At 74.2% G+C, this 54629-nt stretch carries 59 protein-coding genes (2 of these 59 cut by a window edge); 35 read left to right on the forward strand and 24 right to left on the reverse strand.

The window, feature by feature from the left end; translation table 11 throughout:
- Together FHR36_RS37745 and FHR36_RS40195 are read left to right on the forward strand one after the other, a co-directional pair.
- Nucleotides 1-442, forward strand: partial view of an ArsO family NAD(P)H-dependent flavin-containing monooxygenase gene (locus FHR36_RS37745; protein WP_253804712.1) — the final stretch only. 617 nt of this gene lie to the left of the window's left edge; 442 of the gene's 1059 nt are visible here — the last part of the coding sequence; its start codon lies beyond the left edge, outside the window; its stop codon occupies nt 440-442.
- Between the two features lie 108 nt (nt 443-550).
- Nucleotides 551-775 (forward strand): maleylpyruvate isomerase N-terminal domain-containing protein, encoded by a 225-nt coding sequence (locus FHR36_RS40195; protein ID WP_308199734.1) that lies wholly within the window; start codon nt 551-553, stop codon nt 773-775.
- 91 nt (nt 776-866) lie between these two features.
- On the opposite strand, the gene FHR36_RS37755 is transcribed toward FHR36_RS40195, so the two are convergent.
- The 3 genes from FHR36_RS37755 to FHR36_RS37765 are packed head-to-tail and all read right to left on the reverse strand — an operon-like array spanning nt 867 to nt 2129.
- Nucleotides 867-1340: a GNAT family N-acetyltransferase gene (locus FHR36_RS37755; protein ID WP_253805017.1), complete on the reverse strand. Its 474-nt coding sequence runs from the start codon at nt 1338-1340 to the stop codon at nt 867-869.
- A gap of 16 nt (nt 1341-1356) precedes the next feature.
- On the reverse strand, nt 1357-1707 hold the full coding sequence (locus FHR36_RS37760) for an ArsR/SmtB family transcription factor (protein WP_253804713.1): 351 nt from the start codon (nt 1705-1707) through the stop codon (nt 1357-1359).
- 56 nt (nt 1708-1763) lie between these two features.
- Nucleotides 1764-2129 carry an ArsR/SmtB family transcription factor gene (locus tag FHR36_RS37765; protein ID WP_253804714.1) on the reverse strand — a complete coding sequence of 122 codons (366 nt, stop codon included), beginning with the start codon at nt 2127-2129 and terminating at the stop codon, nt 1764-1766.
- A gap of 146 nt (nt 2130-2275) precedes the next feature.
- Between FHR36_RS37765 and FHR36_RS37770 the strand changes: the two genes are divergently transcribed.
- Together FHR36_RS37770 and FHR36_RS37775 are read left to right on the forward strand one after the other, a co-directional pair.
- On the forward strand, nt 2276-2473 hold the full coding sequence (locus FHR36_RS37770; RefSeq protein ID WP_253804715.1) for a hypothetical protein: 198 nt from the start codon (nt 2276-2278) through the stop codon (nt 2471-2473).
- Between the two features lie 52 nt (nt 2474-2525).
- A complete protein-coding gene (locus FHR36_RS37775; protein WP_253804716.1) occupies nt 2526-3899 on the forward strand; it encodes an FAD-dependent oxidoreductase in 1374 nt (457 codons plus the stop codon).
- A 24-nt stretch (nt 3900-3923) separates the two neighbouring features.
- On the opposite strand, the gene FHR36_RS37780 is transcribed toward FHR36_RS37775, so the two are convergent.
- From FHR36_RS37780 to FHR36_RS37805, 6 genes are all read right to left on the reverse strand, one after another.
- Complete coding sequence (locus FHR36_RS37780) at nt 3924-4631, reverse strand: FadR/GntR family transcriptional regulator (RefSeq protein ID WP_253804717.1); 708 nt, start codon at nt 4629-4631, stop codon at nt 3924-3926.
- A gap of 135 nt (nt 4632-4766) precedes the next feature.
- Nucleotides 4767-6650: a GMC family oxidoreductase N-terminal domain-containing protein gene (locus tag FHR36_RS37785; RefSeq protein WP_253804718.1), complete on the reverse strand. Its 1884-nt coding sequence runs from the start codon at nt 6648-6650 to the stop codon at nt 4767-4769.
- Nucleotides 6647-8038: a tocopherol cyclase family protein gene (locus FHR36_RS37790; protein ID WP_253804719.1), complete on the reverse strand. Its 1392-nt coding sequence runs from the start codon at nt 8036-8038 to the stop codon at nt 6647-6649. Before FHR36_RS37790 ends, FHR36_RS37785 begins: the two co-directional genes overlap by 4 nt.
- Before the next feature lie 372 nt (nt 8039-8410).
- Entirely contained in the window at nt 8411-9559 is a 1149-nt protein-coding gene (locus FHR36_RS37795) for a hypothetical protein (protein ID WP_253804720.1), read from the reverse strand.
- Between the two features lie 126 nt (nt 9560-9685).
- Nucleotides 9686-9973 (reverse strand): hypothetical protein, encoded by a 288-nt coding sequence (locus FHR36_RS37800; protein WP_253804721.1) that lies wholly within the window; start codon nt 9971-9973, stop codon nt 9686-9688.
- Nucleotides 9974-10046: 73 nt separating this feature from the next.
- Entirely contained in the window at nt 10047-11018 is a 972-nt protein-coding gene (locus tag FHR36_RS37805) for a hypothetical protein (protein ID WP_253804723.1), read from the reverse strand.
- A 267-nt stretch (nt 11019-11285) separates the two neighbouring features.
- Between FHR36_RS37805 and FHR36_RS37810 the strand changes: the two genes are divergently transcribed.
- Nucleotides 11286-12596 (forward strand): phospholipase D-like domain-containing protein, encoded by a 1311-nt coding sequence (locus FHR36_RS37810; protein ID WP_253804724.1) that lies wholly within the window; start codon nt 11286-11288, stop codon nt 12594-12596.
- A 38-nt stretch (nt 12597-12634) separates the two neighbouring features.
- Here FHR36_RS37810 and FHR36_RS37815 read toward each other — a convergent pair whose 3' ends face one another.
- Nucleotides 12635-12841, reverse strand: a complete 207-nt coding sequence (locus FHR36_RS37815) for a hypothetical protein (protein ID WP_253804726.1) — start codon at nt 12839-12841, stop codon at nt 12635-12637.
- 101 nt (nt 12842-12942) lie between these two features.
- On the opposite strand from FHR36_RS37815, the gene FHR36_RS37820 reads away from it, so the two are divergent.
- From FHR36_RS37820 to FHR36_RS37830, 3 genes are read left to right on the forward strand one after another with little or no spacing between them, the layout of a single operon-like run.
- Nucleotides 12943-13587, forward strand: a complete 645-nt coding sequence (locus tag FHR36_RS37820) for a TetR/AcrR family transcriptional regulator (protein WP_253804727.1) — start codon at nt 12943-12945, stop codon at nt 13585-13587.
- 30 nt (nt 13588-13617) lie between these two features.
- Entirely contained in the window at nt 13618-13860 is a 243-nt protein-coding gene (locus FHR36_RS37825) for a plasmid mobilization protein (protein ID WP_253804728.1), read from the forward strand.
- Nucleotides 13857-14228, forward strand: a complete 372-nt coding sequence (locus tag FHR36_RS37830) for a fic family toxin-antitoxin system, toxin component (protein ID WP_253804730.1) — start codon at nt 13857-13859, stop codon at nt 14226-14228. Before FHR36_RS37825 ends, FHR36_RS37830 begins: the two co-directional genes overlap by 4 nt.
- 4 nt (nt 14229-14232) lie before the next feature.
- Here the strand turns inward: FHR36_RS37830 and FHR36_RS37835 are convergent, their stop codons facing one another.
- The gene (locus FHR36_RS37835) at nt 14233-14808 is read right to left on the reverse strand and encodes a class I SAM-dependent methyltransferase (protein WP_253804732.1); all 576 of its coding nucleotides are present in this window, start codon (nt 14806-14808) and stop codon (nt 14233-14235) included.
- A 282-nt stretch (nt 14809-15090) separates the two neighbouring features.
- Between FHR36_RS37835 and FHR36_RS37840 the strand changes: the two genes are divergently transcribed.
- The 6 genes from FHR36_RS37840 (at nt 15091) to FHR36_RS37865 (ending at nt 22909) form a co-directional block, all read left to right on the forward strand.
- Entirely contained in the window at nt 15091-17091 is a 2001-nt protein-coding gene (locus FHR36_RS37840) for an AAA family ATPase (protein WP_253804734.1), read from the forward strand.
- 114 nt (nt 17092-17205) lie between these two features.
- Nucleotides 17206-18744 (forward strand): MFS transporter, encoded by a 1539-nt coding sequence (locus FHR36_RS37845; protein ID WP_253804735.1) that lies wholly within the window; start codon nt 17206-17208, stop codon nt 18742-18744.
- A gap of 26 nt (nt 18745-18770) precedes the next feature.
- A complete protein-coding gene (locus FHR36_RS37850) occupies nt 18771-19217 on the forward strand; it encodes an SRPBCC family protein (RefSeq protein ID WP_253804736.1) in 447 nt (148 codons plus the stop codon).
- A 49-nt stretch (nt 19218-19266) separates the two neighbouring features.
- Complete coding sequence (locus FHR36_RS37855) at nt 19267-20637, forward strand: carotenoid oxygenase family protein (RefSeq protein ID WP_253804738.1); 1371 nt, start codon at nt 19267-19269, stop codon at nt 20635-20637.
- A 283-nt stretch (nt 20638-20920) separates the two neighbouring features.
- Entirely contained in the window at nt 20921-21595 is a 675-nt protein-coding gene (locus FHR36_RS37860; RefSeq protein ID WP_253804740.1) for a Type 1 glutamine amidotransferase-like domain-containing protein, read from the forward strand.
- A gap of 57 nt (nt 21596-21652) precedes the next feature.
- A complete protein-coding gene (locus FHR36_RS37865; RefSeq protein WP_253804742.1) occupies nt 21653-22909 on the forward strand; it encodes a HEAT repeat domain-containing protein in 1257 nt (418 codons plus the stop codon).
- Between the two features lie 208 nt (nt 22910-23117).
- Here the strand turns inward: FHR36_RS37865 and FHR36_RS37870 are convergent, their stop codons facing one another.
- Entirely contained in the window at nt 23118-24020 is a 903-nt protein-coding gene (locus FHR36_RS37870) for a LysR family transcriptional regulator (RefSeq protein WP_253804743.1), read from the reverse strand.
- 126 nt (nt 24021-24146) lie between these two features.
- On the opposite strand from FHR36_RS37870, the gene FHR36_RS37875 reads away from it, so the two are divergent.
- Nucleotides 24147-24440, forward strand: coding sequence for a DUF1330 domain-containing protein (locus FHR36_RS37875; protein ID WP_253804744.1), 294 nt, complete (start codon nt 24147-24149; stop codon nt 24438-24440).
- An 83-nt stretch (nt 24441-24523) separates the two neighbouring features.
- Here FHR36_RS37875 and FHR36_RS37880 read toward each other — a convergent pair whose 3' ends face one another.
- Nucleotides 24524-25447 carry an alpha/beta hydrolase gene (locus FHR36_RS37880; protein ID WP_253804746.1) on the reverse strand — a complete coding sequence of 308 codons (924 nt, stop codon included), beginning with the start codon at nt 25445-25447 and terminating at the stop codon, nt 24524-24526.
- Nucleotides 25448-25517: 70 nt separating this feature from the next.
- Here FHR36_RS37880 and FHR36_RS37885 point away from each other — a divergent pair, with 70 nt between their 5' ends.
- Complete coding sequence (locus tag FHR36_RS37885) at nt 25518-25994, forward strand: MarR family winged helix-turn-helix transcriptional regulator (protein WP_253804748.1); 477 nt, start codon at nt 25518-25520, stop codon at nt 25992-25994.
- A gap of 57 nt (nt 25995-26051) precedes the next feature.
- On the opposite strand, the gene FHR36_RS37890 is transcribed toward FHR36_RS37885, so the two are convergent.
- Together FHR36_RS37890 and FHR36_RS37895 are read right to left on the reverse strand one after the other, a co-directional pair.
- Complete coding sequence (locus FHR36_RS37890) at nt 26052-26306, reverse strand: hypothetical protein (protein ID WP_253804750.1); 255 nt, start codon at nt 26304-26306, stop codon at nt 26052-26054.
- A 74-nt stretch (nt 26307-26380) separates the two neighbouring features.
- Complete coding sequence (locus FHR36_RS37895; protein WP_253804751.1) at nt 26381-27010, reverse strand: TetR/AcrR family transcriptional regulator; 630 nt, start codon at nt 27008-27010, stop codon at nt 26381-26383.
- 113 nt (nt 27011-27123) lie between these two features.
- On the opposite strand from FHR36_RS37895, the gene FHR36_RS37900 reads away from it, so the two are divergent.
- The gene (locus FHR36_RS37900; protein WP_253804753.1) at nt 27124-27744 is read left to right on the forward strand and encodes a DsbA family oxidoreductase; all 621 of its coding nucleotides are present in this window, start codon (nt 27124-27126) and stop codon (nt 27742-27744) included.
- 62 nt (nt 27745-27806) lie between these two features.
- Nucleotides 27807-28742 (forward strand): NADP-dependent oxidoreductase, encoded by a 936-nt coding sequence (locus FHR36_RS37905; RefSeq protein ID WP_253804754.1) that lies wholly within the window; start codon nt 27807-27809, stop codon nt 28740-28742.
- A gap of 73 nt (nt 28743-28815) precedes the next feature.
- Here the strand turns inward: FHR36_RS37905 and FHR36_RS37910 are convergent, their stop codons facing one another.
- Nucleotides 28816-29601 carry an HAD family acid phosphatase gene (locus FHR36_RS37910; protein WP_253804756.1) on the reverse strand — a complete coding sequence of 262 codons (786 nt, stop codon included), beginning with the start codon at nt 29599-29601 and terminating at the stop codon, nt 28816-28818.
- Nucleotides 29602-30092: 491 nt separating this feature from the next.
- Here FHR36_RS37910 and FHR36_RS37915 point away from each other — a divergent pair, with 491 nt between their 5' ends.
- The 3 genes from FHR36_RS37915 to FHR36_RS37925 all read left to right on the forward strand — a co-directional run bounded on the left by FHR36_RS37915 (nt 30093) and on the right by FHR36_RS37925 (nt 31780).
- On the forward strand, nt 30093-30737 hold the full coding sequence (locus FHR36_RS37915; RefSeq protein ID WP_253804757.1) for a GAP family protein: 645 nt from the start codon (nt 30093-30095) through the stop codon (nt 30735-30737).
- Nucleotides 30738-30803: 66 nt separating this feature from the next.
- Entirely contained in the window at nt 30804-31169 is a 366-nt protein-coding gene (locus FHR36_RS37920) for a PadR family transcriptional regulator (RefSeq protein ID WP_253804758.1), read from the forward strand.
- Entirely contained in the window at nt 31166-31780 is a 615-nt protein-coding gene (locus tag FHR36_RS37925; RefSeq protein WP_253804759.1) for a DUF1700 domain-containing protein, read from the forward strand. The genes FHR36_RS37920 and FHR36_RS37925 overlap by 4 nt, the downstream gene beginning before the upstream one ends.
- Before the next feature lie 65 nt (nt 31781-31845).
- Here FHR36_RS37925 and FHR36_RS37930 read toward each other — a convergent pair whose 3' ends face one another.
- A complete protein-coding gene (locus tag FHR36_RS37930) occupies nt 31846-32661 on the reverse strand; it encodes a hypothetical protein (RefSeq protein WP_253804760.1) in 816 nt (271 codons plus the stop codon).
- 218 nt (nt 32662-32879) lie between these two features.
- Between FHR36_RS37930 and FHR36_RS37935 the strand changes: the two genes are divergently transcribed.
- The 3 genes from FHR36_RS37935 to FHR36_RS37945 all read left to right on the forward strand — a co-directional run bounded on the left by FHR36_RS37935 (nt 32880) and on the right by FHR36_RS37945 (nt 35844).
- On the forward strand, nt 32880-33404 hold the full coding sequence (locus FHR36_RS37935; RefSeq protein WP_253804761.1) for a carboxymuconolactone decarboxylase family protein: 525 nt from the start codon (nt 32880-32882) through the stop codon (nt 33402-33404).
- A gap of 140 nt (nt 33405-33544) precedes the next feature.
- A complete protein-coding gene (locus FHR36_RS37940; protein WP_380232599.1) occupies nt 33545-34351 on the forward strand; it encodes a VOC family protein in 807 nt (268 codons plus the stop codon).
- A 146-nt stretch (nt 34352-34497) separates the two neighbouring features.
- Nucleotides 34498-35844, forward strand: a complete 1347-nt coding sequence (locus FHR36_RS37945; RefSeq protein WP_253804762.1) for a condensation domain-containing protein — start codon at nt 34498-34500, stop codon at nt 35842-35844.
- Between the two features lie 48 nt (nt 35845-35892).
- On the opposite strand, the gene FHR36_RS37950 is transcribed toward FHR36_RS37945, so the two are convergent.
- The gene (locus FHR36_RS37950; protein ID WP_253804763.1) at nt 35893-36177 is read right to left on the reverse strand and encodes a hypothetical protein; all 285 of its coding nucleotides are present in this window, start codon (nt 36175-36177) and stop codon (nt 35893-35895) included.
- Nucleotides 36178-36317: 140 nt separating this feature from the next.
- Here FHR36_RS37950 and FHR36_RS37955 point away from each other — a divergent pair, with 140 nt between their 5' ends.
- The 5 genes from FHR36_RS37955 to FHR36_RS37975 all read left to right on the forward strand — a co-directional run bounded on the left by FHR36_RS37955 (nt 36318) and on the right by FHR36_RS37975 (nt 39246).
- Entirely contained in the window at nt 36318-36590 is a 273-nt protein-coding gene (locus tag FHR36_RS37955; protein ID WP_253804764.1) for a hypothetical protein, read from the forward strand.
- A 124-nt stretch (nt 36591-36714) separates the two neighbouring features.
- The gene (locus tag FHR36_RS37960; protein ID WP_253804765.1) at nt 36715-37392 is read left to right on the forward strand and encodes a peptidylprolyl isomerase; all 678 of its coding nucleotides are present in this window, start codon (nt 36715-36717) and stop codon (nt 37390-37392) included.
- 115 nt (nt 37393-37507) lie between these two features.
- Nucleotides 37508-37897 (forward strand): hypothetical protein, encoded by a 390-nt coding sequence (locus FHR36_RS37965; RefSeq protein ID WP_253804766.1) that lies wholly within the window; start codon nt 37508-37510, stop codon nt 37895-37897.
- 37 nt (nt 37898-37934) lie between these two features.
- Nucleotides 37935-38432 (forward strand): NUDIX domain-containing protein, encoded by a 498-nt coding sequence (locus FHR36_RS37970; RefSeq protein ID WP_253804767.1) that lies wholly within the window; start codon nt 37935-37937, stop codon nt 38430-38432.
- A 301-nt stretch (nt 38433-38733) separates the two neighbouring features.
- Nucleotides 38734-39246, forward strand: coding sequence for a GNAT family N-acetyltransferase (locus tag FHR36_RS37975; RefSeq protein ID WP_253804768.1), 513 nt, complete (start codon nt 38734-38736; stop codon nt 39244-39246).
- 33 nt (nt 39247-39279) lie between these two features.
- Here FHR36_RS37975 and FHR36_RS37980 read toward each other — a convergent pair whose 3' ends face one another.
- From FHR36_RS37980 to FHR36_RS37990, 3 genes are all read right to left on the reverse strand, one after another.
- A complete protein-coding gene (locus FHR36_RS37980) occupies nt 39280-39576 on the reverse strand; it encodes a DUF1905 domain-containing protein (RefSeq protein WP_253804770.1) in 297 nt (98 codons plus the stop codon).
- A 73-nt stretch (nt 39577-39649) separates the two neighbouring features.
- Complete coding sequence (locus FHR36_RS37985) at nt 39650-40024, reverse strand: hypothetical protein (protein WP_253804772.1); 375 nt, start codon at nt 40022-40024, stop codon at nt 39650-39652.
- A gap of 34 nt (nt 40025-40058) precedes the next feature.
- Nucleotides 40059-41459, reverse strand: coding sequence for an aminotransferase class III-fold pyridoxal phosphate-dependent enzyme (locus FHR36_RS37990; RefSeq protein ID WP_253804773.1), 1401 nt, complete (start codon nt 41457-41459; stop codon nt 40059-40061).
- 721 nt (nt 41460-42180) lie between these two features.
- Here FHR36_RS37990 and lanKC point away from each other — a divergent pair.
- The 4 genes from lanKC to FHR36_RS38010 all read left to right on the forward strand — a co-directional run bounded on the left by lanKC (nt 42181) and on the right by FHR36_RS38010 (nt 49092).
- Nucleotides 42181-44907 (forward strand): class III lanthionine synthetase LanKC, encoded by a 2727-nt coding sequence (gene lanKC / locus FHR36_RS37995; RefSeq protein WP_253804774.1) that lies wholly within the window; start codon nt 42181-42183, stop codon nt 44905-44907.
- 145 nt (nt 44908-45052) lie between these two features.
- Nucleotides 45053-45178, forward strand: coding sequence for a SapB/AmfS family lanthipeptide (locus FHR36_RS38000; RefSeq protein ID WP_253804776.1), 126 nt, complete (start codon nt 45053-45055; stop codon nt 45176-45178).
- A gap of 275 nt (nt 45179-45453) precedes the next feature.
- On the forward strand, nt 45454-47223 hold the full coding sequence (locus FHR36_RS38005) for an ATP-binding cassette domain-containing protein (protein WP_253804778.1): 1770 nt from the start codon (nt 45454-45456) through the stop codon (nt 47221-47223).
- 51 nt (nt 47224-47274) lie between these two features.
- Nucleotides 47275-49092 (forward strand): ATP-binding cassette domain-containing protein, encoded by a 1818-nt coding sequence (locus FHR36_RS38010; protein ID WP_253804779.1) that lies wholly within the window; start codon nt 47275-47277, stop codon nt 49090-49092.
- A gap of 39 nt (nt 49093-49131) precedes the next feature.
- On the opposite strand, the gene FHR36_RS38015 is transcribed toward FHR36_RS38010, so the two are convergent.
- Both FHR36_RS38015 and FHR36_RS38020 read right to left on the reverse strand, forming a co-directional pair.
- Nucleotides 49132-49821 (reverse strand): SDR family oxidoreductase, encoded by a 690-nt coding sequence (locus FHR36_RS38015; RefSeq protein ID WP_253804781.1) that lies wholly within the window; start codon nt 49819-49821, stop codon nt 49132-49134.
- Nucleotides 49822-50076: 255 nt separating this feature from the next.
- The gene (locus tag FHR36_RS38020; RefSeq protein ID WP_253804783.1) at nt 50077-50622 is read right to left on the reverse strand and encodes an LURP-one-related/scramblase family protein; all 546 of its coding nucleotides are present in this window, start codon (nt 50620-50622) and stop codon (nt 50077-50079) included.
- Between the two features lie 360 nt (nt 50623-50982).
- Between FHR36_RS38020 and FHR36_RS38025 the strand changes: the two genes are divergently transcribed.
- Both FHR36_RS38025 and FHR36_RS38030 read left to right on the forward strand, forming a co-directional pair.
- Nucleotides 50983-52788 (forward strand): hypothetical protein, encoded by a 1806-nt coding sequence (locus tag FHR36_RS38025; RefSeq protein WP_253804784.1) that lies wholly within the window; start codon nt 50983-50985, stop codon nt 52786-52788.
- A 155-nt stretch (nt 52789-52943) separates the two neighbouring features.
- Complete coding sequence (locus FHR36_RS38030; RefSeq protein ID WP_253804786.1) at nt 52944-54215, forward strand: MFS transporter; 1272 nt, start codon at nt 52944-52946, stop codon at nt 54213-54215.
- 94 nt (nt 54216-54309) lie between these two features.
- Here FHR36_RS38030 and snpA read toward each other — a convergent pair whose 3' ends face one another.
- On the reverse strand, nt 54310-54629 hold the 3' portion of the coding sequence (snpA, locus tag FHR36_RS38035) for a snapalysin (RefSeq protein WP_253804788.1). 319 nt of this gene lie beyond the right edge of the window; 320 of the gene's 639 nt are visible here — the last part of the coding sequence; the start codon falls outside the window, past its right edge; the stop codon is at nt 54310-54312.

Genomic DNA, 54629 nt, shown 5'->3' on the forward strand with positions numbered 1-54629 from the left:
CGAGATCGACGGCCGCGCGCTGTTCGAGATCGCCACCCGCCGCGTCCAGGACGGCGGACCGCGGATCTCCGACCTCGGCGACATCGTCGCCACCGGAGCCGTCCGGGCGGCCCGCGACGCCGGACGGCTCACCGCCCACCCCATGTTCGACCGCCTCACCGCCGCCGGCCCGGCCTGGGCCGACGGCACCGTGTGGCCGGCGGACGCGGTGATCTGGTGCACTGGGTTCCGCCCTGCCCTCACCCCGCTCGCCGCCCTCGGCCTGCGCGGGCACGACGGCCGAGTCCCCACCGACGGCACCCGGGCCCGCGCCGACCACCGGGTGCACCTCCTCGGCTACGGCGACTGGACCGGCCCCGCCTCCGCCACCCTGATCGGCGTCGGCCGCACCGCCCGCACCGCGGTCGCCGAGATCGCGGCCACCCTCAGGACAGCTGATTAGGCAGTCATCCATGAACCGGACGTCGGCCGCCGACGTTCCAGTAGGCGTGTCGGCGGGCATCACCACAGCCCGAGGACGGCCGGGAACCCGAGCGAGAGCTGGCAGGCCATGGCGAACGGGCAAGCGATGGACCGGCAGGCCGTCTTCGACGACTACGAGCGGGCCCGGGCCACCTTCCACCGGCTCATACGCGCCGCAAGCGATGCGGACCTGGACCGGCCGACCGACGGAACCCGTTGGACCAACCGGCAGCTGCTGTGGCACATGCTGTTCGGCTACCTGGTCACCCGCCCTCTGCTGGTGGGTGGGACCCGTTCTTCGAGGACCGGATGACGCTCGCGGACATCTACCGCTACCCCACCCGGCACTTCGACTTCCACCACCGCCGGCTCACCCTCGACAGCGAGAGCTGACCGGAGCGCGGTCAGTCCACGAGCGGGCTGCGGCGTTCGACCAGGACGACGTCGCGCCAGACGCCGTGGTGGCGGCCGATGCGTTCGCGGGTGCCGATGACGCGGAAGCCGGCCCGTTGGTGGAGGGCGAGGCTGGCGGTGTTCTCCGGGAAGATGCCGGACTGGATGGTCCAGATCCCGGCGGCCTCGGTCGAGACCGTCAGTGCCTCCAGCAGGCGGGCGGCGACGCCGCGGCCGCGGGCATCGGGGTGGACGTAGACGGAGTGCTCGACCACGCCGGCGTACGCGCACCGGTCCGAGACCCGGGAGGCGGCCACCCACCCGAGCACCCGGCCGTCCCGGTCGACGGCAACGAACCGGTGCTCGGGCAGCTTCGCCGCGTCGAACGCCTCCCAGGTGGGCGACCGGGTCTCGAAGGTGGCGTTTCCCTCGTCGATCCCGGCCTGGTAGATCGCCAGCACCTGCTCGGCGTGGACCGGGGTCATCGGCTGCACCGCGATGTCACTGGGCACCGTCGGCTCCTTCTTCGGCCGCCGGCCGGTCGTCGCCGAGGATCGCCCGTACGGCGGCCGGGAAGACCGTCAGGCAGGTGCGATTCACCGCGTACGCGGTGGAGGTGCCGCGCCGCTCGGGCAGCACGAACCGCACCTCCGAGAGGATCTTGAGGTGGTGGGAGACCGTTGACTGTCCCACCGGGGACCGCTCCACGATCTCGCCCACGTTCATCGGCCGGCCCTCGGCCGCCAGCAGGTGCAGGAGTTGGACACGGGTGGGGTCGGCCAGCGCCCTGAACCATGTGGCGTACAGGGTGGCCGCCTCGGCGTCGATGCCGGTGCGGCTTCGCTCATTCATCGATGATCGACGATAGTCGATGAGAGGATGAACGGGAAGGGTGTCGGGGCGGTCGGTCAGCGGGTGGCGGCGGTGAGCATCGTGGCCATGGCGGCCAGCGTGTTCGGGGCGACGCGGTAGTAGACCCAGGTGCCGCGCCGCTCGGAGGTGAGCAGGCCGGCCTCGCGGAGCTTCTTGAGGTGGTGGGAGACGGTGGGCTGGGAGACGCCGACGTCCTGGATGTCGCACACGCACGCCTCGCCGCCCTCGTGCGAGGCGACGCGGGAGAACAGCCGCAGCCGTACCGGGTCGGACAGCGCCTTGAACATGGCCGCCATCGTGACCGAGTCCTCCTCGGACAGTGGGGCTTCGGTCAGCGGGGTGCAGCACGGCACGGCCTCCGGCTCCAGCACCGGCAGCTCGATCACCTCAAGATTCGACATGTGTCTATGTTGACACCCGCCGAACCGCATCGGAAGGGCGGCATCGCGACCATTGATTCGATGTTGGTCTATGTTGACGTTCATCTAAGCGAGTGCCATGCTGGCCCCACGACAACGCATCGACAAACGTCGAAACAGGAGACGTCATGACCGAGACCCCTGCACCTGCCGTCGGCTGCTGCACTCCGGAAGTCGACCCGACGCCGGCCGGCACGGCGGCGGCCGCGCCGTCCGCGCCGTCCGCTCCGTGCTGCGGCACCTCGCAGGAGGCCGCTGACGCCGGTGCCTGCTGCGGCCCGGCCGCCAAGCAGGAGGCCGTCGCCTCCGGCACCGGCTGCTGCTGACCCGCGCCCGCCAACCCGCCCCCTGTCACGACCAGCGATCCGGAGACCTGAGATGAGCGAGAACACCCCCGCCGAGCTGCCCGTCGTCGTCATCGGCGCAGGCCCGATCGGCCTGGCCGCCGCGGCCCACCTGATCGGGCGCGGCCTCGACCCCCTCGTGCTGGAGGCCGGGCCGAGTGCCGGTACGTCCGTTCGCGAGTGGGCGCACGTCCGGCTGTTCTCGCCCTGGGCGGAGGTGGTCGACCCGGCGGCCGAGAAGCTCCTCGCGCCGACCGGGTGGGCGCGGCCCGATGGCGCCACGTACCCCGCCGGCGGTGATTGGGTCGAGCAGTACCTGCAGCCGCTCGCCGACGCCCTCGGCGACAAGGTGCGCTACAACGCCCGGGTGACCGGCGTCGCCCGGGCCGGACGCGACCGGATCGTCGACTCCGGCCGGGACGAGCAGCCGTTCACCGTCCACGTCGAGCACACCGACGGCCGCGAGGAGCGGATCCCGGCCCGCGCCGTCGTGGACGCCTCCGGCACCTGGTCCACGCCCAACCCGCTCGGCGCGAACGGCCTGCCGGCGCTCGGCGAGCGCGCCGCGCACGGCCGGATCTCCTACCGCATCCCGGATCTGACGGACCCGGCCGTGCGGGAGCGGTTCGCCGGGAAGCGCACCGCCGTGGTCGGCACCGGCGCCTCCGCGTTCACCGCGCTCGCGTACCTCGCCGACCTGGCGAAGGACGAGCCCGGCACCCACGCCGTGTGGGTGCTGCGGCGGGGCATCAACGGCAGCACGTACGGTGGCGGCGAGGCCGACCAGCTGCCGGCGCGCGGCGCGCTCGGCCTGCGCGCGAAGCGGGCGGTCGACGACGGGTACGCCTCCTCGCTCACCGGCTTCCGCACCGCCGCCGTCGAACCGCTCGACGGCCGGTTGGTCCTGGTGGCCGAGGACGGCCGCCGCAGCGAGCCGGTGGACCGGGTCGTCGTCCTGACCGGACTGCGCCCCGACCTGTCGTTCCTGTCCGAGGTCAGGCTCGGCCTCGACGAGCGCCTCCAGGCGCCGACCGCGCTCGCGCCGCTGATCGACCCGAACCAGCACTCCTGCGGCACGGTGTATCCGCACGGCGCGGCCGAACTCGCCCACCCGGAGCGGGACGTGTACCTGGTCGGCATGAAGTCCTACGGCCGCGCGCCGACGTTCCTCGCGATGACCGGTTACGAGCAGGTCCGCTCCGTGGCCGCGCAGCTCGCCGGTGACGTAGCGGCGGCCGAGCGGGTCGAACTGACCCTCCCGGAGACCGGGGTGTGCGGTGGCGCGGGCCTCTTCGACGAGCCGGACACCGCCCGGAGCGGCGGCTGCTGCTCCGTCCCGGCCGTGCCGCAGCTGATCACCCTCGGCGCGCCCGCAGCGTCGTCCTGCTCGAGCGACGGCGGCTGCTGACCGGGCCCGAGGTCCGGTGGAGGGTCAGCCGGTGCGGTGGGCCTTGAGGGCGGCGAGCATCAGGTGTTCGGTGGCCGTGAGGTAGTGCTCGGCGGCTTCCGCCGCGCGGTCGGGTCGGCCGGCGGTGACGGCGTCGACGAGGGGGGTCAGGCGGTCGGCGGCGACGGCCGGGTCCTCGAACGGGGCCCGGAGGGCGCCGCGGACGGGCAGGTAGGCGCGGAAGAGGGTGTTGGTGAGCAGCAGGTGGACGCGGTTGCCGCCGGCGCGGGCCAGTTCGCGGTGGACCTCCATGTCGGCGAGCTGGGCGGCGTCGGCGTCGGGCGCGTCGGCCACGGCGGCGAGCAGGAGGCGCAGCCGGCGGGTGTGTTCGTCGGTACGGCGGGCGGCGGCGCGGCGGGCGATCAGGGTGCCGATGTCGCGGCGGGCCTCGAAGATGTCGGTCAGCCAGCCGGGGTCGTGGGCGGCGAGGGCGGGCAGCAGGTCGGTGCCGCCGTCGCGGAGGAAGTCGCGGATGCGGGTGCCGATGCCGTGCCGGGTCTGGAGCAGCCCGGCCTGTTCGAGGCGGGTGAGCGCGTGCTTGAGGGTGGTGCGGGTGACGCCGTAGCGGGCGGCGAGGTCCCGTTCCGGGGGCAGGAGCGCGCCGGTGGGGTGGGTGCCGTCGAGGATGTCGTCGCGCAGTCGGTCGGCGAGCAGGTCGACGACCGACTGGCGGGCGATGGTCTGGTCGGGCACGGTCCGCCTCCTTGGGGTGCCGGGTGTGCGGATGGGCCGCCGGTGGGGAGTCAAGCCAATGTCCGGCGCGACCGTCAAGCCGGGCCGCCTCGGCGTACGGATGACGGTGCGTCACCGGTGCGGCCGCGCCGGTGGTCAGGGCCGGTGGTCGGCGGCTCGTTCGGAGACGGCCAGGGCGAGCGCCATGATCGTCAGCTGGGGGTTGACCTCCGGGCAGCTCGGCAGGGCTGACGCGTCGGCGACGAGGACGCCCCGGACGCCGCGCAGCCAGCCGTCCGGGTCGGCCGGTGCGGTCCGCGGGTCGGCGCCGAGCGCGATCGTGCCGCTCGGGTGGAAGGCCGACAGGTGGAGCTCGTCCGCGGTGGCGTCGGCGAGCGCGCCGTGCAGTTCGGCGGTGTCGCGCACCCGGGGGTGGCGGGGGAGTCCGGTGAGCACCTCGTCAGCCCCGGCGGCGAACAGCAGCTCGCCCATGGCCGCGACCGCTCGCAGCAGGGTGCGGCCGTCCTGCGGGTCGAGGCGGTAGAGCGGCAGGACGGGGCCGCGGGCGAGCACCCGGCCGCCCGGCCGGTCGGCGATCATCGCGCCGAGGGTGGCGAGGTGGTCGGCGGCCTCCAGTTCGGCCCGCAGTTCGCGCCCGAGGCCGGGCAGGACGAAGGAACTCATGCCGGGCGGCGGGGCGGTGGCCTCGATCAGGATGCCCTCGTGGTGGAGTTCCTCCACCCCGGCGCTCTGCAGGACGGCCGGACCGTCGGCGACCGGTTCGGCGAAGCGGCCGGCGACGCTGGTGGCCGGGTGGACGGCCAGGTTGCGGCCGGTTGCGGGGTGCCGGCCGAGGCCGGAGCGGTTCAGCAGTGCGGGCGAGCGGAGCGCCCCGGCGGCGACCACGACCAGCGGGCTGAGGATCTCGAACGCCGTCCCGTCCGGGCGGCGGGCGGCGATGCCGGCGGCGCGCGGTCCGCCGGGCCGGTCGGGGTCGGTGAGGATCCGGGTGACGCGCGCGGAGGTGACGATCCGGGCGCCGGCGGCGCAGGCGTCCGGCAGGACCGAGAGCTGCACGCTCTGCTTCGCCCCGGTGGGGCAGCCGGTGACGCACTGGGTGGAGCCGCGGCAGCCGGGGGCGTTGCGGCGCAGCGGGCCGGCCTGCCAGCCGAGCTTCGCGGCACCGGCCAGGGCGAGGAGGCCGCCGCGGCCGAGGACGTCCAGCGGTTGGGTGGCGACCTGCAGCAGGCGTTCGACCTCGTCCAGGCGGGCGCCGAAGGCGTCGGGGTCCGCCAGGTCGACCAGGCCGTGGCGGCGGCGCCACCGCTCCAGCACCCGGTCCGGGGTGCGGTAGCAGGTACCGGCGTTGACCACGGTGGTGCCGCCCACCGCGCGGCCGGTGGGCAGCAGCACGGGCGGACGTCCGGCCAGCACCGTCGCGCCGCCGTCCCGGTAGAGGTCGGTGAACCGTTCCAGCGGCGTCCGCGCGGCGAACTCGGCCGTGGTGTGGTGCCGCCCCTCCTCGACGACGACCACCCGCAGCCCGGCCCGGGCCAGGGTCCGCGCCGCCGTCGCCCCGCCCGCGCCCGAACCGACCACCACGGCGTCCGCGACGGCCCGGTCCGGCCACTCGGCGGAGGGGACGCAGTCCAGCGGCGGATCCGCGGGCGGTACGGGGGTGGCCGAGGGGTGCGGCCGGTGGTGGAGCATCAGCTCCGTACGCGCGGCCAGGATCACCGGCACCTTCACGGCGTCCCACAGCGGAGCGGGGGCGCCGGCCAGCGCCGCCAGCACCCGCTCCCGCTCGGCGGCCGGGAGGGCATCGAGCCGGCGGCCGGTGCGCAGCAGCGCGTACCCGTCGACGGCCGCCGCCGCGGCCGTGAACCCCAGGCGGGCGAGGCCCGGCAGCGGGGCCAGGACCGTCCCGACCCGGTCGGCGGCGGCCGCCGCCCAGGGCCGGCTGCCGTCGTCGGCGAGCAGGGCCGCGACCAGGCCACGCCGGCTGCGGTGGCCGGGGTGGGCGGAGGGGTGACGGTTCATCGGTCGCCCACCTCCGCGTGCGCCGTCCCGTCCAGGACCCAGCGGGCCTCGTCCCGCCAGCGTCCCCACCAGCGCTCCAGGACGACCTCGGCGTCCGCGGCCTCGCTGTTGCGGCACACGGCGCGGCTGCCGTCCGGGTCGGTGTACTCCATCGCCAGGGTGCGGGCCTCGGGCTGGTGGACGGTCACCCGGAGCCGGCGCAGGCCCGCACGCCCGGTCACCGACCAGGTCGGCAGGCCGAGTTCGGCCCGGAACCGGTCGAGGCCCAGCAGCCCGACGGCGGGGCGCAGCGCACGGCGCGGCCAGGTGCGGCCGCCGCGGCGCAGCCGCAGGAACACCAGCGGTGGCAGCCTGCGCAGCAGCGGCCGGGTCGACACCGCGGCGACGACCTCCAGCACGTCGCCGCCCCCGAGGTCGGCGTGCAGCCAGGCCCAGCGGCGGGCGTTGCCGTGGCCGTAGATCCGGGCGCTCGCGCCGGGCGCCCCGTCGAGGTGGAGCACGCCGCCCGGGCCGGTGAGCGTCCCCGCGTAGCGGGAGGTCGCCGCCGGGAGCATCTGCGCGGCCGGCAGCACCCCGTGGCGCCACGCCCAGCGGGGGAAGGTGTACAGCGGCTTCCCGGTGGGCCGCTCGGTGAGGTCCCAGCTGTACGGGCCGGCCGTACCGCGCAGGCGTCGCTCGCCCGGGACCGATGGGTCGACCGGCGTACTGTGCGGCGGATCCGCGGGCCACGGCAGCGGGCCGTACCGGGCGTGCTCGACCGGCCCGGCGGGCGGGAAGAGGGCCACCCACCCGTGCACCCGCGGCGGTGAACCGTCGGTGGGAGCGACCAGTTCGTGGTGCAGCCAGACCCCCGTCCCGTCGGACGGGTCGGTGAGAGTGGTGTACCAGACCTCGGTGCGGCCCGCCGCGCCGTCCCAGCGCGACCCGTCGTCGTCGCGCCGCGACTGCCGGGGGAAGCGCCAGCCCGCCAGGAACGGCACCAGGCCGGTCGCCAGCGGGAACCGCAGCACGCCGTGGCCGAGGTCGCGCCCGTCCTCGTCGGTGAGGGTGTACGGCAGCCGGGTCATCGACCGCAGCGGACGGCCCGGCGTGATCGACTTCCAGCCGAGGAGGGTGTGGCGGCGGCCGTGCACGTCGAACTCGAGCCGGTAGCGGATCCGTCGACGGGCCACCGGCGAGATCTCCAACTCGCCGGTGGCCCGGGCATCGTCGGCGAGTCCCCAGATCCGCACCCGGCCGACGAGTCGGGCGTGCGTGGTGCGGTGCGGCAGCACCAGGCGGTCGGCCCGGACCCGGAGGTCCAGCCGTACCGGGCGCGCCTGGCTCTCCTCCGCCAGGTGCACGGTGCCGAGCATGGTCTCGCTGAACGCCGTTCCGCGGGGGCTCATGGCCGCTCCTCCGGAGTGTGGTGGGCAAGTGGTCGAGTGGCTCAGCCACTGAACCACTGCGTATGATCCACCGTCAAGACCCGCGCACCGAGCGGGGCCCGCCGTGCGATGCTCGCAGGGTGACGGCTAACCGAACGCGATCGACCGGCTCCTTCGCCTACCCGGCGCGCGGCCGCGCGCGATGGTCGGCGCCGGTACGGCTCTGGCGCCTGCGACTGCGCAGCCTCACCGCGAGAGCGCGACGCCGTCCCGCGCCGTCCGCGCTGCCGACGCCGCCCGGCAACAACGCGATGCCGCCCGGACCCGTCCCGCCGCAGTGACGACCGCGCCCCCGAACCCGGAGGGGGTCGGGGGCGCAGCGGGGCCGCCGGGTCAGTGCTGGGCGGCGTCCAGGTTCTTGGTCGGGCGCTCCTCGGGCGGCAGCGGCTTCAGCCCGGCCTTCGTCACCGCGACCGCGCGGGCCGCGTGGAACGCCTCGACCGGATCGCCCTGATCCGCCCACACCTGGGCCCCGCACCAGCGGCCGATCAGCCGGAACTGCTCCACCGCCGCCTCGTACATCGCGGCCTGGCCGAGGTAGTACGCCAGCAGGTGCCGCAGACCCGGCACCTTGTCGTTGTCGGCCGGCACCTCCGCCAGCGCGTCCGCCACCGCCCACAGCCGCTGCCGCGCCTCGGCGCCCACCGGGAGCGCGGAGCGCCGCTCCTGCAGCTCCGACAGGGCGTGCAGGTAGATGCCGGCGAGAGGACTGCCGACCGGGGCGCCGTCCATCGCGCGCTTGGCGAACTCCATCATCTGCTCATTGGAGCCGTACCACTTGGCGCACCAGTACTGCATGCCCTGCCAGTGGCCCTCGTAGTGGTGCGGGGCGCGGGAGACCAGCCCCTCCCACAGCGGCCGGAAGCGGTCCGGCTGGTACTGCGCGCCACGCGCCGCCGTCACCATGACCACCCACGGCCCCGGGTTCTCCGGCGCCAGCAGCGCCGCCCGCTGCGCCGCCTCCATCGCCGCCGGGAGCAGCGCCCGGAACTCCGCCATCTGCTCCGCCGGCACCTCGCTCGCGTACCCCGGCCCGCGGACCGCCCAGGCGCGGTGCACCATCAGGTCCGCCTCCAGGGCTGCCGCGTCGCAGTCGCCCGGGTCCGCCTCGCGCCACTTCGTCAGCCACGCGTCGTCCTCGCGGGCGATCGCCCGCAGCAGCTCGAAGCGCTCCCAGTGCTCGTCCCAGTCGGTGCCGGCCGCCTTGATGTGCGCGGCGGCCGCCCGCCAGTCGCCGCCCCACGCCTTGTTCGCCAACTCCTGCGACTCCTGGCGAGCCCGCTCGCTCTGCGGCGGGCCCGACCGGCGCGCATCCAGCGCCTCACGCGGCACCAGCCCGTACGCGGCGGCGTCGAACGACACCGGCGCCCGCCCGGCGGGGGCCGGTGCCGCAGGGGAGGAACTGCCGCCGGAGTTGCTGCGCATGCTGCGCACCGCGGCGAAGATCAGGAAGATGACGAGAGGGGCGAGGAGATGAGTCACGGGCGGAGATCATTCCGGCTCGAACGGCCGACGGCAACTGTGATTCCCGCCCGCCCCTCCGGAAGGCCCGCACCGCCGCTGACCTGCCGCTGACGTGCCGCGGGCCGGTCGGGCGGGCCGGCTTCGTCAGCTGTTCAGCACGGTGACGAGCAGGACGGCGACGGTCAGGTAGACCACGGCCGCGGTGAGCACGACGCCCGCCATGAGCGCGGCCTTCGCCGGGGTGCCCATCGGGGCCTTGGCGACCTTCGCGTTGACCACCATGCCCACCCCGCCGATGGCACCGCCAATCGCGCCGCCGACCAGCAGCAGGGCGAGCGGCAGCATGGTGAGGGCCACCTGCCACGGGCTCAGGCCGGTGAAGATGTTCTTCTTCGGCGGCTTCACCGGACGCATCAGGGACGGGTCGGACATCTCGGTTTCCTCACTGCTTCGAGTCCCGCAGGACGCGGGGCGGCGGCGATCATACCCACCCGCGGGCGGACGGTCAGAGCGAATACCCGCGCGGGCGGATCGCCGTGGTGAGACCCAGCACCGCGCGGACCGCCCTGGCCGCCTCCATGCTCGCGGTCTCGGCGTCGCGGGCCCGGGAGATCTGCCGCAGGATGTCGGCCCTCGGTCCGGTCATGGCGGAGGCGGCCTGCCAGGCGGCCGCGGCCGCACGGTGCCGCTCCAGGACAGTGGCGAACGGCTGCTCGGCGCCGGCCGGCGCGCCGGTGCGCTCCAGGCCGTCCACCGTCCGCTGTTCGACGGCGGCCATCTCCCCGGCCCACGCGGTGAGGTCGCTGTCGCGGGCCCAGTCGCGGGTGTCCAGGCCGTCGGAGGACAGCACGTTGTAGGCGCGGACGGTGTCCAGGTACTGGCGCTGGGCGGGGGTCAGCCGGGCCGGGTCGGCCCGGAGCGAGCCCGTGACCTCGGTGGCGGTGTTCTCGTAGAGGCAGGTGACGCCCGGGTGCTCCGCGTAGTCCTTCGACGCCGGGGGCACGAACGACGGGACGATGGCGGCCGCGGGGGCCCAGTAGTCCGGGTTGTAGTCGGCGAACGTCTCGCGGCAGGCATCGCTCGCGGCCCGGGGCAGCTCCGCGGTCAGCCGGATCCGGCCCGGGTCGATCGCCGTCTGGGCGACCACCTCGCCGTGGTGCGGCTCCGAGCAGGCGGACGCGATGACCTGGCGCCCGTCGCTGCTCGCCGGATCCTGGCGGGGATCGCCGGCCGGCAGGAAGCGGAAGCAGCTGCCGGGTGCCAACGAGCCCAGCGGCACCGGCCTGCTGCCCCCGAACGTTCGCGGAACGGCGGCGGCTGCGGCGGCAAGGGCCACGACACCGGCGATCCCGAGCCCGATGCGGAGCCGGCGGCGGACCGTCCGGGGCCGCCGGGCCTCCCGGACGGCGTCCGCGAAGGCGGTCGGCACGCCGGACGCCTCGAGCTGCTGCGGTGACTGTCCGGCCCCTGCCGACATGCGATTCCTCCGCTGGACATCCGCCACGACAGCGCGCGGACGGAACGATGATCGCGCGACCCTACCGCCCGGCGGGCCGGGTGCCGGCGGGCGGGGCCGGGCCGGCAGGGGTGACGGTCGGGGCGCCACGAGGAGGCCCGGTGGCCGCCCGGCCGGCTGAACAACCCGCGCCTGGACGAAGCGACGGGCGAACTCCGTGAGTTGGACGGGATGCCCGGCGGCTGACGGACCGTCGACCCGTCGGTGGGGGTGACTACACTGCGCGAAATGATCAAGATCAGACGTGCCTCGGCGCTGCTCGCCTCGGCCCTCGCCCTGACCGCGACCTCCGTCGTCACCGCCGCGACCCCGGCTGCGGCGACCCCGGCCGCCGCAGCCGCGGCCGCCGACCCGCAGCCGCCGCTCGCCACCGGCGCGATATTCAACGACCCGACCGATCCGGCCCACCAGAACGACATCTTCGCGCACCTCTCGCACCTCATCGACGGCACGCCGATCGGCGCGACCATCCGGACCTCGCAGTACGTGCTGGGCTCCGACTGGCTGGCCGACCGGCTCACCGCCGCGCACCTGCGCGGCGTCAACGTCGAAGTGCTGCTGGACGGTTCGAGCCCGAAGGCGTACGCGAACACCTACACCAGGCTGGCCGCCGGGCTCGGGCAGCACACCGCGACCTCCGGGAACAGCTGGGTCCACGTCTGCCCCGAGAACCAGGCCTGCCTGGCCCTCGACCCCAACCCCGCGGACACCTACTACAGCAACAACCACAACAAGTTCTGGCTGTTCTCCTCGACGACCGGCAGTGCGACCGGCACCGTCCCGGTCGACGACGTGGTCGTCCAGACCTCCGCCAACCAGACGGTGTGGGACCGGCAGACCGCCTGGAACGACGCGCTGACCGTGGTCGGCAACAAGGAGCTGTACGCCGCCTACACCGGCTACTTCGCCGACCTGGAGGCGGCCCGGGCCGACCGCACCCGGCAGGTCGCCGACTACCCGATGGCCTACCAGGCCGGCCCCGCCAAGGTGTACTTCTTCCCGCGCTCCGGATCGGACGTCGTCCTCGACATCCTCAACACCGTCGACGACCCGATCAACGGCCAGCCCGTCTGTCACGGCAACTCGGCCGGCTACGGCACCACCGACGGCCGTACCGTCATCCGGATCGCCATGCACCAGATCACCCGCATCGAGGTGGCCCGCAAGCTCTGGGAACTCGACAACGCCGGCTGCTACGTCGACATCGTCTACCGCACGCTCGACCACCCCGGGCACGGCACCGCCATCCGCGACCAGCTCGCCAAGCCCACCGCCTTCGGCGGCATCGCCCTGCACCAGCTGAACGACGACGTGGCCGGTCGCACCGCCACCCACTCCAAGTACCTCCTGGTGGAGGGTGGTTACCAGGGTGTCCCGAACCGGAAGATCGTCTGGACCGGCTCCCACCCGTACACCGTGATGGGTCTGACCAGCAACGACGAGACGCTGCTCACGTACGACGACCCCGCCGTCCACGACGCCTACCGGCAGAACTTCTGGGCGCAGCGCGCCGCCGCCGACCGCCAGACGGCGCCGTAGGCAGGTCGGCGGTCAAGGGGTGGCGCACGGTGCGGCCGTCAGTGCGGCCCCCGGTCGCGCGGGGCCCGCTCGGCGAGCCGGCGCAGACCCTCGCGGGCGAGCGGTTCGGCTCGGCGCCTGGCAGCGTCGAGCCGGCCGGCTCGCCTGAGGACGAGGGCGACGGCGAACAGGACGAGGGCCAGGAACACCAGGCCGGCGGCGATCACCGCGAAGCGGATCAGCAGGAACGTCAGGACGGTGGCCATCAGGGGTCCTCTCCGCACGGGAGGGTGCTTCCACCCGTGGCCGATTTTTGTATCACGGTCGGGATAAAAACAATGTAGCACGACCGTGATAAAAAGGAGCCGTGCCCAAACTCGTGGACCCCGCCGCCCGCCGCCTCGATGTCGCCGACGCCGTCTTCCGGATCGCCGTCCGCGACGGCCTCGCCCACGCGTCGCTGCGCAACGTCGCCGACGAGGCCGGTCTCAACATCGGCTCCGTGCGCCACTACTTCGCCGGCCACCAGGAGCTGATGCTGTTCGCGATGCGCGCCATGCTCGACCGGGTCGGCGAGCGGCTGACCGGTCGCGTCGAGGCGGCGGGGGACCTCGCCGCGGCCTCCCCGGAGCAGCGCCGCGCCGTGGTCACCGGGCTGCTGGAGGAGCTGCTGCCACTGGACGAGCGGCGCCGGGCCGAGGTCACCGTCTTCGTCGAGTTCACCGCCGCCGCCCGGACCGACCCGGCGCTGCACGCCCTCGCGCGTCAGACGGCCGAATCCACCCGGCGCCTCCTCACCCGCGTGGTCACCCGGCTCGCCGCGGCGGGCGACCTCGCCCCCGGGATCGACCCCGACGCCGAGGCCGTCCGGCTCTGGGCGCTGGTCGACGGGCTCGCCCTCAACGCGGTGCTGCACCCCGACCTGCTGCCGCCCGACGCCTGCCGCCGGGCCCTGCGCGCCCACCTGGCCGGGCTCCGGGCCCCGGATGCCGCAGCCGGCGAGGGCTGGTAGCGGCCGCTACGGGTGGCTACGCTGGTGCCCATGAAGCAGCTGAACGTACGGCTCGACGACGAGGCGCACAAGGCGCTCGAGGAGCGCGCCGAGGCCGCCGGCATGAGCCTGACGGACTACGCGCGCAAGGTCCTCGCCGAGGAGGCGGACGAGCGCCGCGAGCGGTTCCTGACCGCCGCCGCGCACTTCTCCCAGGGATGGGGCGAGGCGTTCGAGGCCGAGTTCGGCCCGTACCCGAGCGCCGGCCGGGCCAAGTCGGCGAGCGCCGCGTGATCCTGCGGATCGACCGGACCTGGCTGCTCGAGACCGCCCAGCACTTCCTCCCGCGCGACCCGGACATCACCGACTACGGCTCGCTGGCCGCGGCGGTGGCCCGGCACGTCGACGAGGTGATGGACGTCCCCGTGTACGGGGCGCTCCACCAGCGGGCAGCCGCGCTGATGCACCAGCTGGTACGGGTTCCGGCGCTGGAGTTCGCCAATGAGCTCTTCGCGGCCGTCGTCGCGGCGTCCTACCTGAGCGCCTCCGGCGTCATCGTCACCGCCGAGCCCAAGCAGGCCGTCGAACTGGCCCGCCGGATCCGCGACGGCCAGGCGGACGTCCGGGACTGCGCGGACGCCATCCGCGCCTGGTACCGCTGAGCGCCTACCGCTGACCCCGTACCGCTGACCCCGGTGCGCTCGCTTCGAGCGGACGGCTGCCCACCAGCACGGACTCGTTGTACGGGAAGAAGCGGCCGGCCCGGCGGACGAGCGGGAACGAGTACTGCCGGTGGACCGCCAGCCCCAGCCGGCCGGCGTGCTCCCGCAGACCCGCGAAGTCCACCGGGCGCACCTGGGTGGCGTCGGTGGCGAACCCGGCCTCCTGCGGGCAGATCAGCACCACCCGGCCGCCGGGCCGGACGTACGGCAGGAAGGTGTCCAGCAGGTCGTCCGCCACCCGGCCGGGCAGGTGCTCCAGCACGTGGGCGCAGAGCAGCGAGTCGAACGTGCCGGGGCCGAACGCGGATGCGGCGAGGAACTCCCGGTCGGTGAAGCAGTCGAGCCCGCGGGAGCGGCCGACCGCCACCGCAGCGGCGTCGCGGTCCACGCCCACGCTGCCCGGCGGCAGGTCCCGGAGGTTGCGGCCCACCCCGCAGCCCACGTCCAGCACCCGGCCGAGCCGCAGGCTCCGCAGGTGCCAGTGGTGCAGGGACCGGGTCGGGGAGGCTTCCGCGCGCATACTCGTATTTACCCCAACCGATCGCCGCACCCGCAACGTCGAGTAGGTCGAACGGGTCGCCGCCACGGCCCGGTTCGCTCTGCCGTTCGACACATTGGACACGTTCGACACGTCCAGTGCAGTCGACCGCCGCCGAGCGGGTGCTGACCGTCCGTGAGGAGCCGCGGACGATGTTCTACCCGCGTTGACAACCGTGGTTAGGATCTTGCCCGCGGGGGCGGACACGGGGTCGGGCCGCCGTGGCGCGGCCCGGTGCCGGCGCACGGGGAAGGGGGAGCCGCCATGGCGTCCGTGGGGGAACGACTGAGCAACGCACGCGTCCAGGCCTTCGTCGGCCGGGAGGAGGAACGCGAGCGCTTCGCGGAAGCGCTGGCCGGCGATGCCGAAGCCCCGTTCGCCTTCTACCTGTTCGGGACCGGTGGGATAGGCAAGTCCACGCTGCTGCGACGGCTCGCCGACCAGGCCCGGGCAGCCGGCCGGCCGATCGTCGACCTGGACGGCCGGTTCGTCAGCCGCGACCCGGCCGACTTCGAGCGCGAGGCCGGCCCGTTCCTCCAACTGCCCGGCACCGTCCTGTTCGTGGACTCCTTCGAGCACTGCCAGTGGCTGGAGAGCTGGCTGTGGCAGCGCTTCCTGCCGCGCGCCGCCGACGACACCCTGGTCGTCCTGGCCGGCCGCCTCGCGCCGCAGCCGCAGTGGACCGCCGACCCCGCCTGGTCCGAGATCCTCTACGTCCGCGAACTGGAGCCCTTCTCCGAGGAGCAGGCCCGCAGCCTGCTCACCACCACCCAGGTCCTGCCGGGACTGCGCGAACGGGTCCTGCGCTTCGCCGGCGGCAACCCGCTGGCCCTGTCCCTCGCCGCCGTCGCCGGGGCGGCCGAGTGGGGCCGGGAGGAGACCTGGGCACCCTCGGCCGACATCCTGCGCACCCTGCTCGCCGGCCTGATCGGTGAAGTGCCCACCGCCGCCCACCGCCGCGCCCTCGAAGTCGCCGCCCAGGCCTACTCGACGTCCGAGGAACTGCTCGCCGCCGTCCTGCCCGAACAGGACGCCCACCTGCTGTTCACCTGGCTGCGCGACCTGCCCTTCATGGAGGCCACCCACCGCGGCCTCCACCCCCACGACGCCGCCCGCGAGACCCTCGCCGCCGACCTGCGCTGGCGCGCCCCCAACGCGTTCGCGACGATGCGCCGGCGCCTTGCCGAGGAGTACCTGCGCGTCCTGCGCGAAGCCCCCGAGGACCAGGTCTTCACCGTCACCGACGAACTCTTCCACCTCTTCCGCGACAACGAGCTGGTGGGCCGCACCCGCACCTGGTCCCGCGAGGAGGAGGTCCACGACCGGCCCCTGCACCCGGACGACCTCGACACCCTGCTGCGGATGGCCGAGGAGACCGAGGGCCCGGCCTCCGCCGAGCTGGTCCGCTACTGGGCCGAGCGCCAGCCGAAGGCGTTCAGCGTCTACCGCCTGGTGACCACCGGCCGGATCGTCGCGTTCACCGCGCGCCTCGCCCTGCCCGCCCCCGCCGACCCCGAGGACCTCGCCACCGACCCCGTCGTCGCGGCCGCCTGGGAGTACACGGAGTCCGCCGGACCGGTCCGGCCCGGTGAGCACATCGGCGTCAGCCGCTTCACCGTCTACCCCGAGCGCTACCAGATCCCCTCCCGCGTCATCGACCTCAGCAGCTCCCGCGCCCAGGCCGAATCGGCCCGCGCCCGCGGCCGCGCGTACGGCTTCGCCGTCTGGCGGGACGCCGAGACCTGGGCCGCCCGGGTCAAGGGCAGCCTCGCCGACACCGGCGCCCGACCGCGCGTCGGCGACCACACCTACGGCGTCTTCGGCGTCGACTGGCGCCACGTGCCGGTCGAGGCCTGGCTGCGCCACTTCATCTCCGACACCCCCGTACCCGCCCCCTCCGGACCGTCCGGCTTCTCGCGCACCGCCTTCGACCAAGCCGTCCGCGAAGCCCTGGCGCACTGGCGCGACGCCGCCGCGTTCGCCGCCTGCGCCCTGCTCCGCGCCCGGCTCGCCGCCGATCTCGCCGACCCCGCCGAGGAGTTGCGCGCCCTGCTCCGGCAGGCCGTGGACACACTCGCCGCCGACCCGCGCGGCGTCCGTGCCCGCGACGCCCTGACCGCCGGCTACTTCTCCGGCGCGCCCACCCAGGAAGCCGCCGCCCGCCGCCTCGGCCTCCCGTACGGCACCTACCGGCGCCACCTGCGGCACGGCCTGGACCTGCTCTGCGAGGCGCTCTGGCAGCAGGAGTTGCACGGCCCGCGCTGACGGGACCCGCCGCCGGCCGGGCGGCGGAGGGTGGACAGGTGCGGACAGGAATGGACAGTGTCCGCTCCTGTCGCACCTGGAGAGTGGACAGCGCTCCGCAGCAGGCTGTGCGACATGAACCCCCCACGCACACCAGCGGGGCAGGCCCCTCCCGGCCCCGAACCGTACGCCGCGCCGCTTGCTCAGCCGTACGCCGAACCGCCGGCCGAGCCGTACGCCGGACCGGCGTCCGCCGCCCGACCCGCGGCCGCACTCACGGTGCTCGCCGCAGCCCAGTTCACCGTCATGCTCGCCACCTCCGTGGTGAACGTGGCACTGCCGCAGATCCGCGCCGGCGTCGGCCTGTCCGACACCGGCACCACCTGGGTGGTCAACGCCTACGGTCTGGCCTTCGGCGCGCTGCTGCTCGCCGGCGGCCGGGCGGCCGACCTGCTCGGCCGGCGCCGGGTGCTGTGCGCCGGACTCGCCCTGTTCGCCGCCGCCTCGCTCGCGGCCGGACTGGCCACCGCCCCCGGCGTCCTGATCACCGCCCGCGCCGTCCAGGGCCTCGCCGCCGCGGCCATCGCCCCCGCCGCCCTGGCCCTGGCGATCGCCCAGTTCCCGGACGGCCCCGGACGCGGCCGGGCCCTGGGCGTGTGGGGCGCGGTCTCCGGCGCCGGGGCGGCCGGCGGAGTCCTGCTCGGCGGCATCCTCACCCAGGCCTGGGGCTGGCCCTGGATCTTCCACCTGGTGGGCCTCGGCACCGCCCTGGTCCTGGCCGCCGCGATCGCCCTCGTCCCGGCCGCACCCCGCCCGAAGACCCTGACGGCCGGTCGCTTCGACCTGCTGGGCACCGCCACCGTCACCCTCGCCGTCACCTGCCTGGTCTGGGGCCTGACCACCGCACGCGCCGCCGGCTGGAGCGACGGCGGAGTGCTCGGCGCGCTCGGCGCGGCCGTCGTCCTGCTCGCCGCCTTCGTCGCGATCGAACGCAGCCGCCCGAACGCCCTGATACCGCCGCGGCTGCTCACCGCCGGCCGGGTCGGCGCAGGCAACCTGCTGATGGCCCTGCTCGGATCGGTGTGGATCGCCCTGTTCTTCTTCCTCCCGCTCTACCAGCAGCAGGTCCTCCACAGCGGCCCCCTCGCCACCGGCGTGGGCCAACTCCCGCTCGCCGCAGCCAACATGCTCGGCGCCGCGGTCGCCCCCCGGCTCGCCCGGCGGATCGGCGCCACCGCGACCGTCACCACGGCCCTGCTCCTGGAGGCCGCCGGCATGCTCTGGCTCTCGCGGATCGCCGCCGACGGAAGATACCTCACCGACATCCTCGGCCCGAGCATCCCGGTCGGCCTCGGCCTCGGCGCCGCCTTCGTCCAGCTCACCGCCCTCGCCGTGGACGGCGTACCGCCGCAGGACGCGGGCCTGGCCGGCGCCCTGGTGAACACCACCCGGCAGGTCGGCGGCGCGATCGGTCTCGCCGCCCTCGCCACCCTCGCCGGCTCCGTCACCGCCGGCGCCACCCACCAGCCCCACCTGGCGGCCCTCACCGCCGGCTACCGCACCGCCTTCGGGGTCTCGGCCGCCGTCCTGACCGCGACCGCCCTGCTGGCACTCCTCCTCGCCCGCTGCGGCCGCCGCCGCCCGGCCGCCCGGATACCGACCTCCCACCGCTGACCACCGACCGAACAGGAAACACCACCATGATCACCATCGACGAGACCGCCCCCGTCATCGTCCGCCTGAGCACCGAGATCGACGCCCCGCTCGCGACGGTGTGGCACGTCCACACCGACCTCGCGGCCTGGCCCGCCTGGAACACCGACATCCAGGCCATCACCGTGACCGGCCCGCTCGCCCCCGGCACCTCCTTCCGCTGGCGCACCCACGGCCTGGAGATCACCTCCACCGTCCGCGAACTGGTGCCCGGCGAGCGGATCGTCTGGGGCGGCCCCGCCGCCGGCATCGACGGAGTCCACGTCTGGACCTTCGAACAGACCGGCGACCGCGTCACCGTCCGCACCGAGGAGTCCTGGAGCGGCGCCCCGGTCGACGCCGCCGTCGACCACCTCGGCGAGGCCCTCCACTCCTCCCTCGAGAACTGGCTCGCCCACCTCAAGACCCGGGCCGAACAGCTCGCCCGCCCCTGACCCCGACCACTCCGTCCGTCCCACCACCGATCCACAGGAGCGCATCACCATGACCGCCGACCGCAAGCCCTACCTGACCGGCCACTACACCCCCGTCGCCGACGAGATCACCGCCACCGAGCTGACCGTCGAGGGCACCCTGCCGCCCGAGCTGACCGGCCGCCTGCTCCGCAACGGCCACAACCCGAAGCCCGGCGTCACCCCGACCCACTGGTTCAAGGGCAGCGGCATGGTCCACGGCATCCGGCTGCGCGAGGGCCGCGCCGAGTGGTACCGCAACCGCTGGGTGCACACCCCCGCCTTCGACGAGGGCGCCCCGTACATGACCGAGAAGGGCCCCGACCTGACCGCCAGCACCGCCGGCACCCACATCATCGAGCACGGCGGCCGCCTGCTCGCCCTGTGCGAGTCCAACTACCCGTTCGAGCTCACCCCCGAGCTGGAGACCATCGGCGCCCACGACTTCGGCGGCAAGCTGCGCACCGCGATGACCGCCCACCCCAAGGAGGACCCGGTCACCGGCGAGCTGCACTTCTTCGGCTCCTCGCCGTTCCCGCCCTTCCTGACGTACTACGTCTCCGACGCCAAGGGTGACATCGTCCACACCGCCGAGATCCCGGGGGCGACCGCCTCGCTCAAGCACGACTTCGCCATCACCCGCCGCCACGTCGTCTTCATCGAGGGCAACGTCACCTTCGACCCGCGCGAGCACTCCGGCATCCCGTACGCCTGGAGCGACCAGCAGCCCGCCCGCATCGGCGTCATGCCGCGCGGGGAGAACGGCACTCGGCAGATCCGCTGGTTCTCCATCGAGCCCGGCAACATGCTGCACGTCGCCAACGCCTACGAGGACGGCAGCGGCCGCATCGTCCTGGAGGGCCCCACCGTGGACCGCGAGGGCTTCCGGCTCTCCTGGAACTGGTGGATCGGCGCCCCCGACCGCGGCACCGAGCCCAACACCCGCTCCTACACCCGCCGCTGGGTCATCGACCTGACCGACGGCACCGTCGACGAGCAGATCGTCGACGACCTGGCGGTCGAGTTCCCGACCCTCAACGAGGCCTACCTCGGCGCCGAGAACCGCTACCACTACGCCATCTCCTTCCCCGACGACAAGGGCTTCGGCGGCTACGGCGTGGTCAAGTACGACCGCACCACCGGCGCCCGCCGCATCCACCAGGCCGGCGACGCCCGACTGCCCAGCGAGGCCGTGTTCGTCGCCGCCGACGGAGCCGGCCGCGAGGACGACGGCTACCTGCTCACCGTCGTCTCCGACCTCAAGCAGGACGCCTCGCAGCTCCTCGTCCTCGACGCCTCCGGCCTCGACACCATCGCCACCGTCCACCTGCCCCGCCGGGTCACCGCCGGAATCCACGGCTCCTGGATTCCCGACACCGAGCTGAACACCCACCAGGGCTGATCACAACCCCCCGCCCCGGACCGGCCCGGAGCCGCGACGATGCCCCACCCGGTATCGCCGCGGCTCGCCGCCGTACACCGTCCGACCCTGCCGCCTCCAGCCCGAAGGAGCAGTTCCGATGCAGCGTCCACCCGCCACCTTCGCCGCGCTGCTCGCCGCCGGGGGCCTGTGCACCATGCCCGTCACCCCGCCTCCGCCGCCGCCTCCGCCGCCGCCTCCGCCGCCGCCTCCGCCGTCAACGACCTCCTCACCGGCCGAACTGCCCTGCTACTAGCATGGCGTGATGAAGCTTCGCCTCACCGACTCCGGCGTCAGGAACGCGAGCATCCTGACTGCGCTGGTCGATCTCCTCGGCAAGCCGATCGCCGAGGCCCGTGCCCTCTGCATCCCCACCGCGGGCTACGGGGGGCCCTACGCGGATCCGGGCGGACCGTGGCGCTTCATCAGCGGACGGTCCCCCAGCCCCATGACCGAGCTGGGGTGGAAGTCGGTGGGCGTACTGGAGCTCACCGCACTGCCCACCATCGACAAGGAACTCTGGGTCTCCTGGGTCCGAGAGGCGGACGCCCTGCTGGTCAACGGCGGCGATGCGCTCTACCTGGGCCACTGGATGCGGGAGTCCGGGCTGGCCGACCTACTCCCGTCGCTGCGCGACACGGTCTACGTGGGGCTCAGCGCCGGGAGCATGGTCCTGACTCCCCGTATCGGGGAGGCGTTCGTCGGCTGGAAGCCGCCCACCGGCGGCGACAGCACGCTGGGGGTCGTCGACTTCTCCATCTTCCCGCACCTCGACAGCCCGGGCTGTCCGGAGAACACCATGCCCGAGGCGGAACGCTGGGCCGCCGAGATCGCGGGTCCGGCCTACGCCATGGACGCCGAGACCGCGATCAAGGTGGTCGACGGCAGCGTCGAGGTCGTCTCCGAGGGCCACTGGAAGCTGTTCGACCCGGCGTCCTGAACGCCGCCCGACCTCCCCTCGGTCGGTCGTGTCAGTGGGGCGTGAGAGGTTTCACCCGTGACGAGCACTACGACTGACACCGTTCTCGCCGGCCTCGACGACATCGACTGGGCCTCGCTGGAGCACGCCTACGGTGAGGCCGCCGACGTTCCTTCCCAGCTCTGCGCCCTGTGCGGCGAGGATCCGGAGGGACGCCGACAGGCCGTGCACACGTTGTACAGCAACATCTTCCACCAGGGCAGCCGCTACGGGGCCTCGGCCTTCGCCGTGCCGTTCCTGGCCCGCCTGGCCGCCGCCCCCGGCCTGCCCGACCGGGCCGAGGCCGTCGCGCTGATGGCGGCGCTGGCGATCGGCTACGACGAGTCGCACCTCCCGGACGGGCTCGCCGTCGAGCAGTGGCGCCGGCAGATTGCGGAGCTGCGGGCGCAGGACCCGGCCGAAGTGCTCGCCGCGTACGACGCCTGGGTTGCCGAGGCCACCGACGAGGGGGAGCGCCGGGTCCGCGACTTCCGGCGCCGGATGTACGACCACGACCAGCAGTTGGCGTCCGCGGAGGCGGAGCTGGCGGCGTACGACGCGGTGCGGCGGGAGGTCCCGGCACTGACCGCGCTGCTCGCCGACGCGGAGCCCGCCGTCCGGGCCGCCACCGCGTATCTGCTGGCCTGGTTCCCCGAGGAGGCCGCAACCACGCTGCCCGGCCTGCTGGACCTGGCCCGGCGTGAGACCAACCCGGCCGTCTCCGCCACCGCCCTGGTCGCCGTCGGCCTGCTCGGCGACGCGGCAACCGCAGCCGTCCTGCGGCCGTTCCTCGCCGTCGCCGACCGGTCGGTGCGGTGGGGCGCCGCCATCGCCCTCGCCCGCCTGGGCAGCGCCGGAGCCGAGTCCGCCGTCGACGCGGCGGTGCTCGCCGAACTGGCCGCCGCCGAGGCCGAGGAGCCCGAGCCGGGCGCGCCCGGGATCCCGTTCCACGAGGGCGACCTGCGCGGCTACGCCGCCGTCGCACTGGCCCAACTCGCCGACCGCTACCCGGCCGAGGCCCTGGACGCGGTCACCACCGGCCTCGCCTCGGCGGTCGGACCGGCCGCCTTCCCGGTGACCGCGGCCGCCCTCCGACTCGCCTTCGGTACCGAACCCCCCGCTGCGCTCCCGGCGTTCGCCGAGCTCGACCCGGGGCAGCAGCGGCTGGTCCGCGCCCTGGCCTCGCTCGGCGAGGACACCTGGCGCTGGGGCAACTTCATGGAGATCCTGCACGGCTGGCACCTCCCGCACAGCCGGCCGGAGCTGCGGACGTACGCCGGTCTCACGGCCGACTGAACGCCACGACCAGCGGGTTCGTCATGCAGCGACCGCGCCCCGGGACGGCGCATGGCCCGCCCCGGGGCCCGGTACTCTGATCCGCCGGCGTAGCAGGGTCGTGTCGGACATTCAGCAAGACCGCTGTCGTCATTACCGCGAAGTTCGCTGGGCGCAGGGGCTTGGGCCTCGCCACCGCAGGCGTCCGTCTCGCTCGACCTCTTGCGTGTCAGTCCGGCAGCCAGTGCAGCTCGTGCGCCAGGGTTTTGGCGACGGCACGGATGCGGCGGTGCAGTGGCGACTGCTCGCGGGGGAGGACCAGGTGGTACGTCAGGCCGGGCGCGCCCCGCAGCGGTCGCCAGGTGAGACCGGCCGGTTGTGCCGTGGCTGCGGCTTCTCCGGCCGGGGCGAGCGTGACCCCGTCGCGCAGGTCGCGCTGAGACATGTCGAAAGAGACTGCGGGCGTGTGGAATCGGGGGAGTGGTCGGGTGTCTCGGAACAGTGCGGACAGCTGATCGTGGATCACGGGGTTGGCCGCACGGTCCGGGAGCCGCAGCGGATACGCGGCCGCGTCGGCGATCTCGATCTCCGGGTGTTCGGCCAGCGGATGATGCTGCGCCAGCTGGACCCCGATGCGCGCACGCCGCAGCAGGAACCGGCGCACGCCACGGCCCGGTTGTTCACCGCGGGTGATCCCGGCGTCGATGCGGCCGTCGGCGACCGCGGGGGAGATCTCCGGTGTCGCCATCGGGACCGCGCCGACCTCGAGTCCGCTGTTGCCGCGAATCAGCCTGTCCACCAGCGCCGGTGCCGTCTCGGCCCCGGCGCTGAGGCTGTATCCGATGCGCAGCGTGCCCAGTTCACCTGCCGCCGCGCTCCGGGCGGTGTCCCATGCCCGGTCCAGCGCCGCCAGCGCGGGCGGCGCGGACTCCGCCAAAGCCGCACCGGCCGTGGTCAGAACGACGCTACGCGTGTCGCGGACCAGCAGGGCCGTACCGAGTTCCGCCTCCAATCGGCGCATTCGGGCGCTGAGTGCGGGCTGTGCGATACCGATCCGTGCGGCCGCGCGGGTGAAGTTCAACTCCTGCGCCAGCACCAGGAAGTAGCGCAGGCTCACCGTATCCGGCGCCACGTGCCCTCCCTGCCGATTGATAACGATCCGTTCTGAGTCTATCCCGTACCGGTCTTTCCCTCGGCCGCACATCGAGCCCTAACCTGCGGATATGGCGATTCAACGTGCCGAACACAGGAGGTTTCCATGGCCAAGGGCTACTGGGTCAGTGTCTACCCCGCCATTTCCGACCCTGAGGAGTTGACTGCTTACGGCAAGCTGGCCGGTCCGGCTGTCCGGGCCGGTGGCGGGCGCACCCTGTCCCGTGGCGGTCGAGTCGTCGCCCACGAGGCCGGAATCACGCAACGCGTCGTTCTGGTCGAGTTCGACAGCTTTGAACAGGCCGTCGCGGCATACGAGAGCGAGGCATATCAGGAGGCACTGGTGGCCCTCCCCGACGGCGTCGAGCGCGACTTCCGCATCGTCGAAGGCATCGACTGACCGGCGGGCCCAGCCATCGCTGAGCATCCGTCACCTGAAACGCACACGGTGCTGAACGACGACTCACGAGCGGGCTCCGAGCTCTACCGGGCTGACGTGGCCGCGGAGTCGGGACTGTGGACGTGCTGCGTGAGGAAGAGGGCTGCGCGGTCCAGTGCCTGGTCGGCCTCGTCGAGCACGCCGGCGAAGGACTGGAACACGTGGGGTACGTCGGCGGTGATGTCGAGGATCACGTCCACTCCGCCTGCGCGGGCGCGGGCGGCCATGCGGGTGGAGTCGTCCAGGAGTACTTCGTCAGTACCCGCCTGGAGGAGCATCGGCGGGAAGCCTGTCGGGTCGGCGAGGACGGCGGGGCTGAGCATGGGCTGGTGCGGGTCGGCTCCCGCCAGGTACATGGCCCCGGTGCGTCCCAGGCTCTCGCGGGTGAAGAACGGGTCGATGCCTGCTTTGGTGTCCATGCTCTCGCCCGTCCGGGTGGCGTCGAGGCCGGGGGAGAAGGCCACGATCGCGGCGGGCATCGGGAGACCGGCGTCGCGGGCGGCGAGGCAGGTGGTGACGGTGAGGCCGCCGCCGGCGGAGTCCCCGGCGAACGCGATGGTCGAAGGGTCTTCGCCGCTGTCGAGGAGGGCGCGGTAGGCGCTCAGCGCGTCCTCGATGGCGGCCGGGAACGGGTGCTCCGGGGCGAGCCGGTAGTCCAGCGAGTACGCCGTGAGCCCGGTCCTGGCCACGAGGTTCCCCGTCAGCGACAGCGCGGTCTCGGGGGAGCCGAACACCCAGCCGCCGCCGTGGAAGTACAGGATCGTCCCGGTGCGCGTCCCGGTGCCCGGCTCGACGTGCAGCGCCGGTCGGTCGCCGAGCGTCGTCCTGGTGATGCGGAGGCCGTCCGGGACGACCATCCGGGCCATCATCGCCTTGAATCCGGCTCGGATCGCCTCGACCGACCGGGGGCCGTCGGGCCGGGGCTGCCGCAGCATCGCGCTGACCTGCGTGCGCTGTTCCTTGCTCATGATGCGTGGTCCCGTCGTAGGTAACTTCTTCGGCACTATATGCCATGGCATCTAACGTAGACTATATGCCATGGCATCTAAAGTGAGCGTTGAGACGGTCGACCTCCCGAGCTTCTTCGCCGACCTCGTCCGATGCGAGACGCGTCTGTACAACGCCCTCAACGACCGCCTTCGCGAGCGGCACGGGATCGTCACGTCGCAATTCGAGTTCCTGCGCCACCTCCGCGACCACCCCGGGGCCCGGGTGGCGGATCTGGCAGCCGAGTTCGCCGTCGGCATCGGGGCCACCAGCAAAGGCGTCGACCGCCTGGAGCGGCAGGGATGGGTCGCCCGCATGCCGAACCCGTCGGACCGCCGGTCGTCACTGCTGGAACTGACCCACGACGGCCTGCAGTTGGTCGACGCGGCAGAAGGGACCTTCACCGAGCGGTTGGCCGAGCTGATCCCAGATGCACTCAAGGCGTCCCCCCTGACAGCCGCCGCGCAGGCTCTCTCGGAGCTGCGTGCCGTCCTGGAACGCGACCAGATCGGCATGCCCACGGGGTGACGCGTCGTGTGCCATGTCGGTTGGGACAAGCGGCCTGGTCGCCGGCTCGCGGGGCGGCTATGGCCGGAGGCGAGTGAACACCCCCTGCTCGGTCTCGGCCAGGATCCCGCGCACGACCAGCCGCTTGAGCGCCTTGCACGCCGCCCTCGCCCGCAGCGGTGCGTCGGCTGCGGCGAACACCGCCATGATCTGCTGGTAGGCCGGATGATCCGGCAGCTTCGCGGTCGGCGGCGCGGGCGGCTGCGGATCGAGCAGCTCCAGTAGCGTCCTGCGGGTGATCCGGATCTCCACCTGAGCCTCGCGGTCCTTCACGGTGGCCTTGAACCCCCGGCCCGCCAGAGCCTTCTTCGCGGCGCCCGGCTCCGTGGCGGCGACCGCGTCGGCCGTTACGGCGTGGCGTAGGCCGGTGCGGGGGTCGGGGCGGTGGGGGCCGTCGTGGGGGCGAGCAGGGTGAAGAGGGAGTCCAGGCAGGCGGCGGCGCGGGCCGGGTCGGGGTCGGCCTTGCGCATGATCTGCAGGCCCTGGACGGTGGTGACGAGCAGGTGGGCGGCGTCCCGCGGGCCGATGGCGGGGGAGAGTTCGCCGGACCGGGCGGCGCGCTCGAGCTGGGTGGTGAACGCGTCCTCGGCGAACTGCAGGCTGCGGCGGGCGAGTTCGGCGACCTCGGCGTCGTTGGGCAGGAGTTCGGCGATGCTGTTGACGCTGAAGCAGCCCGCGCCGGTGCAGGCGGCGTCGGCCGCGAGGAGCCGGTCGATGACGTCGCGCAGGTGGGGGAGGACCGGGCCGGTGTCGCCGAGGGCGGAGTCGAGCAGCGTCGTCTGGTGGCCGAGGTAGCGGCCGAGTGCGAGGACGAACAGGCGGTGCTTGTCGCCGTACGCCGCGTAGATCGAGCCGCGGCCCAGTCCGAGCTCCTCCACCAGGTCGTTCATGGTGGTGGCCTCGTAGCCCTTGCGCCAGAACAGGAGCATGGCGCGGTCCAGGGTCGCTTCTTCGTCGAACGTGCGCGGTCTTCCCATGGGGTCCACGGTACCGAAGCGGGACGGGGGCGGACGACATATTTGACCGCACGTTCCACAACGGTTATGTTTTGGAACGTGCAGTCCAGAACGGTGAAAGGGCAGGAGAAGTCGTGAAGGTCGAGATCTACTCCGATGTCGTGTGCCCGTGGTGCTACATCGGCAAGCGGCGGTTCGAGAAGGCCCTGGCGGCCTTCCCCGGTGCGGCCGACGTCGAGGTCGTCTACCGGCCGTTCCAGCTCAACCCGGCCGCCTCCGAGGCCGGCGAGCCGTCCGCGAAGGTGTACGAGCGGAAGTTCGGCCGCCCGGCCGACACCATCTTCGGCCCGCTCACCGAGGCGGCCGCCGCCGAGGGCATCACCTTCCGGATGGACGACGCCATCGCGACCAACACCTTCGCCGCGCACCGGCTGCTCTGGTTCGCCCACCGCCACGGACGCCAGAGCGAGGTGAAGGAGGGGCTGCTCGCCCACTACTTCACCCACGGCGGCCACCTCGCCGACCACCCGGCCCTGGCCGAGGTGGCGGCCGCGGCCGGGCTGGACCGCGACGAGACCCTCGCCTTCCTCGCCTCCGCCGAGGGCGTGGACGAGGTCCGCGCCGAACTCGCCGAGGCGGCGGCCCTGGGCATCTCGTCCGTCCCGACCTTCGTCTTCGACGGCAAGGTGGCCCTCCAGGGTGCGCAGAGCCCCGAGGTGCTGCTCCGGGCACTGGAGTCCCTCGCCGGAGCCTGAGGCCCCGCCGCTCACCCCGTGCACACCCCCCAACGAACCCCCACGAACGCAAGGAGCTTCCCGTGAAGGCAGCAGTCATCACCACGTACGGCCAGGTCGGCGACGTCGTCACCGTCACCGAGGTCCCCACCCCGGCCGTCGGCCCCCGCGACGTCCTCATCGAGGCCCGCGCGGCCGGCGTCAACCCGATCGATCACCTGATCGTGAAGGGCTTCCTGAGCGCCGGGGAGCCGACCGGGCCGCTGGTGCTCGGCAGCGAGGTCGCGGGCGTGGTCGCCGCGGTCGGCGCCGAGGTCACGGGCTTCGCCGTCGGCGACGAGGTCTTCACCCGGGTCGACCCCCGCGTGGGCGGGGCGTTCGCCCAGTACGTCGCGGTGGACCACGCACTGGTCACTGCCAAGCCGCAGCAGCTCTCCTTCGAGGAGGCCGCCTCGCTGCCGCTGGTCGCCCTCACCGCGTGGCAGGCCCTGACCGAGCAGGCCAAGGTCGGCGCCGGGTCGCGGGTCCTGATCCACGGCGGCGCGGGCGGGGTCGGCAGCGTCGCCGTCCAGATCGCCAAGCACCTCGGCGCCCACGTGGTGGCGACGGCGAGCGGCGACAGCGTGGACCTGGTGCGCGAGCTGGGGGCGGACGAGGTGATCGACTACCGGGTGGAGAAGTTCGATGAGGTGCTGTCCGACCTCGACGTGGTCTTCGACACCGTCGGCGGCGAGACCCAGGACCGGTCCTTCGCGGTGCTGAAGCCCGGCGGCACCCTCGTGTCGATCGTGCCGATCGCGGACGTCGAGGCCAAGAAGGCGGCCTGGAACGTCCGGGCCGGCGCGTTCTTCATGCGCCCCGACGGTGCCCAGCTCGCCCGGATCGCCCAGCTGGTCACCACCGGCGAGCTCCGTCCGATCGTCCAGCACGTCTTCCCGCTGGACGCGGCCGTCGACGCCCTGCTCCAGGTCGAGCGCGGTGGAGCCCGCGGCAAGACGGTCATCGCCGTCGCGTCCTGACCCCTGACTCCTGACCCTGAACGCCGGACGGCGCGATCGGAGGTTCCGGTCGCGCCGTCGTCGTCCCCGAAGATCAGGGGATGTAGTACATCGGGTTCGGGATCTTGTACGTCCTGCTGGCGTGGCCGCCGGACAGGTCGCTGTTCTGGTCGCCGAAGTTGGCCACGATCTGGTACCCGAGGCTCTCGATGTGCGCGCGGGTGCCGGACTTGTACTCGACGGTGGTGCAGGTCGAACCGCAGGGCAGGTACGCCGGCGGGTTCTCCTTGTTCTTCAGGTACAGGTGCGTGGCGTCCGCGGTCGGGTAGCCCACGGCGGCCAGGTTGGCCGCGGTGTAGGAGCGCTGCGACTCCGGCCGGCCGGTGACGAAGAAGACGGTGTAGCCCTCGGACTCGGCCCACTGCGCCAGCGTGTTCATGCCGAAGACGGCCGGCATGGTCTTGGTGGCGATGTACTGGGCGTTGCTGGTGGGGTTGTAGACGAAGGTCGTCTCCAGCTCGTAGTTGTACGTCGACAGCGAGGTGTCGTCGACGTCCAGCACGATCGCCTTCTTCGCACCCTTGTCGTGACGGGCGCGCGACTGCAGGTACTGGATGGCGTCCTTCTCTATGCCCGCGACCTGCTTCGCGTAGTTGCTGCTCGCGGACGGCCAGTGCTCGCCCTTGGCGTCGACGGTGTCGCCGTAGTACGCCTTGATGTCGTTGACCTCGTCGGTCATGTTGGTGATCTGACGGTCGGTCCGCGGAGCCTTGGTGTCGGCGACCGCGAAACCGCCGCCCGCGACCGCACCGCCGACGACCACGCCGACGGCGAGGGTGACGAGGGTCTTCGAGCGGTTTCCGAGGGTCTTGTCGACCATGTGGTGTGCCCTTTCTGCCGCCGGGCGCGGGAACGCGAGTCGTCCCCCCGCAGCCTCGGCGCGCACGTGCGGGGATGAACGTACGGGCGGGTAACCGGGCAGGTCAAGCAAACTCTACGCGCAATGTCTACGCGCGATGCGGACGGGCCGACGGGCCGTCACCGCCGGGCGCCGCGCGCGGAGGTGTTCGGGCAGGTCGGCGGCGGACCGCGGGCGCGGAGCGGGGGAATGCCGGGGTGATGCGGGCCGTCGGAATGGTGAACGGCTGATGGCCTGTCGGTGGCGCGGTGCGCCCGGTTCGGGCCTTCGGGTGAACCTCCGCCGGGCCCGCGGTCGTAGTCGTCCGGCCCCCGGCGCGCCCCGCTTGACCCGCCGGGTCCGGGACCGCAGAGTCGGGATGCGGCGAGGTGCCCCGCTCGGGCGGGGGCGCCCGTCCGCGACGCCCGTCCGGGCAGGCCGGGCGGCCTGGACCCCCGGGAGCAGCCGAGCCGATGGTCGTCGACCTGGTCGTGATCGGTACGGCCATCACCCTCGGACCGCTGCACAACAGCGCCTTCATCCTGCTGCTCGCCTCCCGCCGCGGCGTCCGCAAGGGCCTGGCGTTCCTGCTGTCGTGGCTGGCCAACCTGGCCGTGGTGGTCGCCTGCGTGGTGCTGCTGACCGGCGGGAAGCCGCCCGCGCCCCACAGCCCGCCGTCGACCGCGGCCGACGCTGCCAAGCTGGCGTTCGGCGTCGGCCTGGCGGCGTACGGCGTCTACCGGTACCGGCGGCCGCCCCGCCCGCACCGTCCGCCGAGCTGGACCGGCCGTGTCGACAACGCCTCGATCGTCACCTCCGCCTCCCTCGCCTGGGTGCTGCAGCCGTGGGGCCTGGTCGGCGCCGGCGCCGCCACGGTCGTCGATGCCGACCTGTCCTCGCTCACCGACTGGTTCGCGCTGGCCGGCTACTGCGTGCTCGCCACCCTCAGCCTGCTGGTCATGGAGGTGTACTCGGTGCGGGCGCCGGCAGCGGCCCAGGCCCGGCTGGACGCCCTGCGGTCCTCGCTGGAGCGCAACCAGGATCGGCTGATCATCATCCTGTCGCTGACCGTCGGGCTCTGGCTGATGGGCAGGAGCATCGCCGATCTGGTCGCCTGACGGTCCGTCCGGGCCCTGCGCAGGGGCCTTGTTGTGCATGCTATCTTGCTGTGCATGGTACCTGGCATGACCAACCCCGGCGGCGGCGACGCGGCGGACAGCGCCGTCGCCACCCAGCTGCGCAAGGGCGTCCTGGAGTACTGCGTCCTTGCACTGCTGCGCGACGGTCCCCGCTACGGCGTCGAGTTGCTGCAGGAACTCGGCCGGTTCCCGACGCTGGCCACCAGTCAGGGGACGATCTACCCGCTGCTGTCCCGGCTGCGCCGGGCCGGCCTCGCCGACACCTTCCTGCGCGACTCGGCCAGCGGCCCGTCGCGCCGCTACTACACCCTCACCGATGCCGGTCGCGCCGCACTGCAGGAGTTCGCCGTGCTCTGGCCGGCCTTCCGCGAAACCGTCGACCACGTCCTCGACCCGGGAGAGAACCCGTGAACACGCCCCTTGAGCACCCGCTGGTCGGCGCCTACCTCGACGAGGTCCGCCGGCTCACCGCCGACCAGACCGACGAACGCCGCCGCGAACTCCTCGCCGACCTCGGCGAGCACATCGAGGCCACCCTCGCCGATCGCGGCACCGCCGACGCCGCCGACGACATCGACGCCGCCGCGATCCGCACCGTCCTGGAACAGCTCGGCCGCCCGCAGGACATCGCCGCCGCCCTCGCCGAGGAGGGCCGCCCGCAGCCCGAACCGCAGAGCCCCGGCCGCACCGCCGTCACCGTCGCCCTCGTGGCGCTCGCCCTGCCGCTGTTCGTGGTCCCCGCCGTCGGGCCGCTGCTGGGACTGGCGGCCGCGGTCGTCGCCCTGCGCCGCATCTGGACCGCCCCGCAGTGGACCCGCGGAGAGAAGAAGCAGGCGACCTGGCTCCTGCTGGCACCGCTGGTGGTGGTCCCCGCCGCCGCGTTCGCCCTGTCGCCCGCCGGTCTGAGCCCGGTCCTCGTCCTCGCCGTCGCGGCGGCCGGCCTCGCCCTCCCGCTCCTCGCGGCCGCCCTGCTGGCCCGCTCCGCCGGCCGCCTGCGCGCCGCCGCCGCGCGCCCGGCCTGACGGCGTTGCGGCGGCCCACCGGCCCGGGCCCGCCGATCGGCAGGCCCGGGCCGGTGGGCCGTCGATCACGACTCGACCTGCGCCTCGGGGGCGTAGTCGTCGGATGCGTAGTCGCCGGGTGCGTACTCGTCGAGTGCGAGTCGGGAGGCCGGAACTCCGCCGGGTCGGGGCGTCGCCGTCGGCTCGGGCGGCGTCGGCATCGGCATCGGCGACGACCATGAGGCCGGGGCCGGGCCGAATGCGCGACGTGCGGCCCGCACGCTCAGCGTGGCGACGGCAGCGTTGGCGCCACCACCGATCACGGCGCCGATGCCGAACGGTGCCACCCGGCCGAGAACGATGATGCCCTGCTTGGTCCCGTACTTCGTGACGAAGTTCCTCCCGAGGATCTTGTTGATCTGACGCAAGGTCTCGAGCGGCACCTTGGCGACGACCTGACGTCCCCAATGCTGGCCCGTACGCTCGGCGATCTTGGTGATGGTGCCGGAGCCGCTGCCGCCGAGCATCACCCCCATCACGATCGTCCGGCGCCGCTCGAGCTCGTCGATCGGGACCCCGTGGACCTCGGCGATCGAGAGCGCGAAGAGCGCGCTCAGCTCGAGCGACGAGAGGGCCTCGCCGGCCGACAGGGCCAACGCCACTCCCGTACCGACGCCCGGCGCGGCGGCGGCCCCGCCGACGGCGGCACCCGTCCCGGTCAGGGCGCTGACGTACATCCGCTCCAGATTGCGGACCACCTCGGCCGGTGTGGCCTCCGGGTTCCGCTGGCGGGCCCGGGCGATGTTATTGCGCACCAGCGGGCTCTGCAGCTCGATCGCCTTGTCGAGGAGGTCGAGGACCCGCTGCCCCGGACCGGGTCCGTCGACGGCACCTTCTGCCATGCGTTGTACTCCTTGGGTCGTCACGTTCCGGCCGAGTCTCCCACTCGAACGGTCGAGCTGACCTTGCTTTGACCGGATCCGGCGGCCGAGCGCAAGAAGGCGGGCAGCAAAGGCGGTTGGCCGGCGACACCTCGGCTGTCACATCCGCACGGCGCGATCCGTCGGGGCAGTGAAGGCGACGGCAGCGAGCCGTCCGGAGAGCACGAGGAGTCGATCCCATGAACGCTTCCACCACCCCGAGCGCCCCCACCGCCCCTACCGCGCAGCAGGTGCGGTCGCGGATGTCCGACCCGGTCGCGCTCGTTCCCGAGCTGGAGGAGCTGTCCGGCTGGCTGTACCGCGCCACCGGGAACCGCTCCGTGCCGCGCACCACGATTGGCCTGATCCAGCTGCGCGCCGGCCAGATCGTCGGCTCGACCTACCTGACCGCGCTGCAGACGGGCCTGCTGCGCAAGGCCGGGGAGTCGGAGGAGCGGATCGGCGCCGTGGCGACCTGGGCCGGCGCCCCGTACTTCACCGAGGCGGAGCGGGTCGCGCTCGCCCTGGTCGAGGCCGTGCTCACCGTGCCGCCCGCGGGGACCGAGCGCGTCACCGACGAGCTCTACGCCCGCGCCGCCGAGCACTACGACCCGAAGGCCCTGGCCACGCTGACGATCGCGATCGGGCAGGTGAACTTCTTCGTCCCGCTCGCCCTGATCGGCAAGCCGGTGCCGGGGGTGAAGCCCGCCGAGCAGTGGACCTGACCCGGGCGGTGGCGGGCGGAGCAGAGGTCCCGTGCGGTGGGCCGGGTGGGGGGCGTTCACCCGTTCGGGCCGCTTGGGGCCTGGTCAGCCGGGTACGGGTGGTCCGTCCGTCCCCCCCGCGGTACCCACCGGAGGCTCCCGTGCCCGACAAGAACGGCCCCTACAAGCCCGGCACCCCCTGCTGGCTCGACCTGATGGTGCCCGACCAGCAGGCCGCGATTGACTTCTACTGCGACCTCTTCGGCTGGCAGGGCGAGGTCGGCCCGCCGGAGACCGGCGGGTACGCGGTGTGCACGCTCAAGGGCAAGCCCGTCGCCGGGATCATGAAGGCGATGAACCCGGACGGCACCATTCCCGACCCGATGCCGCCCACCGTCTGGACGACGTACCTGGCCACCGACGCCATCGACGCCGCGATGAAGGCGGTCGGCGACGCCGGCGGGTCGGTGCTGGCCGGCCCGATGGACGTGATGGACCTCGGCCGGATGGCCGTGATCACCGACTCGACCGGCGCGGCCGTCGGCCTGTGGCAGGCCGGGACCTTCGACGGCGCCGGCATCGTCAACGAGCACGGCGCGCTGATCTGGAACGAGCTCAACACCGGCGACACCGCCGCGGCGGCCACGTTCTACAGCGCCGTCCTGCCGCTGGAGACCGCGGCCGCGCAGCTCCCCGGTGCCGAGGGGTACATCGAGTTCCGGGTCGGCGGCCGGGCCGTCGCCGGGATGATGGACCTGGCCGCGCTCCCGCCGGGGGTGCCCCCGCACTGGCTGCCGTACTTCGGCGTGGACGACGTCGACAGCATCCAGGACGCCGCCGTTCGCGCGGGCGGCTCGCTCCTGGTCCCGGCGTTCGACATGGCCGCAGGCCGGATGGCCGTCCTCGCGGACCCGCAGGGCGGCGGCTTCGCGGTGATCGCCGCCACCACCCCGGAGCAGCCCGAATAGGCCGGCCGGCCGCTGCGGAGGCAGCCGACCGGCAACCGCGGGGGGCGATGTTGCCGGTCGGCTGCCTGTTGCGCGCATGCCCGCTGCCGGGAGCATGCGGATGATCGGAACAACGGGAGAGCATCGGGCAACAGGGGGAGGACGACGTGTCCGCCGGATCGTTTCGGCCTGAACGCACCGGGCCGCTGACGTGGGTCCAGCAGGAGTGGCTGCCCGAGCAGCCCGACGCCCGGGAGTTCAGCCACGAGGACAACATGTTCCGCCGGCTGGACTTCCCCCCGATGCCGCCCGACCGCGTGCGCCTGGCGGTACGCCAGGTCCTGGCCCGGCACGAGCAGCTGCGCAGCCGGCTCGTCGGCCTCGGCGAGGACGCGCGGCAGGTCGTGGACGCGGTCGAGCCCGGCTGCGACCTGGTCCTCGACACCGTCGCCCCGGAGAGCTGGGACCTCGCGGTGACGGCGGCGCGGCGGACCAACTTCCGGCTCTCCCGCGAGTGGCCGCTGAAGCTGGTGGCCGACCACGGGCCGGACGGCGTGACGCGGCTGGCGATGGTCGTCGACCACTGCGCCGCCGACGGCCTCGGCGTGCTCGCGCTGTACGACGACCTCGCCGGGGCGCTCGCGGCGGCCGCCGCCGGCACCGAGTGGGTGCCCGCCGGGCCGGTGGAGCAACCGATCGACCTCGCGCTGTGGGAGTCCGCCTCGCGCGGCGGGGCGGCGTACCTGCGCCGCGTGCTGTCGCACCGGCGGCAGCAGTACGAGCGGCTGCGGAGCGGGGTCGGTGAGTACCGGCCCGCGCGGGCAGCGGCGGGCGGTGCGGAAGGGCTGCGCTTCCCGGGGTGCACGCTGAGTTCCGTCCGGCTGGCCAAGGCGGCCCAGGCCGTCGCCGACCGGACGGAGGTCCCGGTCTCCGCGGTCTACCTCGCGGCATTCGCGACCGCGCTCGGCGCCGCGGAGCAGGTCGGGACCGTCGGTGTCCTGATGCTGTCGGCCAACCGGCTCACGCCCGCCGCGCTGCGCTCGGTGCGCAACGCCGTCGTGGCCGTGCCGGTCGTCCTGGACGTCCCGCCGGCGGGCGCCTTCGCCGACGCGGTGACCGAGGCCGCGGGCGAACAACTGCGCGGCATGCGCTACGCCAACGCCGATCAGCGGCTGACCGGCGCACTCGCCGACGAGATCCTCGGCGACCTGCGGACCAGCGCCGTGGCGAGCGCGATCTACAACTTCATGCCGGAGAGCGCGCTGCGCGGCGAGGGAGTGCCCGCCGTCGTCCGGGACGCCCCACTGGACGTCGTGGAGCCGATGCCGGTGCGCGACACCGCGGCCGAGCGGATGTTCATGGTGACCCTGCGACAGGACCGGGTGATCCTCACCATGCGCTGGCGCGAGGACAACACCTGGCAGCGCTTCGCCGAACCGATGCTCCGGTACATGGCCGACCTGATCCTGCACGAGGCCGCGCCCGGCACCGACGCACCGGTCTTCCACGCCTGAACGGGCCTGGGGTCGTGGCCCGGGCCCCGCAGGCCCGGGCCGGTGGTGTCAGTGGTGGCTGACCTGGAAGCAGGCGACGTCGTACTGGGACGGAGCCCCTGCGCGGTTGTAGGCCGCGCCGCCGGTGCCGCCGTTCGTGCTCCCGAAGCCCGGCTCGTTGAACACCGAGCCGGGTGCGGTGCCGGAGTGGCCCGGCGCGCCCGCGCCAGTGCCGGGAGTCTCGAAGCTCTGGCAGGACTGGTTCGGTGGCCCGGTCCCGCTCGGGTTGGCGGCGGCCGTGGCCACCGCCGCGCCGCCGAGACACAGCAGGCCGGCGAGGAGTCCCGTTGCCACGCTGCGCAGCATCTGTTCCCTCGGTGGAACGCCTGCACGAGGCCGGACGGCCCCGCGCCCCCATCCTTCGATACGTACGCGCGGCGCCCCGCGTTCACTGGTACCGGGGACTGTCGGTGGCGGGTGCGAAGGTGGCCGGCATGGACGAGGAAGCGCTGATGCGCGGCCGGGTCTACGGAGCCGACCACGACGACCCCGACCCCGGCCCGAAGCCCGGCCGCGCGTACCGGGAGCTGTGCGGCGGGCCGCTCGACGGCCTGCTCCTGGACGTGACCGGGCGGGGCGCCGACGAACTGCGCGACGGCGCGGCGCTGTGGACGGAGATCGGCCGCTACGGCCCGGGCGGCCATGCCCACTACACGCCGCGACCCGCCGATCCGCGCCGCTGGGACTGGACGGGCGACAGCCGCTGACGGCCGCCCGTCGGTGGTGGCGCAGGGCCGGGTGGGTACGGTCGGCACCGGTGTGGTGCATGGGGGCGGTTCGCGCGGGCATGTATGACGGGTCCGCGCCAACTCCACCCCGGAAGGCAGCCACGTGAACCGCAAGACCTGGGCCCTGCTCACCGCCCTGACCACCCTGCCGCTGGCCCTGTCCAGCACCGTCGCGGTCGCCCAGCCGGCCGCCGCTGCCGGCGGCCCGGCGACCACCACCGCCGCCTGTACGTACACCCCGGCGGTACCGGCCGACAACTTCAAGGGCATCCCGGTGTTCGACGCCAAGAAGGCCGCGAAGCCGTACAGCGCGACACTGCGGACCAGTCAGGGCTCGATCACCTTCAAGGCGCTCACCGACAAGGCCCCCTGCACCACCTTCTCCTTCCGGTTCCTGGCCGAGCACGACTACTTCGACCGCAGCCACTGCCACCGGCTCACCACCCAGCGGCTCTACGTCCTGCAGTGCGGCGACCCCACCGGCACCGGCAGCGGCGGGCCCGGCTACTCCTTCCCCGACGAGAACCTCGACGGCGCGACCTACCCCGCCGGTACGGTCGCCATGGCCAACGCCGGACCGAACACCAACGGCAGCCAGTTCTTCTTCGTCTGGAAGGACACCAAGCTCTCGCCCGCCTACACGCCGTTCGGCCAGGTCACCGCCGGACTCGACGTCCTGCAGAAGATCGCCGCCGGCGGCGAGGACGACCAGAACAACCCGGGCGACGGATTCCCCACCCTGCCCGTCAACATCCGCAACGTGACCATCGCCAAGCGCTGACCCGCCGCCCCGATCTGCGGCCCCGACCCGCCGCCGCGACCCGCCCGGGCGACCCCGGGCGGGCCGGTGGCTTGTTCCCGACCTGCCACGCCGCGTAGTGGTGCATGATCAGCGCGTGAGCGACTGGTGGGGCAGGCGCAGGGATGCGCTGCTGATCGAGCTGGCCGAGGCGCTGGCGTACTTCGGTGCGGAACTCCTCGAAGACCCCGGCGCCGGCGAACTCGCCCGCGCCGCCCGGGCCCTCGCCCGCGAGTACCGTGCCAGCGACCGGGGCCACCCCGTCCGGCAGGTCGGCGAGTTGCTGGCGGCGGCCGCCGCCGACCTGCGCACCGCCGACCGCCTCCGTGGCACCCTCCTGCCGGTCGTCACCCACCACCTGCGCCGCTCCGCCCTCCACCTCGCCGCCGCCCGCTCCCACCTCCGCCGGCCCGTCCCTGCCGGCCCCCGATCAGTCGGGCATGAACCGCACACCGAACGACTGATTTCGGCCGACCCTCGACCCTGAGGTTTGAGGCCCCCGGGCAGCCACGTAGCGTGGGCGCATGCCCACGGTGAAGCTTCGGCACGCGGTTCGTGCGGTCGTCCTGGACGAGGAGAACCGCATCCTGCTCTGCAGGCTGGTCATTCCGAAGCCGACCGGTGCCATCACGGTGTGGGCGGCGCCCGGTGGTGGTGTCGAGCGCGGGGAGACGCTGCTCGGCGCGTTGCAGGGGGAGTTGCACGAGGAGGTCGGCCTGACGCTCGAGGGCGACCCGCCGCAGGTGTGGCACCAGGAGGTCGTGGCCGCCGGGCACGCGGAGGGCTGCGACGGTGTGGTCAACGACTACTTCCTCGTCCGGACCGCGTCGTTCCACCCACGCGGTGCGATGACGGACGATCAGCTCGCCGCCGAGAACCTGCGCGGTCTGCGCTGGTGGCGGCCGGCGGAGATCGCGGGCCACCGCGGCCTCGAGCTGTTCTCGCCGCGGGATCTCGCCACACCGTTGGCCGCGCTGATCGCCGGCGGCGCTCCGGCCGAGCCGGTGCGCCTCGGGCTGTGAGGTCCGGGCTGCGGTGCCGTACGCCCGGCGAGGGCGGATGCCGGTCGGTGAGGCACCGTTGCAGGGCCGGACGGATGCCGCATGGGGCGTAGCCGGCCTGGAGTCCGCCCTTGCGGGGCTGGCCGTGGACCGGGAGCCCGGCCGGTTCTCGGTGGGACCGGCCGGCCACGCGATCCTCTCGGTCCTGTGGGGGAAGGCGATCTGACCGACCGTCGAGCACCCGTCCTATGATCGTTTCGGGTCCGGCGCGGCCGACCCGCGCCGGACCTTCGGCGCCCGCAGGACAGGGGGACCGACAGAAGTGATCACCACCGAGCGCCTTCGGCTGCGCCCGCTCACCGCGGCGGACGCCGACTGGTGGGTCCGACTCCACGAGGACAGCGCGGTCAGCCGGTTCGTCGGCGCGTACACCCGGGAGCAGGCGCAGGCCCGGCTGCGGGCCATCGAGCAGCAGTGGGAGGAGCGCGGGCACGGGCTGTGCGCGGTCGAGCTGCGCGACTCCGGCGAGGCCATCGGGCGCTGCGGCCTGAACTGGTGGGACCAGTTCGGCGAGACCGAGGCCGGCTGGACGTTCGCCACCGCCCACTGGGGCCGGGGGTATGCGACGGAGGCCGCGGGTGCCGTGCTGGCCTGGGGGTTTGACACCCTGGGGCTGGAGCGGATCACCGCCATGATCCACCACGGCAACACCGCGTCCACCGCGGTCGCCCGCCGACTCGGGTTCACGCCGCTGCGGGAGGACACCGTGCTGGACCGGCCGTGCACCGTCCATGCGCTGGACCGTGAGAACTTCCTCTCCCGCGAAGGTCGTTGACCTCGGGCGGGCCGCTTCCGCTCCCGTTGCCGGCTACCGGCTGTCGAGCCGGACCGTCAGCTCGACGGTCACCTCGTCGCCGGGCGTGAGGTCCAGCGGCCTGCGCACGGCGTTCTTGAGGGGGAGCAGGTAGCCGCCGTCCTTCGGGAACAGTGAGGTGGCGAAGGCGACCTCGCCGATCCGGGCCTCCACCGGGATGACGCCCCAGCCGTAAGTGGCCTGGGAGGCGACCTCGTTGATGTCGGCGGACTGCTCCTCGGGCAGCGGGACGAAGTAGTACGGGGAGGGCCCGCGCCACTCGATGACGTGGCCGGCGAAGGCGAGGTCCATGAGGTTCGGTCCGTTCGTGGAGAGGGAGAGTGCGCTCGGCAGCGTAGCGGGACGCAGAGGATCGGGGGCGTGGTCAGCCGTGGGCGCGTTGGGGCAGGACGCGGCGCGGCAGCGGGTGGTGCCAGGTGCCGGTGCGGGCCGTGAGGATGCTGCGGGCCAGGATCCGGGCCTCGGCGCGGACCGCCTCGGCGGTGGGCGCGTCGACACCGTCCAGGGCCCGGCACAGCCGGGCGACGGCATGCAGGTCCGGTACGTCCTGCGGCGGGAGGACCCCCCGGTCCGCCAGGCCCTCGGCCAGGCGCGCGGCGAACTCGGCGTCGTCGGCGAGGGCGGCGGCTCCCACCCCGTGGTGGTCGGCCCAGGCGCGGTGGTCCGCCTCGTCGGCGGCGAGGATCGCCAGCAGCGGCGCGATCCACCGCCGCCACTGCTCGTCGGTGTCGGGTCCCATGCGGACAGCCTCGCACGCCGCCGCGGGGTGCCCGTCAGGAGGAGTCGCACAGCTCGTCGAGGAAGGCGCCGAGCAGCCCCAGGTACAGGTCGATGTCCGCCTCGTCGTGGGCGAAGCCGGCGTGCGGGCCGGCCGAGGAGATGGCGTCCCAGACTCCGCGGTTGGCGAGGTAGACCCGGCGGGTGTCGCTGAACAGGGGGTCGATGCCGGTGTGGGCCTCACGGGCGTTGCGGGGGAGCTCCGGTTGCAGGCAGTAGCCGGAGCGAGCGCCGAACCGGTGGGCGCGCCACGGGAGTTCGTGGGCGCGGGCGGCGGCCTCGATGCCGTCGGACAGGCGTGTGCCGAGGCGGCCGATGCGTTCGTGTTCGGCGGGTGTCATCAGTTCGGTGAGGACGACGTCGGCGCAGGCGAGGGAGAGGGCGTTGGCGAACAGGGTGCCGCCGAGGGCGAGTCCGACGGTCTCGCCGAGTTCGTCGGCGAGAGCGGCGTCGACGAGTCCGGCGAGGGCGTCGGTCATCCCGTACGCGCCGATCGGGATGCCGCCGGCGATGCCCTTGCCGCCGGTGACCAGGTCGGGCGAGAGGTCGTAGTGGGCGACCGCGCCGCCGTAGTGGTCGAACTGGGTGTGCGTCTCGTCCATCACCAGCAGCGTTCCGGTGCGGGTGCAGGCCTCGCGCAGGCCGGGCAGGAAGCCGGGTTCGGGCAGGACGGTGCCGCAGTTGGTGAGCACCCCTTCGACGAGGACGGCCGCGCACCGGCGGCGGTCGAGCACCTGCTCCGCCGCGGCCAGGTCGTTGAAGGCGACGACCGCGAGCTCCGGTGGCGGGGCGCCGAGACCGGTCTGCTCGGGAACCAGGGCGTCGGCGCCGGCACTCTCGTCGCCGCTTCCGCCATCGGTGGTCCAGAGTGTCTCCTGCAGTTGGCCGTGGTACTTCCCGGCGAACAGCAGGACGCCCTGGCGGCCGGTGGCGACCCGGGCGATGCGCAGGGCCTCGGTGTTGGCCGTCGACGCGGAGAGGGTGAACTGCCACTGCGGCAGCGTGAAGCGCAGCCGCAGCTGCTCGCAGACCGCGGTCGCGGGCTCCGACGGGAGGAAGAGCTGGACGCCGCGGGCGGCCTGCGCGGCGATCGTCTCGGTGAGCCGCGGATGGGCGTAGCCGAGGGCGGTCGACATGTCGCCGAGGTTGAAGTCGAGGTAGCGGTTGCCGTCGACGTCCGTGAAGACGGGGCCGCTGCCGTGCGCGAGCCAGAGCACCGGGGTGCGGTAGAAGCCGGCCATCCAGGGTGTCGGCACGCCGCCGGGCATGGTGCTCCTCGCGCGGGCGGTCATCGCGAGCGAGGTCGGCACCCGGGCCCGGAAGGCGGCGTCCTCGCGTTCGCGGATGCGGGCGAGCGCTCTGCGGTGCGCGTCGGTGAGCCGGGGTTTCGCGTCCATCGACCTTGTCCTCGCCGATCTGGGTTCCCGGCCGACACTACGCCGCTGCCGGTCGGCCGCCAGCCGGGGTGACGGCCCGGAGCTGCGACGGATCGGTTCGCGGTCGTTCTTCTGTGCGAATCGTTGTCATGGCCTGCTGTCGGCCCGTTTTCCGGTGGGTCGATGGAATGATTCCCGGCGCAGGGTGAGCGCAGGGGCGCACGGCGGCCGGGGGGTGTCCGGGCGGTGCGGTCGAGGTGCATTCGGGTGCGCGCTGCGGGCGCCGGTTGGTATCCGGACAGTGCGGTGGCCGGCGGGTCGATGGCGGTGGAGTGACATTCGCGCGTCGCGGGGTGGTCGAGGGCGGAATTCCTGCCTTTCGCCGGCCGAGGCGGCCCCGACCGGCGGTGGTCGCGCCAGTGGACCGTGCCGTTGTCACCTGCGCTTCAGCCGGGCGAGGCAGCCGGTGTTCGAATTGCTCCTGCACTTATTGGAATGTTTGGACTGATTGCCTACGGTCGAAGGCTGCAGCGGACGGCTGCGGTGGCCTTCAAAGTGGGATATTCGGCCAAGAATTTTGACAGATCTTGTGCAGCCCGAGTGTGCACCGCAGACTTTTTCTCGGCCGCAGGGAACGGCGTTCGTCCGTGGCGAAACGTTCTCCTCGGGATTCCTTTTCTGTGAGTGCCCCGCCGCGGGCACCGTCCGGCTCCTGTCGTTCCGCTCCCGCTGGAGGGTTCCGATGGACATGCGCTACGAGGCCTACTCCTACGCCGACCGGCTCTTCTACGACTCGCCCGTCCGCTGGGCGGCGCGGGAGGAGTTCCCGGCCGCCGGCGAGCCGGCGCCGCCCGGGTGGGTGCGCACGGTCCGTGAGGTGTGGGTGGGCTTCCAGCCCGGCGACGTCGTCCTGCCGGAACAGGGCTGGAAGATCCACGTCTCGGCGACCCTGGAGAATGCGCCGCGGATTCTCGACACCGTCCGGACGTACTGTTTCGAGCACCGGATCGCGTTCAAGTTCCTGCGCAGCCCGGCGCTGGTCCAGACGCAGAACGCGAAGTACGCCTCGCGCGGTTCCAGCGGCAAGTTCCTGACGCTCTACCCGGTCGGCGAGGACGAGCTGACCCGATGTCTGAACGAGCTCGACACCGCCCTGGACGGCGCCCCGGGCCCGTACATCCTGAGCGACCTGCGCTGGCGCAAGGGGCCGCTGTACCTGCGGTACGGCGCCTTCGTCGAGCTGCTGTGCCGCGACGACGACGGCGAACTCGTCCTCGCCTTCCGGGAACCGGACGGCCGGCTGCGCCCCGACGTGCGCCGCGCGGTCTTCGAGGTGCCGGAGTGGGCGCCCGTGCCGGCCGTGCTCCGCCAGGCACTCGCCGACGCCGGGCAGGCCAGCGTCGACGCCTTCCCCTACACGGTGGAGTCGGCGCTGCACTTCTCCAACGGCGGCGGCATCTACCTCGCCCGGCCGACCGGGGGCGGCGACCAGGTGGTGCTCAAGGAGGGCCGCCCGTACGCCGGCCTGGACCAGCGGGGCGAGGACGCCGTTGAACGGCTCGGCCGCGAGTACGCGACCCTGCGCCGCCTGGAGGGCGTGGCCGAGGTGCCCGCGGCGCTCGGCCACCTCACCGCCTGGGAGCACCACTTCCTGGTGCAGGAGTACGTCGACGGCGAGCCGCTGCACCGCTGGTTCGGCCGGAACTACCCGCTGGTCCACCCCGATCCGGACGAGGAGACGGTCGCCGACTACCGGGAGAAGGCCCTGGAGATCCTGGCCGGGGTGGAGCGCGGCCTGCGCGCCATCCACCGGCGGGGCATCGTCTTCGGTGACCTCCACCCCCGCAACCTGATCGTCCGACCGGACGGACGGGTCACCTTCATCGACTTCGAACTCGCCTCACCCGTCGACGACTTCAAGCGTCCGGCACTCGGCGCCGCCGGCTTCGCGGCACCCGCCGGACTCACCGGTCCCGCCGTGGACGAGTACGCGCTGGACGCCCTGCGCCTGTGGATGTTCATGCCGCTGCTGCCCCTGACCGCGCTCAGCCCCGGCAAGGCCGACGCCCTCGCCCGCGCCGCCCGTGCGCGCTTCGCCCTGCCGCCCGGTATCCCGCCGGCGCCCGGTGCGCAGCCGGACGGGAACCCGGCGGAGCCGGAGGAGAACCCGGACGAGGCGCGCAGGCAGCGGCCGCACCGGATCAGGCCGCAGGGCGCGCGGCCACCCGGCGCGAGGCCCCGCACGTACAGGCCGGACGGCTCCGAGCCGACCGCCGACCTCGACGCCCTGCTCGACGGCGACCCGGCCCGGTGGCCCCGCCTGCGGGACGGACTCGCCGCCGCCATCACGGCGAGCGCCACCCCGGACCGCACCGACCGGCTCTTCCCCGGCGACCCGGGCCAGTTCACCCACGACGGACTGGGCCTGTCCTACGGCGCGGCCGGCGTGCTCTGGGCCCTGCACAGCAGCGGCGCCGGCGTCGACCCGGAACACGTCCGATGGCTGGAGGAGGCCGTCACCCGCGAACCGTGCCGACCAGGACTGTTCATCGGCGCCCACGGCGTCGCGTACGTCCTCGACATGCTCGGCCGCCGGCAGCCCGCACTCGACCTGCTGGAGCGGCTGCGCAAGGACGACCCCGACGCGCCCGGCCCCGACCTCTCCGGCGGCCTCGCCGGGATCGGCCTGACCCAGCTGCACTTCGCCGAGCGGACCGGCGACCGCGCCCTGCGCGACGCCGCGCTCGACACCGCCGAACGCGCTGTGGACAAGCTCGGCCTCACCCGGCCCGACGCCGCCACCGCACCCCCCGGCTCCCGCGCCGGACTCCTGCACGGTGCCACCGGCACCGCGCTGCTCCTGCTGCGGCTGCACCGGGCGACCGGCGACACCGCCCTGCTCGACCTGGCCGGCACCGCCCTGGAGCGTGACCTGTCCCGCTGCGTGACCGCCGAGGACGGCACCCTCCAGGTGGACGACGGCACCCGGGTCCTGCCGTACCTGGAGACCGGGAGCGCCGGGATCGCCGTCGCCCTCCACGCCTACCTGCGACACCGGCCGGACTCCCCGCTCGCCGATCGGCCGGCGCCGATCCGGGCCGCCGCGGAGCCCGAGTTCATCGTCCAGTCCGGCCTGTTCAACGGACGCGCAGGACTGATCGCGCTGCTCGCCCTGGTGCAGGGCGACGGCCGGGAGCACGCCGAGGTGATCCGCCGCCACATCCGGCGCCTCGCCTGGCACGTCATCCCGTACCGCGGCCTGCCCGCCTTCCCCGGCGAGCAACTGCTCCGCCTGTCCATGGACCTGGCCACCGGCACGGCCGGCGTGCTGGCCGCCCTCGCGGCGGTGCACGACGGAGCCCCCGCTCTGCCGTTCTGGCCGGACACCGTGCCGCCGCGGCCCGAGCCGCGCGCCGGCGACACCCCGCCGGACGACGGCGATACCTCGCCACTCGACGGCGACCACTGACGACCGGTCCGAACGGCCGGTCCCACCCGCCGGCGCCGCGCGCACACCGCGCGCCGCCGGCGGCCACCCCCGCGGCCGGGAACCACCCGCCGCCCACGAGTTCCGGCGAACGCCGGGAAACCCACCGAAACCCCAAGGAGGGGCCATGTCGATCCTGAGCCTGCAGGCGCTGGAGGCGTCCGAGGAGACCATCGAGTTCCGCTCGGTCCTCAGCTCCCTGAGCGCCGTCAACTGCACCAACAGCACCGTCAGCACCCTGCTCTGCCTCTGAGCAGCAGGGTCGACCGCCCGCCCTTCCCGGCGGTCGACACGCCCGCCGGCGCCCGGCCCGGAGTGATCCGGGCCGGCTGACCGCGGCGGCACCGGGTCCCGGCCGGACGAGGCCGGGGCCCGGTGGCCGTTCCGGCCGGCGCCGCGGGCGCGGAGCAGACCGGGGGTGGCGCGGCCACGAGGGGAGTCGCGCCCACCCCGGTCCGTCCGGCAGACCTCCCGACCGCTTCCCGACCGCTTGCCGTCCGTCCGCCCGGCCACCGCCCCGGAGGCGCCATGCCCACCACCGCCGACTCCGCGCCGACCGCCCCCCGCGCGGGTGACCGGTCCGCGAGCGCCCCGGACACACCCGACGGCCCCCGCCGCCGCCCGCCCGCGGCCGGGGGCCGACTGCTGCCGGTGCTCGCCCACGGCCGCCGCTGGTCGGCCGTCCTGGCCGCCTCGGTCGCGGCGAGCACCGCCGCCACCCTGGCGCTGCCCGCCGTCCTGGGCCGCGCCGCCGACCGGGCCCTGGGGGGATCCGGCGTCCCGGCCGCCGTTCCCCTCGCGGTGGTCCTGCTGGTCCTGACAGCCGCCGAGGCCCTCAACCAGTACGCCGGACCACGGGCCTCCGCCGACGCCACCGCCCGGCTGCGCGAGGCGACGGTGTGCCGGACGACGGCGGGCGAGGCGCTCCCCGCCCGCCGACCGCCGGTCGGCGAGCTGGCCGCCCGCCTCACCGCCGCAGCCCCGCAGGCCGCCCTGGCCGCGCCCGCCCTGGTGTACTCCGCCGCCCAGCTGCTGATGGCCGCCGGAGCCGTCGGCGCCCTCGCGCTGCTCGCGCCGCTGCCGGCCCTCGCCTTCGCCGTCACCGCGCCGCTCGGGTACCTGGTCGTCCGCCGCCAGCTCCGCCGGACCGCCCGGCTCGGCGAGGGCTATCAGCGGGCACAGGCCGCCGTCGCCGCCGGCCTGCTGGACGCCGTCTCCGGCAGCCGCAGCATCGCCGCCGCCGGCACCGCCGCGTGCGAGATCGAACGCGTCCTGCGGCCCGTCCCCGAACTCTCCCGCCAGGGCACCGGGATGTGGGACAGCCAGCGCCGCATCGCCTGGGCCGCCGGCCTGCTGGCACCGGCCACCCAGCTCGCCGTCCTGGCCGCGTCCGGCATCGCCGTCGGGTACGGCTCGCTCAGCGTCGGCGGGATGCTCGCCGCGCTCGGCTACGCCGGGATCGGCCTCGGCGGATTCGGCGCCGCACAGAGCCTGCTCGACGTCTCCCGCGCCAGGGCCGGAGCCGTCCTGCTCGCCGACGCACTCGACGCGCCGGAACGCCCGCGCGGCGACCGGCCGCTGCCCGACGGGCGCGGACGGCTGGAGCTGCGCGCGGTGACCGTCCGCGCCCTGGGGACGAGCGTGCTGGACGGTGTCGACCTGGACCTGGCCGCCGGTACGTGGACCGCCCTGGTCGGGGCCGACGACGCGGAGACCTCCGCGCTCGCCGCCGTCGCCGCTGGACTGCTGACCCCCGACCGGGGAACGGCCCTGCTCGACGGCGTCCCGCTCGCCGAGATCCGGCCCGACGACCTGCGCACCGCCGTCGCCTGCGCCTTCGCCGACCCCGTCCTGTACGGGCCCACCGTCGAGGAGGCGATCACGCTCGGCGCGCCGCCCGGTGCCCGGCAGCGCAGCCGGACCGCCGCCCGGGCGGCCCGGGCGGACGCGTTCGTCCGGCGGCTGCCCGACGGCTACCGCACCCCGCTCACGGCCGCCCCGCTCTCCGGCGGCGAACGCCAACGCCTCGGCCTGGCACGGGCGTTCGCCCGGGACAGCCGTCTGCTGGTGCTGGACGACGCCACCTCCAGCCTCGACTCCGCGACCGAGGCCGCCGTCCTGCGGGCGCTGCGCGCGCAGGACGGGCGCACCCGGCTGCTGGTGACCCGCCGGCCCGCCGCGGCCGCGCATGCCGACACCGTGGCCTGGCTGCATCGGGGCCGGATCCGCGCCGTCGGCCCGCACCGCGAGCTGTGGTCCGAGCCCGCGTACCGCGCCGTGTTCCGGGGCGCCGACTGATCCGCCCGCCGCGCATCCGCAGACACCCCCCGGCCCGGAAGGAAGCCGCCGATGCCCCTCCCCACCGACCGCCGTACCCGGAACGCGGCCCGGAACGCGTCCCCGCCCGCGGACCTCCCCGACGGCCGGGCCGCCGCGCGGCTGCTGCGCACCGCACTGGGCGCCGACCGCGGCGCCCTGGCGCGGTTGCTGGCCTGGAACCTGGGGTCGGCGCTGCCCGCCCTGGTGTCGGGCAAGGCGCTGGCGCTCGCCGTCGACCGGGGCTTCCTCGGTCACCGCCCGGCCCAGGCCGCCGGCTGGCTCGCCGTGTTCGCCGTGGCCGCCGCCGTCGGCGCCTGGTCGACCCGGCAGACCTACCCGTGGCTGGCCCGGCTGGTGGAGCCGATGCGCGACCGGCTGCTGCGCGAGGTGGTGACCGGGCTGTTGCACCGCGCGGTGGCGGCCCGTGGCCGGTCCGACGGGTCGGCCGCCGTGGCCGTGGCGCAGCTGACCCGCCAGGTGGAGGCGGTGCGCGACACCACGGCCGGGCAGCTGCTGCTGGTCTCGCAGTTCACGCTGACGGTCGCGGCCGTGGTGGTGGGGACGGGTGCTCTCGCGCCCGCCGCGGCCGTCCTGGTGGCGGTGCCGCTGCTGCTGGCCCTGCTGCTGTTCGCGGCGCTGGCCCCGGCCACCGCGAGGCGCCAGCGGGAGGCGTTCGCGAGCGAGGAGGAGCTGGCCCGGCGGTTCGTCGAGGTGGTCCAGGGCCTGCGGGACCTGGTCGCGTGCGGTGCCGACCGGGACGCCGAGCGCGAGGTGCTCGCCGCGGTGGAGGCCAACGCGGCCGCCACCCGGGCGCTCGCCCGGGTGGCCGCGCTGCGGCGGCTGATCGTCGCGCTCGGTGCCCACCTGCCGCTGCTGCTGGTGGTCCTCGCCGCGCCGCTGCTGGTCCGGCGGGGGCTCAGTGCCGGCGCGGTGGTAGGCGTGCTCGCGTACCTGACCGGCACGCTGGAGCCGGCGCTGCGCCTGCTGGTCCAGGGGGTCGGGGCGTCCTGGCTGCGGCTGGCGGTGGCGGCCGAACGGCTCGCCGCCGCGGCGGCCCGCCCGGAGAGCGTAGGCCCCGCCGACCGGGCCGACTCCGGGACGGTGAAGGACGGTTCGGTCCAGTTGGCCGCCGTCGGCTACGCGTACGGTCCGGCCGCCGAGCCGGTCTTCGCCGACCTCGACCTCGCCCTCGCGGACGGTGAGCACCTGGCGGTGGTCGGCCCGTCCGGGATCGGCAAGTCCACCCTCGCCGACGTGCTCGCCGGCATCGTGCCGCCGGACCGCGGCCGGGTCCGGCTCGGCGGCGTCCCGCTCGCCCGGATCCCCGCGGCCGAGCTGGCCCGGGTCCGGGTGCTGCTGCCGCAGGACCCGTACGTCTTCGGCGGCCCGCTCGGCGACAACCTGCGCTGGCTGGCGCCCGAGGCCACCGAGGCGGAGGTGACCCGCGCGCTCGCCGCGCTCGGCGCCACCGCGCTGGTGGAACGCCTGGGCGGCCCGGCCGCCGAGATCGACCCGCGGGCGCTGTCGGCGGGCGAACGGCAGCTGATCGCCCTGGTCCGGGCCCACCTCTCGCCCGCCCGCCTGGTCGTCCTGGACGAGGCCACCCGCCACCTCGACGCGGCCGCGGAGCTCCGGGTGGAACGTGCCTTCCGGGCCCGCCCGGGCACGGTGGTGGCCATCACCCACCGGCCCGGACCCGCCCGCCGGGCCGACCGGGTGCTCTACCTGGACGGTTCCCGGCCGGTGATCGGCACCCACCGGGCGTTGCTGGCCGGCGTGCCCGGCTACCGCGCGCTGATGGGGGAGGAGGCGTACGGCGCGCTGCCGGCCGCGCGGGACGGGCGGTGACCCGCCGGTCCCGCGTGACACCCCCTCACCCGCCGGTGCTCAACAGCCCGGTCGGAGCATCACATCGCTGACCATGCCGTCCCGCGGCAGGTCCAGCGCCCCCACCACCGTCGCGGCCACCGAGTCGGCGGTGAGGCAGGTGGACGGGTCGTACGGCAGCCCGAGGCGCTCGTGCAGCCGGACCTGCATCGGCGTGTCCACCTCGCCCGGATAGACCGCGGTGACCCGCACGCCGTACGGGTACTCCTCCGCGCGCAGCGACTCGGCCAGCGCCTTCAGCGCGAACTTCGAGGCCGCGTACGCGCCCAGGCCCGGCGGAGCGTGCAGCCCCGCACCGGAGTTGAGGAACACCACGTGCCCCCGCGCGGCGCGCAGCGCCGGCAGCACCAGGCGGGTCAGCTCGGCGGGCGCCAGCAGGTTGACCGCCAGCGTGCCGTACCAGCGGTCGGCCGCCAGGTCCGCCACCGTGCCCGGCTCGATGACCCCGGCGACGTGCAGCAGCGAGTCGAGGTGGTCCGGTCCCTTCTGGTCCGCCAGGACCGAGGCCAGCGCGGCCGGCTCGGCCAGGTCGGCGACCAGCGTCCGACTGCCCGGGAACGTCCCGCGCAGCTGCTCGGCGCGGGCCGCGTCCCGGGCCAGCAGCCACAACTCCTCGCCGCGCTGCGCCAGGAGGGCGGCCACGGCCGCCCCGATACCCGAACCCGAACCTGTGATGAGATGAACGCCCATGCCGCGCGTCGTACCCGCCGGCGATGGTCCGGAACGCCGAATTCACGCCCTCCTGGACCGGGCTCCGAGGCCGTGACCAGGAAGGATCCGGCGGCCGGTCGGGGGCGCCGGCCGTCACCGCCGGGCCCACCCGGCACACCGGTCCCGCCGTCCGCACCGCGGTTCGAGCGCCCGTACGGCGGCCGCGTACGGGTTCGACCGGCGCGCCGGGGCCGCGGCGGCCGGATCCCGTCGCAGACCGGGCCGCGCCGGGCGTCAGCCGGGGTGGGACATCGAGTCGATGGCCACCGTGGCGGCGAGGACCACGGTGTGGTCGGTCCCGTCGGCGATGGCGACCCCGTAGGTGTCGCGGACCCGGAACCACTTCTTCGAGACTTCGGCGATCTTGTAGCCGTCGCGTTCGATGGTGTACTCGTGGTCGACGACATTGCCCTCGACGCTCAGGTCGTCGCCCTCCTCCTGGTGGATGGTCCACCGGTTGCGGAGCGGGGTGATCAGGGCCTTCTTGACCAGGGCGACCCGGTGGCCGTCCGCGTCGCCGATCTCCATCGAGTCCTTGATCCGCATCGGCCGGCTCTGGACCGTCGCCACCTTGTGACCCTGCGGATCCTGTAGCTGGAACGTCTGCCGGGCGCGCAGCACCTTGTTGTCGACGCGGTAGACGTGCTCCCCGGAGTCGTTGTCGATCCAGTAGTCGTCCCCGACGGCGATCATCTTCTGCTGCATGCGGTAACGGGTCACCCCGTCGCCGTGGTCGAACGCGCGGTTGGCCCTCCGGCGGTCCCGCCGATCGTCGAACATCGTTCCACGTCCCTTCGGCTGCCACCGCGGTCCCCGGCGGCGCCCCCGGCCGCGGGCCGGCCGCCCGGCTCCGGGCCCGGCGCCGCCGCAACCGGGCGGACGGACTCTCGCACCGGGGACCCGCCGGCCCGCGCGCCGAGCGGCGGATGCCCCGGATGCCCCGGATTCCTTCAGTATGTGCTTCCCCCTGCGGCCGGGCACGGGGGAGCACCGCGGCTCCGCAGATTCACCGGCGCCGCTGATTGTCACAGGCGTGCGGGAGACTCTGCGGCGGAGGGCTTGCCGGACGGGCACGGCGGGAAGGAGCGCCCAGGGTCCCGGAGTGTCGCGGGGCGAACGGGGACGAGGAACGGGGGACGGATGACGATACGTGATGCCCGGCGGGGCGCGGTGCGGCGCGGCGCGGTGGCGCTGGCCGTCTGGTGGCTGTGGATGCCGCTGGTCGCACTGCTGGCGTGGTGGGTCAAGCACGGGCTGTTCGGCGGTTTCGGTCAGCAGGACCAGAGCTACGTCCTGCTGATGGAGCGCCAGTTCTTCCCGCACGGCGGCGTGCTGGACGCGGCCCCGCTGTTCTGGATCTGGGTCGCCGTCGGCCTGCTCGGCACGGTGTGGGTCGTCGGGTACGTCGCCGACGCGTCCGGGACCGCCTTCGGCGACCGGCGGGTGCGGCTGGCCTTCGCCGTGGTGCTGCTGGCGGTGGCCGGCTCGCTGGTGCGGGCGGGCACCGGGATCTGGGACGACGACAAGGACGCGGGCCGCTTCTACGCCCTGGCCACGGTCCTGGACATCCCGGCGGGCGGCGCGGCCACCCCGCGCTCCGTGCTGCCGGTCACCGAACACACCCGCAAGGGCGACGGCGGCCGCTGCGACCTGCTCGGCACCGCCGACGTCCCCGCCTGCGTGAAGACCGCGCCGATGCCCGACTTCGACTTCGACGCGCGGACCGCCTCCTACGCGGCGGCGACCGCCGCGCTCACCGCCAGCGCCGGCCTGACCTCCGGGGTGCACCTGATGGGCCACAGCCTGCACTACCTGCCGGACGCCTCCCAGGGCGGCGGCGTGTGGACGGCCGTCCTGGACGGCTCCGGCGAGCAGCCGACCGAGGGCATCGCCGTCTGGGACGGCCGGTCGAACACCGTCGCCACCTGCGCCTACCGGGGCGACCACGCCTTCGGCCGGGCGTTCGCCGGCACCGGCGCCGTCAGCCTGCGCAACCTGCTCGCCGAGCGGTTCCCCGACCTGGTCTACAGCGACCAGGACATCTGGGGCTACTGCGACGGCCCCGACCCGCGCACCGCCCAGCCGGTGATCGTCGTCTCGGTCGCCCGGCAGACCGGCTGGCTGCAGCGCACGGTGCTGGAACCGGCCGGCGTGCTGGTGCTGCGCGGCTCCTCGGACGGCCGCCCCGACATCACGTACCGGGCCACCGTCGCCCCCGGCGAACTGCCCGGCGCGGTGTACCCCGCCTCGATCGTCCGCTCGCAGATCCACGAGGTGCAGTGGCTCGGCGGCCGCGGCGCCAAGGACGACCGCGGCTTCGGCTACGCGCACACCTCCGCCGCCACCAACGCCGGCAACCCGGGCGAGTTCCTGCTGCGCTCCAAGGCGGACGGACACCTCTACTACGTCACGCCGCTGGTGCCGCGGGAGAGCTCCTCGCAGCTGGTGGTCGCGTACGCGGTGCTGCAGGCGGACCGGGTCGGCGGCGGTCTGGGCGACCTGCACGTGTACGTGCGCGGCGACGACAGCCCGTCGGTCAACCTGGACGTGCTCGCCAGCCGGATGGTCTCGTACATGGCGCAGCAGACCTCGATCACCATCAGCGCCGGCCAGGGCGGGGCGCTGCAGGAGATCATCCCGTTCGGCCGGGACATGTGGCGCGGCTACGTGGACTTCAACGGGCAGACCCAGGACTACATCGACCTGTCCGGCGACGCCACGGTGAAGCCCAACCTGGTGTCGCTGAGCGGCCCCATCACCGCGCCGGGCGGCCAGCCGACGCCCGCGCCCACGGCGCCCGCTCCCACGCCGCAGCCTCCGGCGGCGGCCGGCGACTGCGGCGGCGACCCGGGACAGCTGACGACGGCACAGCTCGCCGCCTGCGTGGCGGAGCTGTCCAAGGCGCTGCAGGGACGCATCCAGGCCCCGGCGACCGCCAAGCCCTGACCCGCCGCGGCACCGTCCCCCGGGCCGCTGCCGCCGGTCCGGCGGTCGTCCGTTCCTCGGGTAGGGTGCTCGCTCCGGCGTCCCCGGCCCGCCTCTCGACCGGCGGGCCGGGGAGCCGGCATCGGGCACGCGGAACGGGACGAGGGGCGTCGGGCATGGCGAGCGGGGAGGGGCTGGGAGGTCTGCTCGGCCGCCGGCTGGGACGGCGGTTCGGGTGGCTGTGGGGCGCGAACGCCACCAGCGCGCTGGGCACCTGGCTCGCCTTCGGCGCGTTCCCGCTGATCGCCGTCCGGGTGCTGCACGCGGGCCCGGCCGAGGTCGCCGCGCTCTCCTGCGTCGGGGCCGCGGTGGGCGCCGCCGCGGCGGTCCCGCTCGGCCCGTGGGTGGAGTTCCGCCGCAAGCGGCCGGTCATGATCGCCACGGACCTGGCGCGGTGCGCGGCCCTGCTGACGATCCCCGCCGCGTACGCGCTGGACGCGCTCACCTTCCTGCAAATGCTGCTGGTCTCGGTCGTCGTCGCGGCCGCCGACATCACCTTCCGCGCCGCCTCCGGCGCGTACCTGAAGACGCTGCTGCCCGCCGAGGACCTGCTCGCCGCCGGCGCCCGCTTCGAGTCCACGACCTGGACCACCACGATCATCGGACCGCCGCTCGGCGGCGCCCTGACCGGGCTGCTCGGCCCGGTGGCGACGGTCGTGGCCGACGCCACCAGCTACCTGCTCTCCGCCCTGGGCATCCGCGCCATCGGCGGCCACGAGCCGCCCCCCGAGCGCCGACCGGCCACCCGCCTACGGGCCGGGGATCTGGCGGCGGGCTGGCGGTACATCCTCGCCGACCCGACGCTGCGCCCGCTGCTGGTCAACACCGCGCTGTTCAACGGCCTGGTGATGGCCACCGAACCGCTGCTGGCCGTCCTGATGCTCGGCCGGTTCGGCTTCGCGCCCTGGCAGTACGGCCTCGCGTTCGCGGCGCCCGCCCTCGGCGGCCTGCTCGGCTCGCGGCTGGCCAGGCCCCTCGCCGCCCGTTTCGGCGAGCACCGGATCATGGTCGGTTTCGGGACGCTGCGCGCGCTGTGGCCGGTCGGCCTGGCCTTCCTGCGGCCCGGTACCGCGGGGCTGCTGCTGGTGATGGGCGTCGAGCTCGGGCTGATCTTCTGCTGCGCGGTCTTCAACCCGGTCTACTCGACCTACCGCCTCCGGCACACCGCCACCGACCGGGTCACCCGCACGCTGTCCGCCTGGGCGGTCACCACCAAGGCCGCGACCGCGCTGCTGACCGCCGTCTGGGGCGTCCTGGGCGCGCTGCTCGGCCCTCGGACCGCCATCGCCCTGGCCGGCGTCCTGCTGCTGGCGACCCCGCTGCTGCTCCCGCGACGCAACCCCGCCTCCCGAGCCGCCGAGCCGGAACCGGCCCCGAGCCCGGTCTGACCGGCCGCCGCCGGGCTGTGCCCGACACGACGCCGGCCCGGCCCCACGGTGGTGGGGCCGGGCCGGCGTCGTGTCGGGCAGGAGGTCAGCCAGGTCAGCCGGCCATGGCGAAGCCGTTGGCCCAGAGGTTGTTGACCTTGCGCTTCTCGGTGGAGTTCGGGTACGGGTTGGTGCAGGAGGTGCCGGGGCCGCCGCCCGACATCAGCTCGCTGCACGGGCCGGAGTAGTGGTCCGGCAGGCCGAGGACGTGGCCGGTCTCGTGGGCGGTCACCCGCAGCGAGCTGTACTGCCGGTTCTGCGCGTAGTCGAGGAATATGTAGCCGCTGCCGTGGCCGTCGGTGCTGGCGTAGGAGCCGCGGGAGTCGTTGCCCTCGTAGTAGCGGAAGTCGGCGTTGCTGCCGGAGCGCAGCTGCA

Source organism: Kitasatospora cinereorecta (assembly GCF_024172095.1).
GTDB classification, from domain to species: Bacteria; Actinomycetota; Actinomycetes; order Streptomycetales; family Streptomycetaceae; genus Kitasatospora; species Kitasatospora cinereorecta.

Coding starts and splice junctions, on each gene's coding strand:
- FHR36_RS40195 (WP_308199734.1), top strand. CDS start 551: ATGGCGAACGGGCAAGCGATGGACCGGCAGGCCGTCTTCGACGACTAC.
- FHR36_RS37755 (WP_253805017.1), bottom strand. CDS start 1,340: ATGACCCCGGTCCACGCCGAGCAGGTGCTGGCGATCTACCAGGCCGGG.
- FHR36_RS37760 (WP_253804713.1), bottom strand. CDS start 1,707: ATGAATGAGCGAAGCCGCACCGGCATCGACGCCGAGGCGGCCACCCTG.
- FHR36_RS37765 (WP_253804714.1), bottom strand. CDS start 2,129: ATGTCGAATCTTGAGGTGATCGAGCTGCCGGTGCTGGAGCCGGAGGCC.
- FHR36_RS37770 (WP_253804715.1), top strand. CDS start 2,276: ATGACCGAGACCCCTGCACCTGCCGTCGGCTGCTGCACTCCGGAAGTC.
- FHR36_RS37775 (WP_253804716.1), top strand. CDS start 2,526: ATGAGCGAGAACACCCCCGCCGAGCTGCCCGTCGTCGTCATCGGCGCA.
- FHR36_RS37785 (WP_253804718.1), bottom strand. CDS start 6,650: ATGAACCGTCACCCCTCCGCCCACCCCGGCCACCGCAGCCGGCGTGGC.
- FHR36_RS37790 (WP_253804719.1), bottom strand. CDS start 8,038: ATGAGCCCCCGCGGAACGGCGTTCAGCGAGACCATGCTCGGCACCGTG.
- FHR36_RS37800 (WP_253804721.1), bottom strand. CDS start 9,973: ATGTCCGACCCGTCCCTGATGCGTCCGGTGAAGCCGCCGAAGAAGAAC.
- FHR36_RS37805 (WP_253804723.1), bottom strand. CDS start 11,018: ATGTCGGCAGGGGCCGGACAGTCACCGCAGCAGCTCGAGGCGTCCGGC.
- FHR36_RS37810 (WP_253804724.1), top strand. CDS start 11,286: ATGATCAAGATCAGACGTGCCTCGGCGCTGCTCGCCTCGGCCCTCGCC.
- FHR36_RS37815 (WP_253804726.1), bottom strand. CDS start 12,841: ATGGCCACCGTCCTGACGTTCCTGCTGATCCGCTTCGCGGTGATCGCC.
- FHR36_RS37825 (WP_253804728.1), top strand. CDS start 13,618: ATGAAGCAGCTGAACGTACGGCTCGACGACGAGGCGCACAAGGCGCTC.
- FHR36_RS37835 (WP_253804732.1), bottom strand. CDS start 14,808: ATGCGCGCGGAAGCCTCCCCGACCCGGTCCCTGCACCACTGGCACCTG.
- FHR36_RS37840 (WP_253804734.1), top strand. CDS start 15,091: ATGGCGTCCGTGGGGGAACGACTGAGCAACGCACGCGTCCAGGCCTTC.
- FHR36_RS37845 (WP_253804735.1), top strand. CDS start 17,206: ATGAACCCCCCACGCACACCAGCGGGGCAGGCCCCTCCCGGCCCCGAA.
- FHR36_RS37850 (WP_253804736.1), top strand. CDS start 18,771: ATGATCACCATCGACGAGACCGCCCCCGTCATCGTCCGCCTGAGCACC.
- FHR36_RS37855 (WP_253804738.1), top strand. CDS start 19,267: ATGACCGCCGACCGCAAGCCCTACCTGACCGGCCACTACACCCCCGTC.
- FHR36_RS37860 (WP_253804740.1), top strand. CDS start 20,921: ATGAAGCTTCGCCTCACCGACTCCGGCGTCAGGAACGCGAGCATCCTG.
- FHR36_RS37875 (WP_253804744.1), top strand. CDS start 24,147: ATGGCCAAGGGCTACTGGGTCAGTGTCTACCCCGCCATTTCCGACCCT.
- FHR36_RS37880 (WP_253804746.1), bottom strand. CDS start 25,447: ATGAGCAAGGAACAGCGCACGCAGGTCAGCGCGATGCTGCGGCAGCCC.
- FHR36_RS37885 (WP_253804748.1), top strand. CDS start 25,518: ATGGCATCTAAAGTGAGCGTTGAGACGGTCGACCTCCCGAGCTTCTTC.
- FHR36_RS37895 (WP_253804751.1), bottom strand. CDS start 27,010: ATGGGAAGACCGCGCACGTTCGACGAAGAAGCGACCCTGGACCGCGCC.
- FHR36_RS37910 (WP_253804756.1), bottom strand. CDS start 29,601: ATGGTCGACAAGACCCTCGGAAACCGCTCGAAGACCCTCGTCACCCTC.
- FHR36_RS37915 (WP_253804757.1), top strand. CDS start 30,093: ATGGTCGTCGACCTGGTCGTGATCGGTACGGCCATCACCCTCGGACCG.
- FHR36_RS37920 (WP_253804758.1), top strand. CDS start 30,804: ATGACCAACCCCGGCGGCGGCGACGCGGCGGACAGCGCCGTCGCCACC.
- FHR36_RS37930 (WP_253804760.1), bottom strand. CDS start 32,661: ATGGCAGAAGGTGCCGTCGACGGACCCGGTCCGGGGCAGCGGGTCCTC.
- FHR36_RS37935 (WP_253804761.1), top strand. CDS start 32,880: ATGAACGCTTCCACCACCCCGAGCGCCCCCACCGCCCCTACCGCGCAG.
- FHR36_RS37955 (WP_253804764.1), top strand. CDS start 36,318: ATGGACGAGGAAGCGCTGATGCGCGGCCGGGTCTACGGAGCCGACCAC.
- FHR36_RS37970 (WP_253804767.1), top strand. CDS start 37,935: ATGCCCACGGTGAAGCTTCGGCACGCGGTTCGTGCGGTCGTCCTGGAC.
- FHR36_RS37980 (WP_253804770.1), bottom strand. CDS start 39,576: ATGGACCTCGCCTTCGCCGGCCACGTCATCGAGTGGCGCGGGCCCTCC.
- FHR36_RS37985 (WP_253804772.1), bottom strand. CDS start 40,024: ATGGGACCCGACACCGACGAGCAGTGGCGGCGGTGGATCGCGCCGCTG.
- FHR36_RS37990 (WP_253804773.1), bottom strand. CDS start 41,459: ATGGACGCGAAACCCCGGCTCACCGACGCGCACCGCAGAGCGCTCGCC.
- lanKC (WP_253804774.1), top strand. CDS start 42,181: ATGGACATGCGCTACGAGGCCTACTCCTACGCCGACCGGCTCTTCTAC.
- FHR36_RS38000 (WP_253804776.1), top strand. CDS start 45,053: ATGTCGATCCTGAGCCTGCAGGCGCTGGAGGCGTCCGAGGAGACCATC.
- FHR36_RS38005 (WP_253804778.1), top strand. CDS start 45,454: ATGCCCACCACCGCCGACTCCGCGCCGACCGCCCCCCGCGCGGGTGAC.
- FHR36_RS38010 (WP_253804779.1), top strand. CDS start 47,275: ATGCCCCTCCCCACCGACCGCCGTACCCGGAACGCGGCCCGGAACGCG.
- FHR36_RS38015 (WP_253804781.1), bottom strand. CDS start 49,821: ATGGGCGTTCATCTCATCACAGGTTCGGGTTCGGGTATCGGGGCGGCC.
- FHR36_RS38020 (WP_253804783.1), bottom strand. CDS start 50,622: ATGTTCGACGATCGGCGGGACCGCCGGAGGGCCAACCGCGCGTTCGAC.
- FHR36_RS38025 (WP_253804784.1), top strand. CDS start 50,983: ATGACGATACGTGATGCCCGGCGGGGCGCGGTGCGGCGCGGCGCGGTG.
- FHR36_RS38030 (WP_253804786.1), top strand. CDS start 52,944: ATGGCGAGCGGGGAGGGGCTGGGAGGTCTGCTCGGCCGCCGGCTGGGA.